A 57671-nucleotide genomic window follows, 5' to 3' on the forward strand; every position below is an offset into this window, starting at 1 on the left:
GTCGAGCAGGATCACCGAGTAGGGCCGGCGCCGGACCGCCTCGGTCAGCTGACCGCCCTCGTCGTAGCCGACGTAGCCGGGCGGGGCGCCGACGAGCCGGGCCACCGAGTGCTTCTCGGAGTACTCGCTCATGTCGATGCGGACCATGGCCCGGGGGTCGTCGAACAGGAAGTCGGCCAGCGCCTTGGCCAGCTCGGTCTTGCCGACGCCGGTCGGCCCGACGAACAGGAACGAGCCGGTCGGCCGGTCGGGGTCGGCGATGCCGGCCCGGGACCGCCGGACGGCATCCGAGACCACTCGCACGGCCTCGGCCTGGCCGACCACGCGCCGGCCCAGACCCTCCTCCATGCGCAGCAGCTTCTCGGTCTCCCCCTCGAGCAGCCGGCCGGCCGGGATCCCGGTCCAGGCGGCGATCACGGTGGCGATGTCGTCGGGTCCGACCTCCTCGCTGACCATCGGCTTCTCGGTCACCTCGGCCGCTTCGTCGGCCGAGATCGCCTGGGACAGCTCTCGTTCCAGCGCCGGGATGCGGGCGTAGAGCAGCTCGGAGGCCTTGGCCAGGTCACCCTCGCGCTGGAACCGGTCGGCCTGCATGCGCAGCTCGTCGAGCTCCTTCTTCAGCTCGCCGACCCGGTTCAGGCCCGACTTCTCCCGCTCCCACCGCTCGTTCATCGCGGTGAGCTGTTCGCTGCGGTCGGCCAGGTCGCGGCGCAGCCGGGTCAACCGGTCCTGCGACGCGGCGTCCAACTCCTTCTCCAGGGCCAGCTCTTCCATCTTCAATCGATCGACAGCTCGCTGCAATTCATCGATCTCGACGGGCCGGGAGTCGATCTCCATGCGCAACCGGGAGGCCGCCTCGTCGATCAGGTCGATAGCCTTGTCCGGCAGGAACCGGCTGGTGATGTAGCGGTCGGACAGGGTGGCCGCGGAGACCAGCGCGGAGTCGGCGATGCGCACGCCGTGATGCGCCTCGTACCGCTCCTTGATGCCGCGCAGGATGCCGATGGTGTCCTCCACGCTCGGCTCGCCGACGAACACCTGCTGGAACCGGCGCTCCAGCGCCGGGTCCTTCTCGATGTGCTCGCGGTACTCGTCCAGCGTGGTCGCGCCGACCATGCGGAGTTCGCCGCGGGCCAGCATCGGCTTGAGCATGTTGGAGGCGTCCATCGCGCCTTCGCCGGTCGCCCCGGCTCCGACGACGGTATGCAGCTCGTCGATGAAGGTCACAACTTGGCCGTCGGAGTTCTTGATCTCCTCCAACACGGCCTTGAGCCGCTCCTCGAACTCACCGCGGTACTTGGCCCCGGCGATCATCGAGCCCATGTCCAGGGCGATCAGCTTCTTGTTGCGCAGCGACTCGGGCACGTCGCCGGCGACGATCCGCTGGGCCAGTCCTTCGACCACGGCGGTCTTGCCGACGCCGGGCTCGCCGATCAGCACCGGGTTGTTCTTGGTGCGCCGGGACAAGACTTGGACTACTCGCCGGATTTCCGAGTCCCGTCCGATGACGGGATCGATCTTGCCCTCGCGGGCCCGCTCGGTCAGGTCGACGCCGTACTTCTGCAGCGCCTGGAACGTGCTCTCCGGGTCCTGGCTGGTGATCTTGCGATCGCCGCCGCGGACCACCGGGAACGCCTCGACCAGGTTGTCGGTGGTGGCGCCCAGGCCGGTCAGCAGATCGCCGGCGTCGGTCCCCGGCCGGGCCAGGGCGGCCAGCAGGTGCTCGGTGGACAGGTACTCATCGCCCGCGGCCCGCATGATCTGCTCGGCCCCGGTCAGCACGTTGGCCACGGCCCGGGCCAGGCTGGGCTGGGCGACGGTGCTGCCGCTGACCCGCGGCAGGCGGCCGAGCAGCGCGTCGTTGCGGGTCTTGACGACCGCGGGATCGACGCCGACCGCGCGCAGCAGGCCGGGGGCGGTCGATCCGGGGGTGACCAGCAGGGCACCCAGCAGGTGGGCCGGCTCCACGGTGGAGTGACCGGCGCTGGTCGCGGCGGTGATGGCCGCGGTGACAACCTCGCGGCTCTTGGTGGTGAGGTTCTCGAGGTTCACGGCTGGTGTGGTGCCTTTCTCGGTCGGGTCGTGGTTCGGTGCGGGCGCCGGAGTCGACTCTTCAGCCTGACGCAGACGTCCACATGATGCAACGCACAAAAGTTGAGTCTATTCCGCTCAAGTCTAGTCCGGGCATCACCCCAGGTCGGCGACCCAAGGAGGCCGGGAACCAGCCGGTCAGACGTCCCCGCGGGGCAGCAGAGCCCGCAGGTTGGCCGGCACGGTGGCCGCGAATTCGATCGGCCGGATGGACCGCAGAATGGTGGCGGCCAGGATCGGATCGTGATTGATCAGCTGCCGGGCCTTGGCCGGCTGGCTGAGCATCTCCATGCTCATCGACATCAGTTCGGTGTCGCCGTCCGCGTAGATCTTGGCCGCATACTTCGGCCCGACGTCCCGGCCACCGGTGCCGGCGTAGATCTCTTTGAACGCGGGCATGGCCGCGTCGAAGGCGATCTCCTTGCCGTTGCCGTAGATGTCGATGAGCCGGCGGCCCGACCGATCCTGCAGGACCTGGATGAGGTCGAGCCAGACCATGACCGGCAGCGCGAACTCCACCTGGTGGCCCATCTCGTGCACCAGGGTCGGCACATCGTCGCGGACCGACGCCCGCACCCGGTCGTTCAGCCGGCTGGCGTCGGCCCGGAAGTTGGTGATCTCCGGCGAGCGCATGAACCGGCTCTTGACCTCGTCCGGATTGATCTCCACGGTCGCCACCCGACCGGGCGGTGGCCGGCGTCCGGGCTCCACCATTCCGTGCACCGTGTTCAGGGCCCTGACCACCCGGTCGGCGAACCCTTGCGCGTACTGCATGAAATGGGCCTGATCCGCCGCGCCCGGGGCGTAGTCCATGTTGACCGCCATCGAGTCGAGCACACCGTCGCCGACCGTGCCGGCGTAGATCTTGACCACCGTCGGCATCGTCTCCAGGGCGCTGATCAGGAGCTGCTTCGTCGGACCGTCCGGCTCGACCAGCTTGGGCCGGGCCTGGCTGGCCAGGGTGCGGGCGGCGGCGATGTCCAACGAGTCGCGGTGGTCGGGATTGTGGCCGACCGTGCCGGCCACCGCGGCGCGGATCTCGGCATTGCGCACGGTCAACGCCGACCCGTACAGGGCCAGCTCGGCCTGCACCACCGAGGGCAGGAACAGCTCGTCCACCCGGACCTTGATGTCGAGCAGGTCCACCTTGCGGTCCTCGGAGATGCACTGGGTCATCGCGAAACCCAGGACGGCGTTGAGGTAGTCGGGCAGCTTCATGGACGCGTCGGCGAAGTGGTGGACCGCGTTGACGATCATGTCGTCGAGCGTGTCCTTGGCCAGCGGGTTGTCCAGATGGACCACCCGCGGATGCGCGGCTCGGAAGAGAGTGGCGGCCCGGTCCGTGAGCGTCTTGGGCTCGAGCAGACCCTCGTCGGTCATGATCGCCTGCCAGCGACCGAGCAGCAGGGCCTGCGTCGTCGGCGGCGCGACTCCGGCCTCGATCCGCACCGTCGACTTGTCGCCCCGCATGAAGCTGCGCCGCAGGACGGGCGCGGCCGGGGCGGGCAGGGCCGGCTGACCCACCGCCAGGCCGGCCACCGGCAGCGGCGCGAAGGGGGCGGCCGGCGTCACCGCCGCTTCCAGCACCGGCGAACCGGCCGAGGCCGGGCGCGGACCGGACCTCGTCGGACGGATTCGTGACCACTCGGCAACCATCGCTCCCCCAGCCATGCGCTGCCGCGACCGTAACAGCGGCCGGTCGATCACGCAGCGAAAAGGCCTCGATTGGGCAGCGGCGTGACGTGACCCGTTCGCCGCAGCGCTGCGTGACCGCCGCTAATCCGATTCAGCGACGCCATCCACTGGCTGCCACGTTCGGACCCGGAGCGGCGCCACGATCGGTGCACGATGCGGTCGCCAGCCCGGACCGGGACCGTCGCGCGCGCCCGAACGGTCCCTCTGACCTGCGGAACGACGTCCGGGACGAATCGGACGTCGGCGCGCGGGGCGGTCGGAGCGGGTCTACGTTTCGCTCGACTCGACCGCCGACGCTCGGGGTGCGCGACCCACGCGACCGGGTGTCCCGCCGTTCTCGGAGAGGACCGCATGACCCGACCTGCACTGCGCCGACTGGGTACCGTCGCGCTGGCTGCCACCCTGGCGGTGACCATCAACCAGGTCGTCGCGCCCGCCGCCGCGGCCGAGACCACCTCGGTCACCGTCGCCGGCTCGTTCGATCAGGAGATCGGCTGTGCCGACGACTGGCAACCGGCCTGCGCCGCCGCGCACCTGGACAAGCAACCCAACGGCCAGTTCGCCAAGACGCTGACCATCCCCGACTCCGGGTCGGGCGCCACGAGCTACGGGTACAAGTTCGCCACCAACGACAGCTGGAACAACCCGAACTTCGGCCTGCGGGGCGGGTCGGGCGACATCGCCCTGCCGATCCCGGCCGGCGGCCAGAACGTCACGTTCGTCTTCGACCCGGTGTCCAACCTCGGCTCGGACTCGATCAACAGCGCCGCCATCTCCGGCACCTTCCAGAGGCAGCTCGGCTGCGCGGCCGACAACACCCTGTCCTGCCCGCAGAGCTGGCTCTACGACGACGACCACGACGGTGTCTTCACGTTGGTCACCGGGGCCATCGCCCCGGGCAGCTACACGGTGTCGGCGGCCACCCTGGGCAGCAGCTCGGGGTCGGCGCCGGTGACCTTCACCGTGCCGGCGGCCGGCGGCGGGGCGACGACGACGATCAGCTTCGACCCGAAGGCCGGCGCGCCCACCGTGTCGGTGGTCCCGCTGGTCCAGCCGGCCCCGGCGACCTTCAGCCATCCGACGGCCAAGCGCGGCGACGTGGTGGCCAACCTGTTCGAGTGGAACTGGAAGTCGGTGTCCACCGAGTGCCAGACCGTTCTCGGCCCGGCCGGTTACGGCGCGGTCCAGGTCGCGCCGCCGCAGAACTCCATCAACAACCCGGACGGGGGCGGCCACCCGTGGTGGGAGGTCTACCAGCCGGTCAGCTATTCGCTGAACAGCCGGATGGGCAGCGAGGACGACTTCAAGGCCATGGTGAAGACCTGCCGCGCGGCCGGCGTGCAGGTCATCGTGGACACCGTCATCAACCACATGACGGGCCAGGGCTCGACCTCCTACGACCCGGCCACCACCGGATGGACCCACACCAACTACCCGGGGCTGTATTCGGCCGCGGACTTCCACACCTCGCCGGCCGACTGCCCGGAGGCCAGCAACACCATTGACGACTTCAACGACTACCGGCAGGTCACCCAGTGCCAGCTGGTCGGTCTGGCCGATCTGCGGACCGAGTCCGACGCCGTGCGCACGCAGATCGCCGGGTACTTGAACAAGCTGCTGTCCTACGGGGTCACCGGGTTCCGGGTGGATGCGGCCAAGCACATCGGCCAGGCCGATCTCGCCGCGATCGTCAAGAAGCTCAACCGCACCGTCGACGGCAAGCGCCCGTACATCGCCCTGGAGGTGCCGCCGGGCGGGCCGGGCAAGCTGACCCCGTTCGCCTTCCAGGACCAGGGCAACCTGCTCGGGTTCGATTTCGCCACCCAGGTCAAGGCCGCCTTCACCAGCAACCTCACCGACCTGACGGTGTTCGGGGAGGATGCCGGACTGCTGCCCAGTGACCACTCGCTGGTCTTCGTGCAGAACCACGACACCGAGCGGGACGGCACGACGCTGAGCTACAAGAACGGGCCGACCAACACCCTGGCCACCGAGTTCATGCTGGCCTACGGGTACGGCCGGGCCGAGGTCTACTCCGGCTTCGTCTTCGCCAACAAGGACGACTCACCCCCGGCCGACGCCAACGGGTTCGTCACCGACGCCAACTGCGACAACGGCTGGGCTTGCACCCACCGCAGCCGGGGGGTGGCCAACCTGGTCGACTTCCACAACTTCGTCGGCGACGCGCCGGTGCGCAACGTCGACGACGACGGGGTCAACCTGCTCGCCTTCAGCCGGGGCAACAAGGGCTGGATCGCGCTGAACAACCACGACACCCCGCAGACCCGGACGTTCTCGACCGGGCTGCTGCCCGGCGTCTACTGCGACGTCATCCACGGCACCTACAGCCAGGCCTCGCGGGGCAAGAGCTGCGACGGACCGACGGTGACCGTGGGCTCGTCGGGCAAGGCGACCGTGACCGTTCCGGCCAAGGACGCGGTCGCGTTCAGCGCCGGGAACCGGGTCGGCCGCTGACCCTTCCGCTGCCCCAGCCCGCGCTGATCCAAGGCTCACTTCGGCGCCGGATTAGTCCGGTTTCGTGAACCTTGGATCAGCGCGGCGAGCGGGCGCGACCGATCACAGCCGCACCCAGGCGCCCGTTTCGACCGAGGCCAGCATGGCGTCCAGGGCCTGCGCGCTGTGCACCGCGTCGGCCAGGGTGGCCCCGTGGGGCTGCCCCTCGGCGATGGACCGGACGAAGCGGGCGGCCTCGATCACCTTGAGATCGTCGTAGCCCATGGCGTTGGCCGCCCCGGGCTGGAAGGCCGCGTACTCGCCGGCACCGGGGGCGACGTAGACGGTCGACACCGGCTGGTCCTGGTAGGCGGTTCCGGTGGACAGGCCGAGCTCGCCGAGCCGGCGGAAGTCCCAGTGCACCGCGCCCTTGGTGCCGTGGATCTCAAAGCCGTAGGCATTCTGATCGCCGACGGCGACCCGGCTGGCCTCCAGCACGCCGCGCGCGCCGGAGGCGAACCGAACCAGCGCACTGGCGTAGTCGTCGTTCTCCACCGGACCCAGCTCGCCGCCGGTGGCCCGGGCGTGCGCGGTGGTGGCGCCGGCCGGCCGGGCCCGCTCGGGCACGAAGATGGCGGTGTCGGCGACCAGCGAGTCGATCTCGCCGAGCAGGTACCGGGCCAGGTCCACCCCGTGCGAGGCCAGGTCGCCCAGCACCCCGGAGCCTCCGCGGGCCTGCTCGTACCGCCAGGTCAGGCCGCCATCGGGATGGGCCGCGTAGTCGCTGAAGAACCGGACCCGGACGTGCGTGACGGCGCCGATCTCGCCGGCCGCAATGAGGTCACGCGCGGCCTCGACGGCCGGGGCGTTGCGGTAGTTGAAGCCGACCGCGCCCTGCACCCCGGCGACGGCGACGGCGTCGGCCACCGCCTGCGCGTCGGCGGTGCTCAGGCCGACCGGCTTCTCGATCCAGATGTGCTTGCCGGCCTGCGCCATCGCCACGCCGATCTCCCGGTGCAGGAAGTTCGGTGCGGTGATGCTGACCGCCTGCACGGCCGGGTTGGCGGCCAGCTCCCGCCAGTCGCGGACCGCGTCGGCGAAGCCGAACTGGCCGGCCGCATCGTCGGCCCGGCCGGGCACCTCGTCGGCCACCGCGACCAGTTCGGGCACGAGCGGCAGGTTCGGGTAGTGGTGGCGCAGCCGGGCGTAGGCCTGGGTGTGCACGCGACCCATCCAGCCGAATCCGGCCACGGCCACGCCGAGGGTGGCCCGGTCGTTGTTCGTCACCACGGTGTCCTCCTGCGGCTGACGGTCCCCTTTTGCGGACCTGTTCAAATGTCCTGACATCATGGCAAAGGCCGAGCTGACGCGTCAATCGCCCGGCCAGCTGCATCGGCGCCACGTCCGCCGCTCAGGAACTCGGCCGGCGAGTGCCCCAGGACGTGTCCATGGTCGGGTACGACAACACCTCGCTGGCCCAGATCCGGCACCTGTGGTTGACCAGCGTGGACACCGCCACCATCGAGGTGGGCCGGCGGGCCGCGCGCGCCCTGGTCCGCCGGATGGCCGACCCGGCGCGGCCGGCGACCGAACAGCCGCTGCGCCCCACCCTGCGAGTGCGCGGCTCGACCGCACCGGTCCGACCCGACCGATTGGCTTGATCCGGGGGATGCGGGTACCAAAGGGGCATGGCTGCGCGTCAGAAGAAGTTCACCCCGGGTTCGGGGGCCGGGCCCGCGACCCCGGCTCCCGCCGGACCCACCCGGCAGCTGGAGATCGAGACCAAGCTGGAGCTGGACCCGGACGCGCCGCTGCCCGCCCTGACCAAGCGCAAGCGGCTGGCCGCCGTCGGCATCGCCGGTGCGGCCGAGCCGATCAGCCATCACCTGGACGCCCTGTATTACGACACCGACCAGCTGGACCTGCTGCGGTCCAAGGTCACCCTGCGCCGCCGCACCGGCGGCGCCGACGCCGGCTGGCACCTCAAGCTGCCCGCCGTCCAGGGGGCCCGCACCGAGATCGGCCTGCCGCTGAGCGCCGGCGCGGAGGGCGTCGTGCCCGAGCAGATCGCCGCGCTGGTCCTGGGGGCCGCCCGCGGACGGCCGCTGGGTCCGGTCGGCCGGATCGTCAACGACCGCGTCGTGCGGCATCTGCTGGCCGCCGACGGCACCGTGCTGATCGAGGTCGCCGACGACCACGTCACCGGCACCGGCCTGGCCGACGGGTACCAGGGCACCCAGCGCTGGCGGGAGGTCGAGGTGGAGATCGTCGACGGCACCCGCGACCAGCTGGCCGCCACCGTCGACGTACTGACGTCCGGCGGCGCCCGCCCGGCCGACTCACCGTCCAAGCTGGCCCGGGCCCTGGGCTACCGGCCGGCCGAGCCGCGCCGGGGCAAGACCGCCGGCGACATGGTGGTCACCGCGCTGGGCCGCCAGCGCGACCGGTTGATCACCGCGGACCGGGCCATCCGGGACGGGGACACCGGCGCCGTCCTGGATGCGCGCACCCTGTGCCGGCGGATCGGTTCGGCGCTGGCGGTGTTCGCGCCGCTGTTCGACGGCCCCGCGGTCGCGCCGCTGCGCGAGGCGTTGACCACCGCCGCCGGGTTGCTGGACGGCGCCCGCGACGTGCAGTCCGCCCGGGGCCGCCTGGTCGAGCAGCTGACCGAGGAACCCGCCCCCTACCGGGACCGGGCCCGCACCCGGCTGGAGCAGGCCTGCGATCGGCGGCTGGCCGCCGCGACCGACCGCGCCCGCGCCTACCTCGACGGGGCGGACTACCTGATGATGCTGCGCACGCTGGACGAGTTCCTGGCCGCGCCGCTGCTGACCAAACGGGCCGGCCGGGCCGCCCCGCGCGAGCTGGCCGCCCTGCTCGGCGCCGGGTGGCAGCGCCTGCAGGAACTGGCCGACGCGGCCCTGGCCGACCCGTCCCGCACCGCGCCGCTGCGCGACGTGCGGGACTGGGCGGCGAGCATGCGGTACGCGACCGAGCTGACCGTCGGCCCGCTCGGGCCGGACGCGGCGGCGCTGGCCTCCGCGCTGGAGGAGGTCCAGGAGTCGGTCGAGGAACACCTGGACGCCCGCGGCGCCGCCGACCTGCTGGCCACCCTGGCCATCGAGGACGGCACCGACGGCGTCGCCGGATTCATCTTCGGCCGCCTGCACGCGGTCGAGCAGAACCTCGCGCACGCCGCCGTCGACGACTTCACCGACGCCTGGGACCGGATCGAGGACGGCGAACTGGTCGCCGGGTTGGGTCACTAGGACCCGACCCGGCTGATCGCCGCCGGTCGGCTCACCCGGCCGAGTGCGGCGCTCCCGGGCCCGGATCGATCTGCGCCGGCCCGGACGCGCTGGGTCGCACGTCGAAGTCGAAGATCGAGGTCGGGATGTACACGGTGGCACAGGCATTCGGGATGTCCACGACCCCGGAGAGCCGGCCCTCGATCGGCGCGGCGCCCAGGATCAGGTACGCCTGCTCGGGCGAGTAACCGAACTTGGTCAGGTAGTCGATGGCGTGCAGGCAGGCCCGCTGGTAGGACAGGTGCGAGTCCAGGTAACGCTGTTCGCCGTCCAGGGTGACCGAGGTCCCCGAGAAGGCGATCCATTCGCTGAATCTCGGGTCGACGGTGCCGGGCAGGAAGATCGCGTTCTCCGACACCCCGTAGGTGCTCATGCCGTCCTTGATCAGGTCGACATGCAGGTCGATGAAGCCGCCCATCTCGATGGCGCCGCAGAAGGTGATCTCGCCGTCGCCCTGGGAGAAGTGCAGGTCGCCGAGCGAGAGGTTGGCCCCGTCCACGAACACCGGGTAGAAGACCCGGGTGCCCTTGGACAGGTTCTTGATGTCCTGGTTGCCGCCGTTCTCCCGCGGCGGGGCGGTCCGCGCGGCCTCCCCGGCCACCCGGGCGTATTCCGACTCCGGCAGCGAGCCCAGCACGGCGAACTCCGGCTCCGGCGGAAGGGCCAGCGGCGGAACCCGATTCGGGTCGGTGTCGATCAGCGCCTGCTCGCGGCGATTCCAGGTGGCCAGCAGCTCGGCCGAGGGCGCGGTGCCCATCAACCCGGGATGGATCAGTCCGGCGAACGAGACCCCGGGCACGTGGCGGGATGTCGCGATCTGGCCGCGGAAGTCCCAGATGGCCTTGTAGGCGCCGGGGAACTGGTCGGTCAGGAAGCCGCCGCCGTTGCGCTTGGCGAAGATGCCGGTGTAACCCCAACCCTGACCGGCCAGCGGTCCCGAGTCCTCTCCGGGAATCGGCCCGACGTCGAGGATGTCGACGATGAGCAGGTCACCGGGCTTGGCTCCCTCCACCCGGAACGGGCCGGAGAGCTTGTGCACCGTCTTGAGCGGGGCATTGAGGATGTCGTCGGCCGAGTCGTCGTTGACGATGGCCCCGTCGAACCATTCCCGGCAGTGCACCCGGAAACTGTCGCCCGGCTTGACCGTAGCCACCGGCGGGATCTCCGGGTGCCACCGGTTGTGGCCCACCTTCTCCTGGTCCTCGAACTTCTTGCTCGAATCGAGCGGGAAGATCACCTCGGGCATCGCAGCTCCTCGTTGAGCGGGGCGGGTGGGACGGGACCGGCCGCCGGGTGGCTAGGGCCGGGGCAGCTTGCGGTGCAGCGGGTTCGCCGAGACCGCGACCGGCCGGCGACCCGACGACGGGAGTGACGAAACCACCTGGGGCGCATCGGCGGTGGCCATGCTCTGCTCGACGGCCCGCCGGTACGGATTGCCGCCACCGGTGATTCCCGGCGCGGTAATCACCCGGACCGACGCGGTGCGGCAGGCCGGGCAGGCGCAGCGATCGGGCGCCGTGCCGATCGGATACCGGGCATCGAAAGGCCCGCACTCCGGGCACCGGAACGCATATGTCGTCATCGACAGGTGACCTCCATCGGTCCGAAGCCCCACCGTAGAGCAGGGGCCGCGGGCCCACCATCCGAGTGTCCGGAATGCCGGCTCAGTGCGTCAGAGTGACTTTCAACAGCACGATCAGCAGCGCCACCCCGGCCACGATCACCCCGCTGAGCAGGATGCGCAGTGGGCTCTTCTCGGCGTTCAAGCGGGCGGCGACCGCCCCGGTCAGCGCGATCCGCACGACGATCACCAGCTCGGCCAGCAGCACCGCGACCCAGGCCGAGGGCCAGCCCAGCCAGGAGATGGCCAGCAACAGCATCGGCACCGTGGCCGTGGTCAGGATGGGCAGCGACTCGCGGATCAGGACGGCCGGCTGCGCCTTGCCCCCGCCGCTGATGAACTCGGAGAACGCGTGGGCGACGAAGGTGGACAACGCGGTGCCGATCACCACCGCCATCGCCCGGCCGGTGTCCAGGTCCTCCTGGAACGGCACCAGGGCGGCCAGGATCAGGATGTTGCCGTAGATGTAGGCGGACAGCCGGCGGGCCGCCTCGTGCTCGCTCAGCGGCTCGCGCCGGTAGTACCAGGGCCGGCGTCCGGTGCGGCGGGCCGCGCCCGGGCGGGCGGGCGGCGGCGGGTTCTGCGGGCGCTCGGTCACCGCCCGATTGTCCCCGGTGACCGATCGGCCACCGACGACTGCCTACCATGTGGGCGTGCCGCCTCCCCCTTGCGCTCCCCCTTGTGATCGCGGCGCCGACCTCGGGTCCGGGGTGCGGCGCGGATGAGCCAGACGCTCGTCGCCTACCGGGCCCTGCTGTTCGTCATCGCGCTGGCCTTCACCATCGGCGGCATCGTGCTGCTGGTGCAGGGCCGTCAGCGCCGCTGGGGCGGGGTGGCGATGACGGTCTGCGCCCTGAACCTGGTCGGCGGCCTGCTGCTGCTGTTCATGGCCTTCACCCTGCCCTGAACCCGCTCAGCAGCCTGAACCCTGCCCCGTTCCGCTCGTGGGTCAGCGGCGACCGCGATCGGCGGCCAGCTCGTGCAGCACCGCGACCATCCGGTCGATCTCCCCGGTGGTGTTGTAGAAGGCGATCGAGGGCCGGACGGTGGCCTCCAGGCCGAAGCGGCGCAGGATCGGCTGCGCGCAATGGTGGCCGGAGCGGACCGCGATCCCCTTCTGGTTGAGGGCGGCGCCGACCTCCTCGGTGCGGTACCCGTCGAGCACGAACGAGAGCACGCTGGCCTTATCCCGGGCCGTGCCGATCAACCGCAGCCCGGGCACGGCGAGCATCCGTGGGGTCGCGTACTCCAGCAGCTGGTGCTCGTACCGGGCGATGGTGTCCAGGCCGATCCGGGTGACGTAGTCCAGGGCGGCGCCCAGCCCGACCGCGTCGGCGATGTTGCCGGTGCCGGCCTCGAACCGGTTGGGCGGGTGCTGGAACACCGTCTTCTCGAACGTCACGTCGGCGATCATGTTGCCGCCGCCCTCCCACGGCGGCATGGATTCGAGCACCTCGGTGCGGCCGTAGAGCACGCCGATTCCGGTCGGCCCGTAGATCTTGTGGCCGGAGAAGACGAAGAAGTCCGGACCCAGGGTCTGCATGTTCACCCGCACGTGCGGCACCGACTGGGCGCCGTCGATCAGCACGCAGGCGCCGGCCCGGTGGGCCAGCTCGACCACGGAATCGACCGGCGTGACCGTGCCCAACGCGTTGGAGACCTGGGTGACCGAGACCAGTTTGGTCTTCTCGTTGAGCAGCCGGGACAGCTCGCCGAGCAGCAGCTGGCCGGAGTCGTCGACCGGGATGACCCGGATCTTGGCGCCGGTCTCCGCGCACAGCTGCTGCCACGGAACGATGTTCGCGTGGTGCTCCAGATGCGAGACGATGATCTCGTCGCCCCGGCGGACATTGGCCTTGCCCCAGCTCTTGGCGACCAGGTTGATCGCTTCAGTGGCGCCCCGGACGAAGACGATGTTCTTCTCCGACTCGGCCCCCACGAACCGGGCGACCGTCTTGCGGGCCCCCTCGTAGGCGTCGGTCGACCGGGCGGCCAGCTCGTGCGCGGCCCGGTGGATGTTGGAGTTCTCGTGCCGGTAGAAGTGGGCCAGCCGGTCCAGGACCGCGTGCGGCTTCTGGGTGGTCGCGGCATTGTCGAACCAGACCAGCTGATGCCCGTTCACCCGCTCGGCCAGGATCGGGAAGTCCCGGCGCACCAACCGCACGTCGAACGGCGGGTGCGGGTCCGCGCCCAGGTCTGCGGCGGGCCGCGGCGTGCGGTCCCGGGCCGGCTCGGCTCGATCAGCGAAGTAGAACGACGGCGCCGACGCGGACGCTGGCACGGAGCCGGCGGTGGGCAGCGCGGGGCCGGCCAGCGGGATTGCCGGTGCCCCGGTTCCCAGGCCCGTGCCGGCCAGGTCCAGGTTCGGTCGGTCCAGACTCGATAGGTCCAGGTCGGGGACCCCCACCTGGGCCGGGTCCGTTTCGACCGGACTCAGCGCGGCGGCGACCAACGAGTCCAGGCCGGGGCCGGCGTCGGCGTCGGCGCGATAGGGCGAGGACTCGGCCAGGAAGTAGTACGGGCTGGACGGGGTCGGCACCGGCACCGGCGGGTCCGGCACCGGCAGCGGGGGCTGCGGCACCGACGGCAGCCCAGGCGCGGCCAGGCCGGGCGCCGGCTCAGTCGATCCCCCAGTCGATCCCCCCGTCGATCCCCCCGTCGATCCGCCAGTCGATCCCCCGGACGAACGATCGGCCGGCAGCGCGCCGGCGGTCGCCGTGGGAAGGACAGGCCCCGCCGGAACGGCGGGCGGGTGCAGCCCGGTCGCCGGGGTGAACGGCGCGGCCACCGGGACCTGGCTGATCGCCTCGGCCGCGTCCACCGGCTGGCCGGGCAGTCCCGGCACGGTCGGCGGCTGATCGGGGACACCGGCCGGTCCCAGCGGCAGCGGTCCCAGCTGGGCACCGGTGAGCAGTGCGGATGCCGCGGTCACGTCGGGCGGGCCGCTGGGGGCGCCGAGACCGGCCGCCACCTGGTCGCTGGGCGGGACACCCGGGACACCGGCGCTGGGCAGGGGCGCGGCCGACCCGGCCAGCGGCGGCACCTGCTCGCCGCCCGGCAACGGCACGGACAGCGCCGACACCGCGAACGGCACCCCGGCCGGATCCGGCGCGGCCGCAGGCGGGCCGAACCCGCCGCGGACCGGGGCGGCCGCGGTGACGTCGGCGGAGCCGGCCGGTCCGGTCAGACCGCTGAGGGCGGACTCGACCCCGGGTCCGCCGGCGTCGGGCCGGGGTTCGGCCAGGCCGGCACCGACCGGCGTCAGCTCACCCGGCGCCCCCAGCTGCAGGCCGGTCAGCCCGGGCACGATCGGCCCTTCCGGCACGGTCAGGCCCAACCCGGCCGCGCCCAGCACCGCGGTGGCCGCCTCTCCGAGGTCGGGAACCGACCGGCCGGGGCCGAATCCGGTCGCGGCCGGCGCCTCGCCGATCGCCACCCCGGGCAGGCTGGGCGGCACCGACGGCGGGGTCGGCTGGGTGATCGGCTGGGCGGCACCCGGCCCGCCGTCCCCCGGCACCTGGGAGATCTCGTTCGACCGTGCCGACACGTCGACCCGGGGCGCGTGCTCCACCCCGCCCGGCGTGTGGCCCGTGCCGGCCCGGGGCGCCGACCCGGACGCCGGATCCGGTGCGTCCAGGCTGGACCCGGCCGCCGGCGCCGTCCCGGGCAGGGCGGCGAAGAACTCGCCGGCCAACCGGTTCAGCGTCGCCTCGTCCGGCAACCAGTCCGGCAGCGCCGCGCCCGTCGGGGCGATCCCGCCGGCCGGGTCGGTCACCGGGAGGTCAGCGGCCTCAGCGGTAGGTCGGGCTGTAGTCATGGAACCGGTCGACGGCCACGTCGTCGAGCACCGCCAGGGCATCGTCGGTCAGCACGGCCAGCGAGCAGTACAGCGAGACCAGGTAGGACGCGATGGCGCTGCGGTCGATGCCCATGAAGCGGACCGACAGGCCCGGCCCCTGCTCTCCGGCCAGGCCGGGCTGGTACAGGCCGACCACCCCTTGCCGGGCGGCCCCCGTGCGGATCAGCAGGAACTTGGTCTTGCCGTTCTCCAACGGGACCTTGTTGCTGGGCACGATCGGCAGGCCTCGCCAGGTCAGGAACTGGGAGCCGAACAGGCTCACGGTGGGCGGCGGCACGCCCCGCCGGGTGCATTCACGACCGAACGCGGCCACCCCTTCGGGGTGGGTCAGGAAGAACGCCGGCTCCTTCCACACCCGGGCGATCAGGCTGTCCAGATCGTCCGGAGTGGGCGGCCCGCTGATGGTCGGGATGCGCTGGCTGGCGGCGCACTGGGCGATCAACCCGTAGTTCGGGCTGTTGATCAGCTCGCCCTCCTGGTGCTCCTTGATCGCCTCGATGGTCAGCCGCAGCTGTTCCTTGATCTGGTCGTGCGGGCTCGAGTACAGGTCGGAGACCCGGGTGTGCACGTCCAGGATCGTGGAGACCGAGTTGAGCAGGTACTCGCGCGGGTTCTCCTCGTAGTCCACGAAGGTCGTCGGCAGGGGCGACTCGTCGTAATTGGAGCAGACGACGTCGACCTCCTCCGGGTGCTTGACCTTGTTGACCCGGTAGATGCCGGCCTCGACGGGCACCCAGGCCAGCAGATGGACCAACCATCTCGGCGTGATGGTTGCCATCTGCGGCACGGTCTTGGTGACGTCCGCAAGATTTCTGGCCGCGGCATCGCCGAGGGCCTGGGAATGGGTCGCTGTCGTCATGCGCGCTGCTCCTCGTCACGATGTGCTCACGCCCGCCCGAGCCGACCAGGGTCGCCCCGGACTTCTTGGACCTTAACGGGCCTCGCCGATTCCGGATACGGGAGGTCGGACCGGACGATCGGGTCGCGGTGCTCGAGGTGGGCCGATCAGGACGAGTCGCGATGGAGCAGGACCAGCGTCCCCTGTTGATCGAGCTGGCGGTAGCCCTGCGCCAGCAGCAGGGCGCGACGCTCGGTCAACCAGGACGTGTCGGCGCCGGCCGGTCCGGAGTCCATCCGCAGCACCACCCAGTCGGCCTGCAGCGGCAGGTGGGTGGAGTCGGTCCATTCCGGGCCGGCGACCAGCACCGGATGCCGGTCGGTCAAGTTCCCCAGCAACCCGGCGTCGGCGATCACCCGGGCCCCGTCCGGGATCTGCGCCGAGATCCGCTCGGCCGCCGTGCAGAACTGGCACTCCTCCCGGGAGGCCGCCACGGTGATCGGCAGCTCGGTGGTGTGCACCTGGTAGTCGATGACGACGGCGAGCAGCAGCCCGGCGGCCAGGCCCTGCGGCGAGGTCCAGAAGGCGCGCACCCGCTGCGGGGTGATGCCCCGGCGCTGCCGCCGCTGGGCGATCGCCACCGCCAGGGCCAGGAAGCACACGACCATCAGCGGGCCGTCGTAGTAGTACTTCATCTCCAGGTAGACCTCGCGCTGCGAGGCGAACCGGGCCACCAGGGTCGGCAGCATGACCAGCATCAGCGGCGAGCGCAGGCCCAGCGCCGCGGTCACGGCCAGGGCCGCCAGCAACGTCAGGCCGTTGAGGCTGAACAGGTTGGCCAACACGGTCTGGCCCAGCGCGAACGGCCCGGACGGTGCCGCGGCCGAGCCCAGCGCGAAGTAGGTGTACGTGCCGGTGTAGCTGAACCAGGGGATCACCACCATGGTCAGCAGCCCGAACGCCAGGACCGAGCCGGCCAGCAGGCCGATGGCCAGGGCCCAGCGGCGCTGCAGCAGCACCACCAGCCCGATGCCGGCGATGAACAGCGGGGTGTCCTCCTTGACCAGCAGCAGCGCGCCGCACCACAGCACCAGCCGGCCCGGCCGATCGTCCAGCAGCGCCTCCAGGGCCAGGGCCAGGAACGCGACCGTGAAACAGGCCTCGTGGAAGTCGAAGTCGAGCACCTTGAGCACGCCCCAGGACAGGGCGAACGCGACACCGATGTAGTAGCCCAGCCCGCCGAGCCGGCGCACGGCCACCCGGGTGACCACGTGCACGGCGACGGCCAGCATCACCGCCTGGGCCAGCAGCAGCGTCATCACGCTCGGCCAGATCCGGTAGAACGGCGCCAGCACCATCATGATCGGCGTGAAGTGATCGCCCAGGCTGTTGAACGGTTCCTGGGACTTGATCAGCACTTTCGGGGTGCGGCCCTGGGCGTAGTTGGCGATGGCCTGCTGGAAGATCGTGATGTCGATGGTCGTCTTGTACTGCAGGTGCCGCAGGATCGAGTCGTAGGCGTAGACGACGAACGCGGCCACGCTGACGGTCCAGATCGCCAGCCGGCGGCCCCGGCTCAGCTCCGCCGTGGGGACCGGCCCGAACAGGCCGTCGGCGCCCGGCGGGGTCGTCAGCCAGGCCCACCGCCCGGCCGCCGCGCGATCCCGCGGGACCGAGCGGCGCACCGGCAACGGCGGGCTCGGGGCCGCGGACTCAGGCACGGGACTCCTCATGGTCTCGAACCTCGGCGGCTCGGGGGGCGAGCACCGACTCGGTCGATCTGGACACGAACTGGACAGGAACTGGACGAAGTGTGCCGGATCGGCGGGCGGCTGCACACTCCCTGTCGACGGCACAGACGTCCCGGACCCCGATCGGTGCCCGGCGCACCCCCAAGCGTGACCAACGCGACCCGAGGGTGCGGCGATCCGACCGGGCCGATCGATCTCGGCCGATCAATCCCGGGCACATCAACCCAGGGCAGATCCACCCAGGGCGGATTCGGGCTCGCCGGGCGGGGCCGGCCGGCATCGTCGAGGGATCAGCCACCCACGACCCCGGGAGGATCCATGCCCACCCTGACCACGCCCGACGCACCTGGCCTGTCCGGCGGATTCGACGACCAGTTGGCCGGCCGGCTGCTGCATCAACGCATCGTGGTGCTCGGCCAGCAGGTCGACGACCCGATCGCCAACCGCATCTGCGCCCAGCTGCTGCTGCTGTCCGCCGAGGATCCGCGGGCCGATATCAGCCTCTACATCAATTCGCCCGGCGGCTCGGTCTCGGCCGGCCTGGCCATCTTCGACACCATGCGGTTGATCCCCAACGACGTGAGCACGCTGGCCATGGGCCTGGCCGCGAGCATGGGCCAGTTCCTGCTCACCGCCGGCACGCCCGGCAAGCGGTTCGCGCTGCCGCACAGCCGGATCCTGATGCACCAGGGCTCCGCCGGCATCCGGGGCACGGCCGTCGACGTGCAGATCCAGGCCGAGAACCTGGAGTACGTCAAGGCGCTGATGCACCGGCTGACCGCCGAACATTCCGGTCAGGACGTGGCGACCATCGAGCGGGACTCGGACCGGGACCGCTGGTTCACCGCCGATCAGGCCGTCGAGTACGGCCTGGTCGACGCGGTGCTGGCGTCGACCTCGGACGTCCGGCCGGCGGCCGACCGCCGCCGCATCGGCCTCGGACTGGGGGCCTGATCATGGGGCACTACACCGTCCCCACCGTCATCGAGCGGACGCCGGCCGGCGAACGGGTCGTGGACGTCTTCAGCCGGCTGTTGTCCGACCGGATCATCTACCTGGGCACCGAGATCGACGACGACGTCGCCAACGTGATCGTCGCCCAGCTGCTGCACCTGGAGTCGGACAACCCCGACGCCGAGATCGGCCTGTACATCAACTCGCCGGGCGGATCGATGTCGGCGATGACGGCCGTCTACGACACCATGCAATTCGTGCGGGCGCCGGTGGCCACCACCTGCGTCGGCCAGGCCGCTTCGGCCGCGGCGATCCTGCTGGCCGCCGGCGCCCCCGGCCGGCGGGCGGTGCTACCGCACACCCGGGTGCTGCTGCATCAACCCTCCACCGGCGGCGAAGGTCAGATCTCCGACCTGACCTTGCAGGCCCGCGAGCTGCTGCGGGTGCGCGAGCAGATGGAGCAGGTGCTGGCCCGGCACACCGGACAGGACGTGGCCACCCTGCGCCGGGACACCGACCGGGACAAGGTGTTCACCGCCGAGCAGGCGGTGGCCTACGGGCTGGCCGACCTGATCGTCAGCGCCCGGCCGCCGGCCCTGGCCCGCCCGGCCTGACCGCCCCCGCCGCACCCGCACCCCCGGACCCGCACCGCACCCGCACCCGCACCCGCACCCGCACCCGCACCCGCACCCGCACCCGCTGTTGATCAGTCGAAAATAGGTGACGGGCGGCTCGGACGGGGGCGTGTTTGAGTTGCCGGCCTGCTGGTGTGGGCTGGTTGGTGACGGGCGTGGGGGTTGGCGGGGCGGGGTTAGTTCATGCGGCGTCGTTGTGGGTGACGGTGTAGCCGTTGGTTTCGAGGATGGTGCGGGCGCGGCGGATCCGGTTCTTGTCCAGGTCGCGGCGGCGGTATTCGTTCAGGTAGGTGGGTCCGAGGTCGTGGTAGTCGGTGTCTTTGCGGATCAGGTGGTGACAGGTCTCCAGGATGATCCTGGAGATCGCGACCAGGGCTTTGGTTGGTTTCATCCGGGTACACAGATCGGCGTACTTCGCGGCCAGGTACGTGCTGTGGGTGCGGGCGGCGGCCTTGGCGCACTGGAACAGCACTGCGCGTAGTGACCGGTTGCCCTTGCGGGTCCGGGTCGAGAGGTGTCGTCCGGCTGATTCGTTGTTCCCGGGGCTGAGCCCGGCCCACGAGGCCAGCCGGTCGGTCCCGGTGAACCGGCTCATGTCGATCCCGATCTCGGAGACGATGATCATCGCGGCGCGGCGGCTGACTCCCGGGATCGTCTCGAGGTGGTCAACCGCTCGGGCGAAAGGGGCGATCTCCTGGTCGATCTGTTGGTCCAGGTCCGTGAGGAGCGTGTCGAGGTCGTTGATCTGTCGCATCATCGTGGCGGCCAGTCGCGCGTGGTGGTCGGTGAAGTGTCCGGTCAGGGCCTCGGTCAGTTCCGGGAGCTTGCTGCGCATCCGGACCAGCGCCAGGTCCGCGACCTGGCGGGGATCACTCATCGCCCCGGCCGGGTCGTTGATCATCGCGTGCAGCATCGCGGTGGCCGATTTGCCGGTGATGTCGCTGACCGTGCTGGACAGCTTGATCCCGGCGGATTCGAGCAGATCCTGCAGCCGTTGCACGGCGCGGGTCCGGTCGCGGACCACGTTGCTGCGGTACCGGGTCAACTCCCGCAGCTCCCGCACCGGGATGTCCGGCACGAACGAGGGTGTGACGAGCCCGAGCTGAGCCATCCGAGCGATCCATTCGGCGTCCTTGACGTCGGTCTTGTTGCCCGGTACCCGTTTGACGTCCCGCGGGTTGAGTAGCCAGCATCTGAACTGGTCTTCCAGCACCAGGAACAATGGTTTCCAGTACACCCCGGTCGATTCCATCGCGACCAGCTCGATGTCCAGTTCGGTCAGCCAGTCCCGTAGCCGCAGCAGCGATGGTGTCGTCGTGGCGAAGGTGCGGACCTTGAGTCGTTTGACCCGGCCGTTCTCGATCAGCCGGACCGCGACCTTGACATCGCGCTTGGAGATGTCCATCCCCGCGACCCGGCCGTAGGCGATCTCGTCGTCGTCGATCACCGGCATCAGCCTTACCTCCGTTTCCGGTATCCCTTGTGACGGGTGGTGCCGCCGTCGGGTGGGAGGTCTCCCGGCAAAGACGATCAGTCACGTGCTCGAAGCAACACCACGGGATCCCTGACCGACCTCCAGCGTCCAGTTCATGGCCAGGCTCGCCGGCACCAATCAACATCGACGTCAGACAACCCGAGGGCAGCACCAAGAACATTTTCGCCGCCACGGGACGGCCCGCAAGGGCCCCCAGTCGTTCATGGGAGGAGGGTCGTTATCGCTCCGCGATAACGACACTCCTCCCATGATCAACTCCAACCCGGGGGGCGTGCTCCAACCCGGGGCGTGCTCCAACCCGGGGGGGTCAGGCAGCCAGCAGCACCGGGCCGGCCGGACTCCCCGCCGGGGCCAGCGCGCCGGCGCAGCGGCGGGTGAACTCGGCCAGGCTCAGACCGAGGGAGCCGGCGGCCGCGGCCAGCATCTCCGAGGAAGCCTCCTTGCGACCCCGCTCCACCTCGGAAAGGTGCTGCACGGACATGCCGGCCCGGCCGGCGACGTCGGCCAGGGTGCGGCCCTGGCGCCGGCGCTCCTCCCGCAGGACGGCCCCGGACACCTCGCGCCACAGCGGCTCGCGCCGAGCCGGCGCTGGACCCGGTGTCCGCGTCCCTGCCCCGGCCGTCATCCCAGCGCTCGTCATCCCAACGCCCGTCATCCCACCGGGCGCCCCGGCCGTCAGCGGTCGAGCCGTGGGCTTGTTGCCCGCGATCCGGCGGCGCTCCCGCTCCCCGGCCAGCGACACGACCTCACCCATCGGATCCCGCCTTTCGTGGTGGACCTGCTCGACTCCCTGCCGCGACGGTAGGCCGGCTCGGCCCGACCCGGTCGGCCGTGAGTGCGTCGTTCGCGACGGGCGCAACCCCCCGTGATCATCCGGGCCGGATGACGCGCGGCCGTCGGGCATGGTCCAAGATGCGGCGGTGCCTGATTTGTCATGCCCGGATAGGTTCGTCACGAACAATCGCGACCGCGGCCCGCTGGCCGTGCCAGTCGGGAGGAACGGTCGATGAGCACTCTTGCCTGGATCATCCTGCTGATCCTGATCCTGCCCGCGATCGGCCTGCTGGTCTGGGTGATCCTGGCCGCGTCGCTGGTCCGGGTGCCCTCGGGCAGCCTCGGGCTGGTCATGTCCCGCGGCAAAGCCACCGACCGCTCGCTGCTGCCGGGCGGGCACTTCGTGTTCGCGTTCCGGCGGGTGATCATTGAGGAGTACCCCTCGGTCGAACTGGCCTACCGGGCGGACGGCCAGAGCGCCGACGAGGGGGTCGGCTTCAACCGCCACCTCGGCGACCGCCGGGTCAGCCGGGGCGCCTTCGACCGGCTGGAGATGTCCGGCCCGCCGCTGCGCGCAACCCTGGGCGACCGGACCGAGGCGGTCGTCGTCTTCACGGTGCGCTTCCAGTTGCTCGCCGAGAACCTGCGCACCGTCCACGAGCGGTTCGGGCCCAACGGGATCTTCGGCATCGTCCGCGATTCCAGCGCCCGGGCCGTCCTGGGCTCGCTGGCCGAGCATCACGACGGCATCGAGCAGTTCTTCGGCGCCGAGCGGCAGGCCTGCGAGCAGCGGCTGGCCACCGCCGTCCGCGACGCCCTGGAGGCCGACGGCATCTCGATGACCGGGTTCGTCCTGGGTACGGCCGACCTGGGCAAGACCGGGGAGGTCGTGCAGGCGACCGTGCGCGCCCAGTACGAGCTCGAGCGGGAACGGGCCGAGGCGCAGACCCGCACCCTGCGCGCCCTCAACGACGCCGACCTGCAAAAGCAGATGAGCTCGCCCAACGACGGGGCCTGGCGCTACCGGGAGACCGACCTGTGGCGCGAGCTGGTCGACCGCACCGAGGCGCTCAACGTGGCCCTGCGGGCCGGGCCCGCGGTCCCGGTCGCCACCGCGGTGAATGAGGACATCCTGGTCGACCAGAACGATCCGGGGGCCCCGGCGTGAACCAGGACAAGTCCTTCTTCGACCGTCTGCTGGAGATCATCGCGGTGCTGCTCCTGGCGGTCACCACCCTGGGCACCGCCTGGTGCGGTTATCAGGCTTCCCAGTGGTCCGGCGTGCAGACCGACGACAACCGGATCGAGGCCGAGCACCGGCTGGACGGCAACCGGGAATTCGGCCGGGCCATCCAGACGATCAGCTACGACACGAACATGGTTGCCCTCTACGCCCAGGCCGTGCAGGCCGGCAACACCGGACTGGTCCAGTTCTACCGGCAGTCGCTGTTCCGGCCGGAGTTCCTGCCGACGCTGGACAAGTGGGAGGCGCAGGTCGCCGCCGGCCAGGCGCCGACCCCCCTGGTGCAGGACCCGGAGTACCTGGACAGTCTGCGTTCGACCTACCTGCAGGCGCAGGAGCAGGCCGACCAGGCAGCGAAGGACGCGCAACAGGCGGGTGACTATTCCCAGCAGTACGTGCTGAACACGATCGTGCTGGCCGTCGCCCTGTTCTTCGCCGGGGTGACCTCCTCGTTCCGGTACCAACCGGCCCGGGCCCTGTTGATCGTGCTGGCCCTGGCCACGCTCGCCTTCGCCGCGTCCCGAGTGGCCGACCTGCCCATCGCCTAGTCGGCCGAGGGGGTGCCGGGTCCCCCGGAGGACCGCAAGGGCGCGCTTTCTGGGTGGCCGCCGGTGCGAAACATGGGGAGCCATTCCCGATGTCGAGCACCCCGGGCTGGCCGGACAGTAGTGGCACACCGGCGGCATCGGGTCGCCGGAGGATCCCGAGGAGCTCCCATGCCCCGCTACCTGATCGAGCGCGACCTGCCGGGTGCCGCGAACCTGACCACCGAGGATCTGGCGAAGATCGCCCGGACCTCCAATGACGCCGTGGCCTCGCTGGGTGTGCCCTACACCTGGGTGACCAGCTACGTCGCCGGCGACAAGATCTACTGCGTGCACGAGGCGCAGGATGCCGAGACGATCCGCGAACACGCCCGCCGCGGCGGCTTCCCGTGCACCCTGGTGGCCGAGGTGACCAACGAGTTCGGCCCGCAGACGGCCGATCTGATGCCGGCTCGGTGATCGGTCCCGCCCTCCGGTTGGCCGGGCGCGGCAATGCCCGGCCGCCGGGGGTCCCTCCGCTCACTCGCCCAGCGGATTTCCCGGTGGCGGTCGCGAATTACTCTCGACGGGTGAAACTGGTCGAAAGGGACCATCCGTTCGATGTCCTGCGGATGGCCATGGTGACCGCGGCGGCCGGGGAGGGCGCCGGTGTCGCGGTGGCCGGCGAACCCGGCATCGGCAAATCGGCCCTGATCGCGGCGGCCTGCCGGGAAGGCTCCGGCATCCGCGTCCTGCGGGCCAGCTGTGATCCGCTGAGCACACCCCGCCCGCTGGGACCGTTCCGTGATCTGGCCGGCGAGGCTGGGTTCTCGGCCGACCTCGCGCGCGAGCCGATGCTGTCCGAGATCTGCGAGCTGGTCTTCCGCGCCTTGCGGGCGGAGCCGACCATTCTGGTGATCGAGGATCTGCACTGGATCGACGCCGCCTCGGTCGACGTGCTGCGCTTTCTGGCCCGGCGGGTGCCCTCCATGCCGGTCGCGCTGCTGGTCAGTTACCGGGACCACGAGATCGGCCCCGGGCACTCGGCGCGAGTGCTGCTGGACGACTTCGCCCGGCTGGAACAGCTCACGACCGTGCGCCTGGCGGCCCTGACGGTGGCGGGCGTCGGCGAGCTGCTTCGCTCGACCGCCCTGGACCCGGTCCGGGTGCACACGCTGACCGGGGGCAACCCGTTCTTCGTCACCGAAGTGGTCAAAGAGCCCGACCTGCCCTTGCCGACTTCGGTCCGGGACGCGGTACTCGCCCGGACCGTGCCGGTCAGCCCGACGGACGTCGAGGTGCTGCAGCTGGTCGCCTGCGCGCCGGATCGGCTCGACGATCGCGCCCTGCCCGCCCTGGGCGTGGACCTGCCCACCCTGCGCCGGCTGGACCGCACCGGCCTGCTGATCCGCAGCCGGGACGGGCTGGTCTTCCGTCACGAACTGGCCCGCCAGGCCGTGGAGAGCACCATTCCCCCGGGCGGAGCGCCGCAGCTGCACGCGCGGCTGCTCGCGGCCCTGGAGCAGATCGACCCACCCGACCCGGCAGTGCTCACGCACCACGCGGTCGGCGCCCGAGACTCCGCCCGGGCCACCCGGTACGCCCGCGCGGCGGCCCAACAAGCCACGAGCGCCGGCTCCCACACCGAGGCGGTGGCTTTCTATCGCACCGCCCTGACCCACCTGGTCGGGGCATCGGCCGGCGAGCGCGCCGATCTGCTGCTGCATCTGGGCTTCGAGGAGTACATGACCAATCGCCTGAACGCGGCGATCCGGACGGTCAGTGCGACCTTCCCCCTGTGGCAGGAGGCCGCCGACCCACGTGGGCTGGCCACCGCCCACGAGGAGGTCGCCGTGTTCGAGTACTACAACGCCCGCCGCCGGCAGGCCGAGGAACATGCGGAACGGGCCTGCGCCATCGCCGGCGAAGCCGGTCCCGAGCTGACGTTCGGGCAGGCCCGGGCGACTCGCGGCTACCTGGCCTACATGCGCAACGACTTCGACCTCGCGCTGGCCTGTCACGACGACGCCGGCCGCATTGCCGAGACCGGCCAGGACCAACCACTGGCCATCCGCACCCGCCTGGTCCGAGCCGCGGCCGCTCTGTCCGGCGGTGACGAGTCGGCGCGCGCCTCGCTCGCGCAGCTGATCGAGGCGGCCCGGAACCACAACCTGGACGAGCTCGCCTCGACCGGCTACTCCAACCTGGCCAACCTCGATGTCGAACAGCGCCGGCTGCGGGATGCGCAACACGTCCTGGAACAGTCCCTGCCGTTCACCGACGAACGCGACATCCCGATCTGCCGGCAGTGGCAGACCGGCGTCCGGTCCCGGTTGCACTTCGCCCGCGGGCGCTTCAGCGCCGCACTCGAAGACGCCGACTTCGTCCTGCACGGTGACGGCATGCCGTTGGCGACCGTCTGGCCGCTGCTGGTGACGGCGCTGGCCCCGCTCCGGCAGGGCACCGTCCGGCCCACTCCCGATCCGTTGGACGCGGCCTGGGACCTGGTCGGCCGCATCGACGAGCCACTGCGCCGATCGGCCGTGTTCTCGGCGCTGGCCGAACGGATGTGGATGACCGGAGTGCCCGATGACCGGGTCATTCAGGACGCCCCCGGCGAGCTCGCCCGGCTCCTCGATGTGCCCGGAACCTCCTGGGCCGCAGGTGATCTCGCCGTGTGGCTGGCGCGGTTGGGCTTGCTCGCCGATCCGACGGTCACCGTGGCCGAGCCGTTCGCGCTGACCTTGGTCGGCCAATGGGACCGCGCGGCGCGGTGGTGGCACCGCGCCGGCGAGTCCTTCGCCGAGGCGATGGCCTGGGCCGACTCCCCCATCACCGCCGACCGGGTCCGGGCCGTCGAACTGCTCGACGCCCTGGGCGCCGTCGGCTCCGCCGACCGGCTCCGGTCCGGCCTGCGCCGCGACGGGGTGGTTGCCGTCCCGCCCCGGCCCCGGGCCGCCACCCGGGCCAATCCCGCCGGGTTGACCAACCGCCAGCTCGATGTCGCCAAGCTGGTCGCCCGCGGGTTCACCAACGCCGAGATCGCCGACCGGCTCTTCATCTCGACGAAGACGGCTGACCATCACGTGTCCGCGGTGTTGGCCAAGCTGGGCGTGGGCAACCGGCGCGCGGTCGTCGTCCAGGCCGACGAACTCGGGCTCGGCTGAGCAGCCGCCACCCGACCCGCGGGACCGGATTCACTCGATCGAGAAGCTCACACAGCCCCCGGCGGACCCTCGCGACCGGCGCTGCCTGCACCGACGGCCGGTGGTCCCGTCGCCGCCCCCGCCACCCTCCGCGTACGCCGCCGGTGAGGCCGGGTGGCGATCACCATCGCGTCCGGCGTTCATTACCTACCGTGATAGTTGCACACCCCGAGTAGCCAGCTGATCGACGTTCCGGGGACACCGGGCGGCCATCGGGCGATTGATCAGGCCCGATCATGGGGACAGAAGGGCAGCTTCACACGGTCGGGGGGTACGGGATGAGGCCAGTCTTTCGGCCGGACCAGCGACGGTGTTCGGCGCCGTCCTCCGGTCCGGTCCGGGTGCTGGTCGCCCTGGGGCTGATCGGGTGGGTGTTGGTGAGCGCGGTGTCCGACCCGCGCCTGGGCCGGGTCGCGGTCGGACTGGCGGCGACGGTGGCCATCGTCGGCGGGGTCATCGCCGGGCTGCGCGGCGGGCCGGCCCGGGGTTGGTGGTGGGCCTCCGGGGCGATCGCGCTCTGGACCGTCGGGGACATGATCTGGTGGGCCGATTCGGCGGCCGACCAGGCACCGGGCATTGTCGCCACCGTCGGCCTCTTCGGGTACGCCGGCCCGGTCCTGGTCGCGGCCTGGGTGCTCGACGGCGCGGCCGAGCGGCCGATGACCTTCATCCGGCAGGTGCTGGACGGCCTCATCGTCGGCGGCTCGGTCCTGTTCGCCGCGTGGGTGCTGCTGATGCATCTCGCGGGCGGCCGAACCGGCTCCGAGCAGGGGCGATGGGCGGCCCTACTGACCCAGACGGCACTGGCCGCGGCCCTGGCCACCACCCTGGTGATGATCGGGTTGACCTACGCCGAGGGGGCCCGGAGGCCCTGGCTGCTGGCGGCCGGCGGCCTGGGCCTGCTCGCGCTGACCAGCGCGGTGGCGTTGACCAACCCGGCGACCTGGCCGCTGGCCGCCGGGTCGGTGGCCGCGCTGCTGCTGCTCGCCGCGGCCACCTGGCGTGATCCCGGGCCGCAGGGGCGACGACCCCGGGCCGTCCTGACCCCGGCCCAGGAGCTCATTCCCAACGCGGCCGTCGTGGTGATCCTGGTGGCCGCCGTCGTCGGCGACATCGTCCGCCGCCCGCCACTGATCGTCGCCACCCTGGTCCTGTTGTCCATGGTGGCCGGCCGGCGGCTGCTGATCAGCCAGGAAAAGCACGCACACGCGACGACCCTGGATCGAGACCTGACCCGGAGCATGGCCGAACTCGACGACGTCCAGTCGCTGCTGCAGCGAGCCTTCGAGGACTCGTTGACCGGCGGATTGTGGACCTCTATCGACGGTCGAATCCACCGGGCGAACCCTGCCTACTGCCGAATGCTCGGCCGCCCGGAGTCGGACCTGGTCGGCACTCGCTTGCCCACGTGGGTCGACCCGGCGAGTGCCGCACGGGCTGAGGAGATGTTCACCCGAGTGGGCACCATCGACGGCGCCGGTCTGCCGGTCGAGCTTCGATACCGCAAGCCCGACGGCAAGCCGCTGTGGGCCCAACACACGGCGGCGGTGTTCCGCACCGTCGAAGGCGCCCCGATCCAGATGGGGGTGCAGGTCATCGACGTGACCGAGGCCCGGATGGCGGCCCGCCGGCAGGCCCATCAGGCCCGCTTCCTGGACGCGATCCTGGAAAACATCGGTTCCGCGGTCGTGGCCTGCGACGCCCAGGGGCAGGTGAACCTGATCAACTTGTGCACCCGGGAGATGTTCAATCTGCCGCCCGCTCCCTGGATGCCGCCGCCCGGCATCGAGCAGCCGCCGGTGTACCACGCCGATGGGATCACCCCGATTCCACCCGACGAGCGGCCGCTGAGCCGGTCGCTGCGCGGCGAGCTGGTCCGCGACGTGGAGACCGTGTTCGGCGAACCGGGCGCGGATCGCCGCATCGTGCTGTCCAGCGCCCACCGCCTCCAGGACGAGGACGGCGCCGTGCTGGGCGCCGTGCTGGTGATGCACGACGTGACCGAGCGCCGGCGGGTCGAGTCCGCGCTGATCCGGCAGGCCCTGCACGACCCGCTCACCGACCTGGCCAATCGCGCCCTGCTGGGCGACCGGCTGGATCAGGCGATCGCCCGCCAGCAGCGCCAGCCCGAGCCGTTCGCCCTGCTGCTGCTGGACCTGGACGGATTCAAACTGGTCAACGACAGCCTGGGTCATCAGGCCGGGGACCAGGTGCTGATCACGGTGGCGACCCGGCTGCGCACGTCCCTGTGGGCCGAGGACACGGTCGCCCGGTTGGGCGGCGACGAGTTCGCGGTCCTGCTGGAGCGCACCTGCGACAGCCAGGCGCTGGCCATCGCCGAACAGCTCCTGGGAGTGCTGCGGCGACCGGTCCAGGTGCACGCCCACACCATCACCCCGGACGCGTCGGTGGGGGTGGCCCTGTCCACCGGCGACGACACCGCCGAGTCGATGCTGCGCAACGCCGACCTGGCCATGTACGCGGCCAAGGACGCCGGCAAGGGGGTGGTGCAGGTCTACCGCGCCTCGATGCACGAGAGCGTGCTGCAGCGGCTGATCATGGACGCCGAGCTCCGGCTGGCCATCGACGAGCAGCAGTTCAGCGTGCACTACCAGCCGATCATCTCGCTGATCTCCGGGCAGCTGCGCGGGTTCGAGGCGCTGCTGCGCTGGCAGCACCCGGTCCGCGGCGATATCCCGCCCAGCAGCTTCATCCCGCTGGCCGAGTCCTCCGGACTGATCGTGCCGCTGGGCGGGTGGGTGCTGCGGGAGGCCTGCAGCCAGGCGGCGCGGTGGCGGCGGCTGTTCCCCCCGACACGATCCCTGACCATGTCGGTCAACCTGTCGGTGCGCCAGATCCAGGAGCCCACTCTGGTGGCGACCGTGCTCGAGGCCCTCACCGATGCCGGGCTCGAGCCCGGGGATCTACAGCTGGAGATCACCGAGAGCACGCTGGATCAGCGCAACCTGATCCTGGGCGTGCTGCACGAGTTGCACGACAAGGGGATCAAGCTGGCCATCGACGACTTCGGCACCGGGTACTCGTCACTGAGCCGGCTGCACACGCTGCCGGTGGACCGGGTCAAGATCGACCGGTCGTTCATCGAGTTGCTGGCCGGTTCGAATCCGGCACCGCTGGTCGCCGCGACCGTGGCCATGGCGCACAGCCTGGGCATGCAGACGACCGCCGAGGGCATCGAGTCGGCCGACCAACTGCCCATGCTCCGGATGTACGGGTGCGACGACGGGCAGGGCTACTACTTGGGCCGGCCGATGTCCGCCGAGGCCGCGACCGCGCTGATCCACACCCAGCTCCGGCGGGAGAGCGCGGACTCGTGGCCGCCGGCCGCCCGTTGACGGCCGGTTCGACCACCGCCACGCGGCAGTGCGCGATCAGCGCCGGGGGCGGCGCCAGGCCACCAGGGCCGTGCTCGGCTGCTGCCAGGGCACCACGTCCCGGCGCAGGCCGGCGATCGCGTTGGCGGCGGCGTTGGTGGCGTCGAGCCGCGCGTTGAGCAAGGCGTCCTGCAGATCGGCGATCTGGTCGCTCATCTCGGCGATCCGCAAGCGCAACGCGTCGACCTGCGCCTCCAGCTCGATGATCCGCCGGATGCCGGCGCGGTTGACGCCCTCGTCCTGACTGAGCCGCTGCACCTCACGCAGCAGCTCGATGTCGCGGTGCGAGTAACGCCGACCGCCGCCGGCGGTCCGGCCGGGCGACACCAGACCCTCGCGGTCGTAGGACCGCAGGGTCTGGGCGTGCATCCCGGCCAGTTGCGCCGCCACCGAGATGACGAACAGCGGCGCATCCATCTCGAATCCCGGGCCCGACCGGTCGGCCCCGCCCGCCCGCGACCCGGTCATGACGAGCTACCGGCCGCGGCGCCGTCCCGGGACCGCAGGGCCCGGGTGATGGCCTCACGCGGATCGGCCGTCTGCGCCTTGGCGAACTCCTCCAGCGCGGCCTTCGCCTCGCTCGAGAGCTTCTGCGGCACCGCCACCTCCACCGTGACGATCAGGTCGCCGGTGACGCCCTTGCGGGTCACCCCGGCTCCCTTGACCCGGAACTTGCGGCCGTTGCCGGTGCCCGCCGGAACCCGCAGACTGACCGACCCGGACAGGGTCGGCACGGTCAGCGTGGTGCCCAGGGCCAGTTCGGGGAAGGTGACCGGCACGGTCAGGGTCAGGTTGTCGCCGTTGCGGCCGAACAGCTCGTGCCCGGAGACGTGCACGACCACGTACAGGTCGCCGTTCGGGCCACCGCCGGCACCGGGCTCACCCTTGCCGGCCAGCTTGATCCGCTGACCGTCCGACACCCCGGCCGGGATGCGGGTGGTCAGCCGGCGGGTCTGCAGCACGGTCCGCTCGCCGTGACAGGTCGGGCACGGGTCGTCGATGATCGACCCCGTCCCGTGGCAGTTGGCGCACGGTTCGGAGAAGGCGAACGAGCCCTGGTTGCGGGTGGTCAGACCGGATCCGTGGCACACCGGGCACTCCCGCGGGGCGGTTCCCGGCTTGGCGCCGATGCCGTGGCAGGTGGGACAGGTCGCCCGCTCGGTCAGCCCGAGCGGCACCGTCACCCCGTTGACCGCGTCGGCGAACCCGATCCGCACCTCGGTCTCCAGGTCCGCGCCCTTCTGGGCCCGTACCCGACCGGTGCCGGGACCGGTGCCGCCACCCCGGTTGAACAGGCCGCCGAACAAATCGCCGAACCCGCCCAGCCCGCCGTCCGCCCCGCCCTGCGAGGCGTTGCGGAACAGGTCGCTCATGTCGAAGCCGCCGGTCCCACCACCGGCCCCCGGACCCGCTCCGCCGCCGAAGCCGCGGAACGCGCCGGAAGCCATCAGGTTGCGGGCCTCGTCGTACTCCTTGCGCTTGGCCGGATCCGAGAGCACGTCGTAGGCCTCGGAGACCGCCTTGAAGCGCTCCTCGGCCTGCTTGTTGCCCGGATTCTTGTCCGGGTGCAGGTCCCGGGCGAGCTTGCGGTAGGCCTTCTTGATCTCATCCCCGGACGCGGTCTTGACCACGCCCAGTTCCTTGTAGAAGTCCTTCTCGTAGTAATCCTTGGCGCTCACCCGGAACCTCCCTTCCTGCGCTTGGCTCTGATCAATCGGTCACCGGAACTCAAGCGGACGCGCCCGCCTCCGGGGATTCCGCCTTCGGGGTCTCCGCGTCCGCGGCGTGCTCGGGCCCGGTGACGACCACGACCGCCGGCCGCAGCAACTTGCCGCCGAACTCGTAACCGCTGCGGAACACCGTGGTCACCGTGGGCTCGCTGACCTCGGCCGAGGTACCGAACTGCACGGCCTCGTGCACGGCCGGGTCGAAGTGGTCGCCCACCTTCCCGGTCGTGCTCAGGCCGAGCTTGGTGACGACCGCGATCAGCTTGTCGGCGACCGCGCCGAAGGAACCGGTCAGATCACCGTGGGCGCGGGCCCGGTCCAGGTCGTCCAGCACGGGCAACAGGTCGAGCATGACGCCCGACTTGGCCGCCGCCGCCTGGACCTCGCGGTCCCGATCGACCCGGCGCCGGTAGTTGGCGTACTCGGCGGTCACCCGCTGCAGGTCGGCGGTCCGCTCGGCCGCCTCCTGCCGGGCCAGGTCCAGCTCGGCCGCGGACAGGTCCACGGACAGCGGCTGGGCCGCCTGGTTCGGATCGGCCGGGTCGGCCGCCGAGTGGCGTCCGGCCCCTGGGAAGGGGCTGGACGCCTGGCCGGCCGGGCCGGCGGCGGGCTCGCGCACCGCCCCGGTGGCCGGGTCGACCCGGCGGTTGTCCCGGATCACCGGCTCCTCGTGCTCGGGGTGCTTGTCGGGTCCGCTCACTTCTTGTCGCCCTCGTCCACGATCTCGGCGTCGACGATCTCCTCCTCCGGCTGCGAGGACGAGCCGGCACCCGGGTCGGCGGAGCCGCTGGCCGCATCGGCCTGGGTCTGCGCGTACAGCGCCGAACCCAGCTGCTGCGACTCGTTGGCCAGCTCCTCGACGGCGGACTTGATCGCGGCGACGTCGGTGCCCTTGAGCGCCTCGTTCACCTTGGTGATGCAGCCCTTGACCCGCTCCTTGGGGTCCTCGGGCAGCTTCTCGTCGTTGTCCTTGAGGAACTTCTCGGTCTGGTAGACCAGCGCCTCGGCCTGGTTGCGGACCTCGGCCTCCTCGCGGCGGGCCTTGTCGTCCTCGGCGTGCGCCTCGGCCTCGCGCATCATCCGGTCGATGTCGTCCTTGGGCAGCGCGGAGCCGCCGGTGATCGTCATCGACTGGGTCTTGCCGGTGCCCATGTCCTTGGCCGACACGTGCACGATGCCGTTGGCGTCGATGTCGAAGGTGACCTCGATCTGCGGCACGTTGCGCGGGGCCGGCGGCAGGCCGGTCAGCTCGAACATGCCCAGACGCTTGTTGTAGGCCGCGATCTCGCGCTCACCCTGATAGACCTGGATCTGCACCGACGGCTGGTTGTCCTCGGCCGTGGTGAAGATCTCGGACCGCTTGGTCGGGATCGTGGTGTTGCGCTCGATCAGCTTGGTCATGATGCCGCCCTTGGTCTCGATGCCCAGGGACAGTGGGGTGACGTCCAGCAGCAGCACGTCCTTGACCTCGCCGCGCAGCACGCCGGCCTGCAGGGCCGCGCCGACGGCGACGACCTCGTCCGGGTTCACACCCTTGTTCGGCTCCTTGCCACCGGTCAGCTCCTTGACCAGCTCGGTGACGGCCGGCATCCGGGTGGACCCGCCGACCATGACCACGTGGTCGATGTCGCCGACCTTGACGCCGGCGTCCTTGATCACCTGGTGGAACGGGTTGCGGGTGCGGTCCAGCAGATCGGAGGTGATCTTCTGGAACTCGGCGCGGGAGAGCGTCTCGTCCAGGAACAGCGGGTTCTTCTCCGCATCCACCGTGATGTACGGCAGGTTGATGGAGGTCTGCTGCGAGCTGGACAGCTCGATCTTGGCCTTCTCGGAGGCCTCGCGGATGCGCTGCATGGCCATCTTGTCGCGGGTCAGGTCGATGCCGTGGGCGGCCTTGAACTTGTCGACCAGCCACTTGACGACGCGCTCGTCCCAGTCGTCGCCGCCGAGCTTGTTGTCGCCCGCAGTCGCCTTCACCTCGACGACGCCGTCACCGATCTCCAGCAGCGAGACGTCGAAGGTGCCACCACCGAGGTCGAAGACCAGGATGGTCTGCTCCTTCTCGCCCTTGTCCAGGCCGTAGGCCAGGGCCGCGGCGGTCGGCTCGTTGACGATGCGCAGGACGTTCAGGCCGGCGATCTCGCCGGCCTCCTTGGTCGCCTGGCGCTGCGAGTCGTTGAAGTACGCGGGCACGGTGATCACCGCGTCGACGACGTTCTCACCCAGGTAGGACTCGGCGTCGCGCTTGAGCTTGCCCAGCACCCGGGCGCTGATCTCCTGCGCGGTGTAGGTCTTGCCGTCGACGTCCGGCGACTTCCAGGTGGTGCCCATGTGGCGCTTGACCGACCGGATGGTGCGGTCGACGTTGGTCACGGCCTGGCGCTTGGCGACCTCACCGACCAGCACCTCGCCGTTCTTGGCGAAGGCCACGATCGACGGCGTCGTCCGGGCGCCCTCGGCATTAGCGATGACGGTCGGCTCGCCGCCCTCCAGGACAGCAACGACCGAGTTGGTGGTACCGAGATCGATACCGACGGCACGGGACATGCAATTTCCTCCTGCACACTGCCCGGTGGAACCCTCCGCCGGGTCTTTCGGTGACGCGGCCCGGTCGGGCCTCGTCGGAACGGCTATCTCTCACTGCGATCTATCTGGATCCCTCGGCGAAGATGCCCGCGAAATCGAGACCTGTCAAGTTCGTGTCAAAGGACTTGCGTCTGTTCGACTCAACTTTACTGCACGGTCCAACCGAAGGGTCGTTGGATCTATTCCGTTGGCGACCCTCACATCGGACTCCCATGGCCGGGTCCCGCTCGCCGGGGCAGCGCGCCCCTTCCATCCGGCAACACCCTCGCCCGACCGACAGCGCTCGGCCGGCCGGACGCCGCCTCGACGACCGTTGACATCGCCCGATCTCCCGCGCTACTGTAGTCAACCGATCAGTTGATAAAGAGATCGGTTGACAAAGTGATCGTGGATCCCTCCTCGGACGACCGGCTGGACCGGGCCTTCATGGCCCTGGCCGACCCCGTCCGGCGGCGGATGATCGCCCGGCTCTCCCGCGGGCCGGCCACGGTCAATGAACTGGCCGAGCCGTTCGCCATCACCAAACAGGCTGTGTCCAAACACATTCAGGTGTTGGAGCAGGCCGGACTGGTGACCCGCACGCGGGAGGCGCAACGCCGGCCGGTGCACCTGAACGCCGCCCAACTGGAGGCGCTCACCGCCTGGATCGACCGCTACCGGCTGATCCACGAACAGCAGTTCCGCAGCCTGGACGCGCTCCTGGCGCGATCCGAGCCCGAGAGGAAGGACGAACCATGACCGCCCCCAGGACAACCTCAGCCACCCACCCGGTGACCATCGACGCCCCCGAAGGGGTGCCGTTCATCGACATCGTGCGCGAGTTCGACGCGCCGGTCGCCGCCCTGTTCCGCGCCCATGCCGAGCCGGACCTGGTCAAGCAGTGGCTCGGCCCGAACGGTTACGAGATGGATGTCGAGCGGTGGGACTTCCGCAGCGGCGGCGGTTACCGGTACACCCACACCGACGGCAAGGGCGGCGAGTACCGCTTCCGCGGGGTGTTCCACGTGGTCCGGGAGAACGACTTCGCCATCCAGACCTTCGAGTACGAGGGGTTCCCGGACGTCGTCGCCATCGAGTCAATGACCTTCACCGACCTGGGGGGCGGCCGCGCCCGGCTGTCCATCCACAGCGTGTACCCGACCCTGGAGGCCCGGGACGGAATGGTGGCCAGCGGGATGGAGACCGGACTGGTCGAGGGCTACGCCCGCCTGGACACCGTCGCCGCCGGCCTGTAGTCCTCCCACTCCCGCACGACCCCTGCCACACCCGAGCAGCCGTACCCGAGCAGCCGTCCCCAGCAGCCGCACCCCAGAAGCAAGGAGCACCACCATGGATTGGACCCTCGAGGTCGTCGTCCTGCCGGTCGCCGACATCGGTCGGGCGATCGCGTTCTACCGGGACAAGATCGGTTTCCACCTGGACCACGACACCACCAACGAGTGGATGCACGTGGCCCAGCTAACCCCGCCCGGATCGGGCTGCTCGATCGTGGTCGGCGATCTGCCGGCCCAGAACCAGATGGCGCCCGGCTCGATGCGCGGCCTGCATCTGGTGGTCGCCGACGCCGCCGCGGCCCGGGCCGAGCTGGTCGGCCGCGGGGTGGAGTGCGACGAGATCACCTCGTTCGACGAGCGGGACGGCGGGACGTTCTTCGGCTTCGCCGATCCCGACGGCAACACCTGGGCGGTGCAGCAGATCAAGGCCCGCGCCGCCAAACCCCTGATTCCGCACGACGCCCGCTCTCGCTTTGGCGAAGGAATGGAGATCTGACATGCCCGCGACCATCCCCTGCCTGTGGTTCGACGGCCAGGCCGAGCCGGCCGCCCGGCTCTACACCGAGGTCTTCCCGAACTCGACCATCGACGGCATCACCCACTACGGCCCGGACACCCCGGGCACCGAGGGCGCCGTGCTGACCGTCGAGTTCACCCTGGACGGCACCCGGTACATCGGCTTGAACGGCGGGCCGCAGTTCACGTTCTCCGAGGCCATCTCGTTCCAGATCATGTGCGCCGATCAGGCTGAGGTCGACCACTACTGGTACCGGCTGTCCGAGGGCGGCTACCAGGACCAGTGCGGTTGGCTCAAGGACCGGTTCGGCCTGTCCTGGCAGGTGGTGCCGACCCGGTTGACCGAGCTGCTGCAGGATCCGGACCCGGCCCGGGCCAACCGGGCCATGCAGGCCATGTTGACCATGCGCCGGATCGACATCGCCGCACTGGAGGCCGCCGCGGACGCCGAACCGGCCTGAGCCCGCGTCGTACCATCCCGGGCATGACGAGCGTGCTGCTGACGGCCCTGGATCGGGTCCTGCCGGCCGACCGGATCACCAGCGATCCCGACGTGCTGCGCGCGCTGTCCAGCGACGAGGCTGAGTGGGCTCCGGTCGGCGCGGCGACGGCCGCGGTCCGGGCCCGCGCCGAGTCCGAGGTCCAGGCCGCGGTCCGGGTGGCCGCCGAGCTGGGCACGCCGATCGTCGCCCGCGGGGCCGGCACCGGACTATCCGGTGGGGCCAACGCGGTCGACGGCTGCCTGTTGCTGGACCTGTCCCGGATGAACGCCGTCGTTCAGATCAACCCCGACGATCTGACCTGCGTGGTGCAGCCGGGCGTGGTCAACAACGATCTGAAGGCGGCCGTGGCCGAGCACGGGCTCTGGTACCCGCCGGACCCGGCCAGCGCCCCCTGGTCCACCATCGGCGGCAACACCGCCACCAACGCCGGCGGCTTGTGCTGCCTGAAGTACGGGGTGACCCGCGATTACGTACTCGGCCTGCGCGCGGTGGTTGGCGGCCCGGCCGGGTACGGCACCGCGGTGTGGCTGGGACGGCGCACCGCCAAGGGCGTGGCCGGCTACGACATCGCCGGCCTGATGGTCGGTTCCGAAGGCACGCTGGGCGTCATCACCGAGATCACCCTGCGGCTACGGCCCGCGCCCGTCGGGGTGCCCCGGACCATCGTGGGTGCCTTCACCACCCTGGTCGACGCCGGCCGGGCCGTCGCGCTGGTCACCCGGCTCGGGCTGACCCCGTCGGCCCTGGAGCTGCTGGACCGCACCTGCCTGAACGCGGCGCGGGACTGGAAGAATCTGGACGTCGAGGCCGACGCGGCGGTGCTGTTGCTGGCCCGGGTCGACACCCCCGGCGACAGCGGCGAGGCCGAGGCCGCGGCCGTGGCCGACGCGTTCGAGCGCAGCGGGGCCCTGTGGGCGGCGCTGTCCACCGACGACGTGGAGGCCGAGGCGCTGTTCGAGGCCCGTCGCCTGGCCTACCCGGCCCTGGAGCGGCTCGGGCCGGTGCTCACCGAGGACATCTGCGTGCCGCGGTCCAAGGTGCCGGACATGCTGGCCGCGATCGAACGGATCGCCGCGGAGCATCGTGTGCAGATCGCCACCATCGCCCACGCCGGCGACGGCAACCTGCATCCGCTGATGCTGTCCGAACCCGGCGACGACGCCGCCCGGATCCGCGCCCAGCAGGCGTTCGAGCAGATGCTCGACGCGGCCATCGGTTTCGGCGGCACCGTGACCGCCGAGCATGGCGTCGGGCTGCTCAAGCGGGGCGGGCTGCGCCGCGAACTGGACCCCGGATCGTTGCTGCTGCAACAGGCGATCAAGGACGCGCTCGATCCGCGGCACCTGTTCAACCCGGGCAAGGTCCTCTGAGTCCGAGCCCGACCCGTCAGCCGGACACGCCGACTTTCATGCGGACGTAGAAGCCCTCGATGTGGCGCTCCAGCGCATCCGCGGCGCCCGGACCATCGGCGGTGGCCAGCGCCTGATAGATCGCATGATGGTCGGCCCGCAGGCCGTCCCGGATCTCCGGCCAGTCGCCGGCCTGCTCGAGCGTGCCCAGGATGTCGCTGCGAATCGACTCCCGCACGGCCACGGTCAGGTCGGCGATGAACTGGTTGCCGCCGGCCTCGGCGATCGCGACGTGGAACTCGGTGTCCAGTTCGTTGAACCGGGCCCGCTCGATGTCGGGCTCGTCCATCGCCAGCAAGGGCTTCTCGATCCGGGCCAGGACCTCGGGCGTCATCGCCTTGGCCGCGCCCAGCGCACTGAACCGTTCGAACATCACCCGCGACTCGACGACGTCGGACAGCGGGAACGAGGCAACGGCCAGGTGCACCCGCAGCAGCCGGGTCAGCGCGCCCGAGGGCGCCTGGGTCACGATGGTCCCGGAGTCCGCCCCGGTACCGACCGCCGACCGGACGACGCCCTGAGCCTGCAGGACCCGCAGCGCTTCGCGCACGGCCGGGCGGGACGCGCCCAGCATCGTGGCCAGCTCACGCTCGGGTGGGAGTCGATCCCCGGGCCGCAGCGTGCGGTTGATCAGTTGTTCCTCGATGCGCCGGAGCACGAGCTCATAGGTCGGCACGCGCTGAACGGGTTCCCAACCGGCCGGTGCCGCCATCGGCTCTCCTCATGCTCGGCCACCGCCGCTCCGAGCGGCAGGCATCGCTGGCGACATTTTTTGCCGCAACCCTGGACAGCCTATCAGGTATGCCTTATGGTCCTTTCATTCTTTGGTCAGACCAAATCGGCCCGACCGGATCACGCGCTTCCCGTGGAGGATCAATGGCGACCCCGTATCAGCCCGACATCACTGCTGTCGGCGACAGTGTTTTTCTCACGGCGATGGTGTCGATCATCCCGTTGGCTGTGGTGTTCATCTTCCTGGGTGTGTTGAAGACGAAGGCGCACTTCGCGGCCCTGGCCGGGTTGGCGGCGTCGATCCTGGTGGCGATCCTGGCGTTCGGGATGCCGGTCGATCTGACGTTGTTGGGTGCCTCGCAGGGCATCTTGTACGGGTTGTTCCCGATCATGTGGATCGTGTTGGCGGCGATCTGGCTGTATGAGCTGACGGTGATCAGTGGCCGGTTCGAGGATCTGCGGACCGCGTTCAACCGGATCTCGGACGATCCCCGGATCCAGGGGATCATCATCGCGTTCTGTTTCGGTGGGTTGCTCGAGGCGTTGGCCGGGTTCGGCGCCCCGGTCGCGATCACCGGTGTCATGCTGGTCTCGCTTGGGTTCTCCCCGATGCGGGCCGCGGCCACGGTACTGCTGGCCAACACCGCCCCGGTCGCGTTCGGCGCGATCGGCATCCCGATCATCACTGCCGGCAACCTGACCGGCATCGACTATCACGAGATCGGTGCGGTCGTCGGCCGGCAGACCCCGATCCTGGCGATGTTCGTACCGCTGCTGCTGGTGATGATCGTGGACGGCAAGCGGGGCATCAAGCAGACCTGGCCGATCGCCCTGGTCTCGGGCATCTGCTTTTCCATCGCCCAGTTCATCAGCGCCAATTTCATCTCGGTCGAGCTGACCGACATCATCGCCTCGCTGGCCGCGCTGGTCTCGGTCGTGGTGATGCTCAAGTTCTGGAAGCCCAAGGGCACCGTGGAGGCCCGGGAGCGGCTGGCCCTGGCGGCCAAGGAGGAGCACGTCGAGCCGACCGGCGGCCCGTCCGGCGGTAGCGCTCCGGTGGCCACCGCGGTCTCGACGGAGAAGTTGACCGCCGGGCGGACCGTGATGGCGTTCCTGCCCTACATCGTGGTCATCGTGGTGTTCTCGCTGGCCAAGCTGTTCACCCCGCTCAAGACGTGGCTGGCCAGCACCGATATCAAGTTCGGCTGGCCGGGCTCGGACGGCAACATCTTGAATCTGGCCGGTAAGCCGTCCACGGCCACCCAGTACACCCTGGGGTACCTGTCCAACGCGGGCACCCTGCTGATCATCTCCGGGGTGATCGTGATGATCGCCTACCGGATCAAGCCGGGCCTGGCGGTCAAGGAGTTCGGCAAGACCGTCTACAAGTTGCGGTTCGCGTTGCTGACCGTGGGCAGTGTGCTGGGCCTGGCCTACGTGATGAACATGTCCGGCCAGACCATCACCATCGGCCAGTGGCTGGCCGCCGGCACCGGCGCGTTCTTCGCGTTCCTGTCCCCGATCCTGGGTTGGGTCGGCACCGCCGTGACCGGCTCGGACACCAGCGCCAACGCCCTGTTCGCCACCCTGCAGCAGTCGGCCGCGGAGAAGGCCGGCCTGGACCCGACGCTGCTGGTCGCGGCGAACACCTCCGGCGGCGTGGTCGGCAAGATGATCAGCCCGCAGAACCTGACCATCGCCGCGACCGCGGTCGGCCTGCTCGGCAAGGAATCGGACATCCTGCGCCGCGTCCTGAAGTGGAGCGTCGGGCTGCTGCTGGCCATGTGCGTGCTGGTCTACCTGCAGAGCAACGTGCTGTCCTGGATGATCCCCTGACCTGACACCGGTTCTCGGACGGCGCCCCGCCCGGCGCCGTCCGAGAATGGCTTCGAACGCCGTACCTGCAACTCTTTCCGCCGCTGCATGAGTTGACCGGAGTCCCGTCATGCGTATCGCGTTGATCGCCACCTGTCTGGGTGACGCGCTGTTCCCCGAGGTGGCCAAGGCCACCACCGTGCTGCTGGAACGGCTGGGGCATCAGGTGGTGTTCCCAGCGGATCAGGTGTGTTGCGGGCAGATGCACGTCAACACCGGGTATCTCACCGAAGCGGTGCCGGTGGTGCGGCAGCACGTCGAGGTGTTCGAGGCCGCCGACTTCGATGTCGCGGTGGCCCCGTCCGGATCGTGCGTCGGGTCGGTCCGGCATCAGCAGGCGATGGTCGCCCGCCGCGTCGGGGACACCGCGCTGGCCGACCGGGCCACCGCGTTGGCCGGCCGCACCTACGAGCTGTCCGAGCTGCTGGTCGACGTGCTGAAGGTGACCGATGTGGGGGCGTACTACCCGCACCGGGTCACCTACCACCCGACCTGCCACTCGCTGCGGATGCTGCGGGTCGGCGACAAGCCGCTGCAGCTGCTGCGCGCGGTCCAGGGCATCGACCTGGTCGAGTTGCCCGGCGCCGACCAGTGCTGCGGCTTCGGCGGCACCTTCTCGATCAAGAACGCCGACACCAGCTCGGCGATGCTGGCCGACAAGGTCGGCAACATCGTCGGCACCGGCGCCGACCGGTGCACCGCCGGCGACGCGTCCTGCCTGATGAACATCGGCGGCGGCCTGTCCCGCCAGGACACCGGCATCCGCACCATCCACCTGGCCCAGATCCTGGCCTCGACCCGAGAGCAGGTCGCCGCATGAGTGAGGCTTGCCGAACGAATCATCGACACAGTTGCCGGCGCCGCGTCCAGGTCGCCGAGCCCGCGAGGCGAGTTGGAAAGGCGACGGCATGAGCACGTTCCTGGGAATCCCGAGAAAACACGCGGCGCAGGAGGAGTCGCCGTTGCGGGGGGCGTTGCCGTTCCCGAAGGCGGCCCGGCGGGAGTTGGCCAACGATCAGTTGCGGCGGAACCTGGCCCACGCCACATCGGTGATCCGGAGCAAGCGAGCCCTGGTCGTGGACGAGATGCCCGACTGGGAAGCGTTGCGTGATGCCGGCGCGGCGACCAAGACGCAGGTGATGTCGAACCTGCCCGCGCTGCTGGAACAGTTCGAGGCCAACGTGACCGCCCACGGCGGCGTCGTGCACTGGGCCACCGACGCCCAGGAGGCCAACCGGATCGTGACCGAACTGGTCCGCGCGCAGGGCGTCGACGAGGTCATCAAGGTCAAATCGATGGCCACCCAGGAAATCGGCCTCAACGAATACCTCGAGGACAACGGGATCGCCGCGGTCGAGACCGATCTGGCCGAACTGATCGTGCAACTGGGCCACGACACGCCCTCGCACATCCTGGTCCCGGCCATCCACCGCAACCGCACCGAGGTCCGCGACATCTTTCTGGCCGAAATGGAAGACGCCCCGGCCGATCTGACCGATGAACCACGCCGGTTGGCGATGGCCGCCCGGGAACACCTGCGGCGCAAGTTCCTGGCCAGCAAGGTCGCGATCTCGGGCACCAACTTCGGCATCGCCGAGACCGGCACCATCGGCGTGGTCGAGTCCGAGGGCAACGGCCGGATGTGCGTGACCCTGCCCGAGACCCTGATCACCGTGATGGGCATCGAGAAGATCCTGCCCACGTTCACCGACCTGGAAGTGTTCCTGCAGCTGCTGCCCCGCTCCTCGACCGGGGAACGGATGAACCCCTACACCTCGCTGTGGACCGGGGTCACCCCGGGCGACGGCCCGCAGAACTTCCACCTCATCCTGCTCGACAACGGCCGCACCAACGCCCTGGCCGACCAGGTCGGCCGGGCCGCGCTGCACTGCATCCGCTGCTCGGCCTGCCTGAACGTGTGCCCGGTCTACGAACGCACCGGCGGCCACGCCTACGGCTCGGTCTACCCCGGCCCGATCGGCGCCGTGCTGACCCCGCAACTGACCGGCATGCACGGCCACCACGACGTGAACTCGACCCTGCCCTACGCCTCCTCGCTGTGCGGCGCCTGCTACGACGTCTGCCCGGTCAAGATCCCCATCCCGGACCTGCTCGTCGAACTGCGCGGCCGCGCCGTCGATGCCGACCGCGGCCGCACCATCCCCGGCGGCTGGGACGCCGCGATGAAAGCCGCCGCCTGGATCATGAGCGACCCCACCCGGTTCGCCGCCGCCGAGAAAGGCCTGGCCGCCGGCCGACTCGTCGCCGGCCGCGACAAGAAGATCAAACACCTGCCGTTCCCCGGATCGGCCTGGACCCACACCAAGGACATGCCCGCCCCGCCCAAGCAGACGTTCCGGCAATGGTGGAAGGAAACGCATCATGAGTAGCCGCGAGACCGTCCTGGGCCGCATCCGCAGCGCCCTGGCCGCCGACACCACCCCACCACCACCCATCCCCCGCGACTACATCCGCGTCGGGGACCACCCGCCCGGCAGCCCCCCCGTGCTGGAACTGATGATCGACCGCCTCGTCGACTACAAAGCCCACGTCCGCGAGATCACCCCCGACCAACTCGCCGACGCCATCGACACCGCCCTGGCCGATCAACGGTCGGTGGTGCTGGCACCCGATCTGGACCCGGCGATCGCCGCGGCCGCCGCCCGCTCCGGCCGCACCCTGACCACCGACGGCACCCCCACCGTGCTCACCCCTGCCGAACTCGACCGGATCGACGCCGTCGTCACCACCGCCACCGTCGCCATCGCGTTATCCGGCACCATCACCCTCGACGGCGGCCCCGGCCAAGGCCGCCGCGCCATCACCCTGGTCCCCGACTTCCACCTCGTCGTCCTGCACGCCGAGCAGATCGTGCACACCGTCCCCGAAGCCATCGCCCGCCTCGACCCCGTCCGACCCCTGACCATGATCGCCGGACCCTCCGCCACCAGCGACATCGAACTCGAACGCGTCGAAGGCGTGCACGGCCCCCGCACCCTGTCCGTGCTCATCGTGCGCTGACCCGACCATCGAGGGGCCACTTCCGGTCGTTCCCGAGGCCCGGGAAGGTCCGGAACTGGCCCCTCGATCCGGTCAGCCCCGCCAGCCGGCCGCGATCAGGGCGTGCCTTACCCGGGCGACGGTGGCGGCCCGGTCGCCGAAGAAGGCGCGACCGGTGATCCGGACGACCGTCCACCCGTGCGCGGCGAACCGCTCCAGCCGGCGGACGTCCCGGTCGAACTGCCGAGTGTCGGTCCGATGCTGATCCCCGTCGTACTCCACGATCACCCGCCACCGGCGGTAGACCAGGTCGGCCCGACCCAGGAATTCACCCCGAGATCCGGTGATCGACACGTTCACCTCCGGTTCGGGCAGGCCCGCATCCACCACGGCCACCCGCACGAGCGACTCCGGCCGGGACTCGACCCCCGGCCGGATTCGGGCCACGGCCCGCGCGGCCACCGCCTTGCCCCGGCCCCGGAACACCGCCACCCGCTCGGCCAGCTCCGCCTGGGTCAGCCACGGACGATCGTCGAGCGGGTTCGGGTAGACCGGCGCATGGATCAACGCGTCGCCGACGGCGATCAGGTCCGCCAGCGGCAGCACGCTGGCGAGCTGGCAGAACATCGTGGCCGGGTCGACGATCCGGCAGCCGTGACGCCGCCCGACCAAGGCCCGTGGGTCCAGGAGCTTGTGGGCGTGCACCCCGCGGCGCCGGGGTGGGCGGGCCGGGGGCACAACCCCGATGTGCAGATCCTCCTCGACCAAGTCCGGCGGCAGCGGCACCGGCCACAGCCGCGCCGCGGTCAGGTGGGTGAAGATCGGATCGCCGCCCAGGGCGACGGCCAGGGCGACGCATCGGGCCAGTAGGGCAGGCGGGGCGGCGGGCGAGGCCGGGGTCGGGGCCGACGGCGTGACCTTGGGGACCCGGACCCCGCGGAACGGCCGGTCCAGGTCGGCTCCCCGCATGCGGCGATCGGTGAGTCCGGCCGCTCGGCCCTGGCCGACCGTGAACGCGCCGAGGGCCAGCTCGGGCGGCAGAGGTCGGCGGGGCGGCACCCGCGAATGATGGACGAGATCGCCGGAACCGCGGCCGAGTTGTCCACAGGCCTGATCGAGGGGCCACTTCCGGTCGTTCCCGAGGCCCGGGAAGGTCCGGAACTGGCCCCTCGACCGGGCCAGCCCGTACCCTGGCTCCCGCTGATGGTCCGTCGTGCTCCACGCTCGGCGGGACAACAGGGAACCCGGTGCGAATCCGGGGCTGCCCCGCAGCGGTGATCGGGAACGACCGCCATCACCCCGCCGGTTCGTCGGTGGGGTCCAGCACTGGGTGCGAACCCGGGAAGCGATGGCCAGTAGGCATTCCTTGCGTTGAGGCGCAGGACCAGCCCGAGAGTCCGAAGACCTGCCATCGGTCGGTGGGCCGTCGGTCCACTGCGTTCGGGACCGCGAGGGACGGTCGCGTGCGATCGGGCGAGGCCGCACCGGCCCCCACCCGTCCCGCTGGCTCCGAAGCCATCCGTTTCCGGTCCGGCGAGGAGCCTGCCTGTGATCACGTCCCGTTCCACCCGTCGAGCGGTCATCGGCGCCACCGCGCTGATCGCCCTGCTGACCGGGTGCTCATCCGCCCAGTCGGCCAGCCCGTCCCCGTCGGCATCAGCATCGGCATCGGCATCGGCATCGGCATCGGCCGGTGGTGTGGACGCCAAGGGGTGCATCACCGACTTCGACCCGAGCACCGACTACTTCCCGGTCAAGTCGCAGATCACCCACGCGACCAACTTCGCCATCAGCTATCACGACTCCTATCAGGTGCTGACCGTGCCGCAGCCCACGCAGGGCGGGGCCCCGGAGTCGTACGTGCTGGTCAAGTGCGGCGCGCCGACCCCCGAGCTGACCGGTGACCTGGCCGGGGCGCAGGTCATCACCACCCCGGTTAGCTCGCTGTACTCCGCCTCCACCACTCACCTGCCGTTCCTGGTCGAGTTGGATCAGCTCGACACTCTGACCGGGGTCGGCACCAAGGGCTTCATCTCCGAGAAGCAGGTGCAGGACCGGGTGGCCGAGCCTGGCGTGGTCGAGTTCTCCGCCGCCGGCACCGTGGATGCGGAGGCGGTCATCGCCGGCCAGCCCGACGTCCTGGTCACCGCGGGCACCGACGATCCCGGGTACGCCGTGGTCAAGGCGGCGGGCATCCCGGTGCTGGCCAACGCCGACTGGCTGGAGGACGACCCGCTGGGCCGGGCCGAGTACCTCAAGTACTTCGCCGCGCTGACCGGGACCGAGCAGCAGGCCGCCGCGGCCTTCGACACGGTCGAGCGCAGCTACCAGGAGCTCGCGGCCTCCGTCCAGGACGCCAATCCGGTCGCCGTCGTGCCCGGGCAGCCGTTCCAGGGCACCTGGTACATCCCGGGGGGCAAGTCCTACACGACCCGGTTGATCCAGGACGCCGGCGGCACCACCGCCTGGGCCGACGACGCCACCTCCGGGTCGATCCCCACCGATCTGGAGACGGTACTGGCCAAGGCCGGCACCGCCCCGGCCTGGCTGGCCAGTACGACCTGGACCACCACCGTGCAGGCCCTGGCCGAGGAGCCGCGGCTGGCCGAATTCGCCGCGATGAAGGCCGGCAACGTGTGGAACGCGGCCAAGGACGTCACCGCCGACGGCGGCAACAACTTCTACGAGCTCGGCGTGGCCCGGCCCGACCTGGTGCTCGGCGACCTGGTCGCGATCCTGCACCCGGATCAGGCCCCGAACCACGACTTCTCCTTCTACCTGCGACTGAGCTGACGTGCGTCATCGGCCGGCGCTGGTGCTCGGCGCCCTGGCGGCGCTGACGCTGGTGTCGGCCGTGCTCGCGGTCGGGGTGGGGTCGGTGCCGATCCCGCCGTCGACCACCCTGCGGTTCTTCACCGGCGGCCCGGTGGATCCGACCGCCGCGGTGCTGTTGCAGCAGGTCCGGCTGCCCCGCGCGGGGACCGCCATCCTGGCCGGGGTCGGGCTGGCGGTGGCCGGTCTGCTGATGCAGACGTTGTTCGCCAACCCGCTGGCCGATCCGTTCATCCTGGGGGTGTCCTCCGGGGCCAGCCTCGGGGTCGCGATCGCGGTGCTCGGCGGCGGCACGCTGGCCGGCGGCTTCGTGGCCGGGTTGGGGCTGACCGGCCGGGCCGGTCTGGTCACCGCCGCGGCGATCGGGGCGTTGGCGGTGCTGATGCTGGTGCTGCTTCTGGGCCGGTGGGTGCGCTCGGTGGTCGCGCTGCTGTTGATCGGGGTGATGATCGGCTCGGCCACCACCGCGCTGGTCTCGCTGCTGCTGGCGTTTTCCGCACCGGACCGGATCCAGAAGTACGTGTTGTGGGGGCTCGGTTCGGTCAGTGGCACCACCTGGCCGGATCTGGCCTTCCTGGCCCCGGCGGTGCTGGTCGGGGTCGGGCTGGCGGCGTGGATCGCCCCGTCGTTGAACGCGATGCTGCTGGGTGAGCGGTACGCGGCGTCGATGGGGGTGGCGGTCGGCCGGGTACGCACCGCCGGCATCGTCGCCACCGCGGTGATGGCCGGAGCGGTGACGGCGTTCTGCGGACCGATCGCCTTCGTCGGGATCGCGGTGCCGCACCTGGCCCGGTTGGCCCTGGGCCGGGCCGATCACCGGTGGCTGGTGCCGGCCTGTGCGCTGATGGGCGCGGTGGTGTTGCAACTGTGCTCGGTGATCGCCCAGCTCCCCGGGTCCGACGGGGTGTTGCCGCTGAACGTGGTGACGGCGGCGATCGGCGCCCCCGTCGTGATCGCGGCCCTGTTGCGCAGCCGGACGCTGGCCGCCGGAGCGGCGGCATGACACCCTCTGTGTCAACCTCAGGCCGCAAGTTGCCCGCTGTTGATCTTGTTCGCGTTGCCGTGCCTGGCCGGGTCGTAAGGCTCTCGGTCGAGCCAGCAGCGGTAGATCACGCGCACCCAGGCGCGGGCCAGGACCCGGACGGCGTGCGGGTGGTCGTGCCCGCGTTGGATAGCTCTGCGGTAGACCTCGGCGGCCCACGGGCTTTGGTGGCGACTGTTGTCGGCGAACGTGGTCATCGCTTTACGGAATCGTTTGTTGCAGGCCCACCGGAAATGCACGGCATGATATTTACCGGACGCTTTGGTGACCGGGGTCAGGCCGGCCAACGCCGCGACGGCGTCGGGCGAGTCGTAGGCTTGCCGGGAATCGCCCCACTCGGCGAGCACCTGGGCGGCGTTGATCTGACCCGACCTTGGCAGCGACGTGAAGATCGCGGCGTCCGGGTGCTCCCCGAGGTGGGCGGTCACCGACCGGTCCAGGTCCTTGCGGGTCTCGCCCAGGGTGCGCAGCACGGCCACCAGCGCCAGCACGGCGTCCCGGACGGCCTCGACCAGGTCCGGGTCGGTGGTGCCGGCCGGCGCAGCCCGCAATCGGGTCAGCAGCTCCGCGGCCGAGCGGCGACCGGAGTAGCCGTGCTTGACGCAGAACGCGGCCATGCGCTTCTCACCCAGGCCCGCGGCGTGTTTGGCGGTCGGGTACCGGGTCAGGAACTCCAACGCGATCGGCGACTCGATATCGGCGAAAACCTTGGTGGCGCCGGGCCAGTGGGCATCGAGCAGGGCGGTCAGCTGGTTCGCCGTGGCGGTCCGCATGGCCACGATGTCATCGCGGGTGCGTACGACCGTACGCAGCGCCCTGGTCGCCGGGGTGAACGGGGTGGCCGGCCGCAGCCGGTGCGACCGCAGCCGCAGATATTCGGCGATGACGGCGGCGTCGCCGGCGTCGGACTTGGCGCCGGACAGTACCTCCCCGTCGCGCCAGGTCTTGATCGCGTTCGGGCTGACCGGCACCACCGGGTAGCCCGCTTCGAGCAGGGCGTCGACCAGCCGACCGTCGGGCCGTTCCAGGGCGACGCTGACCTGCATCGGGTCGCTGGCCAACCGACCCAGGCGGGCCAACAGGGTCGCGAATCCGTCGGCGGTGTGCTCGATCGTGAACTGCGCGGTGATCTTCCCGGCCGCGTCCTGCACACACACGGCGTGCGTTTGGGCGGCCCAATCGATACCGACGTAGAAATCGCATTCGGGCAGGGACAACTCAACAACTCCTCACAACGGCAGCGACGACTCGGCGAGGAGGCCGATCACCGGGCGGTCACTGACTGGCGCTCTGCGGCGCGTCCCTCTGTTGCCGGTCTACAGCCCCGCGAGAACCGGGGGCGGCGGTGTCATGCAGGCCGTCGAACGGCGACCGGCACAGGCCGTCACCCCGGCTCCCGCCGAGTCCCTACAACGAGCACCCTCTCAGGGCCCGCAACAAGGAGTGTTCACCAGTGACCGGCCGGGCCGATCTGGTGGTCGAGCGGCTGACGGTGGGTTACCCGCAGCGGCGGCGGTTCGCCCGGTCCGACCGGGTGGTGCTCGGGCCGGTGTCGGTCCGCGCGGCGGCCGGCCGGATCACCCTGCTGCTCGGTCCCAACGGCGCCGGCAAGTCCACCCTGCTGCGCTCGATCGCCGGGTTGCAGCACCCGCTCGGCGGGCAGGTCACGCTCGGCGGGGCCGATCTGCACGCCCTCGATCCCCGCACCCGGGCGGCCCGGATGGCGGTGGTACTGACCGAGCGGTTCGACCCCGGGCTGTTGCGCGGCGAGGACGTGGTCGCCCTGGGCCGGTTCCCGCACCGGGCCCGGTCCGGCTCGTTCACCGCCGACGACCGGCGGGCGGTGGCCGAGGCGTTCGCCGCGGTGCACGCGCAGGAGCTGGCCGACGTCCTGCTGGCCAAGATGTCCGACGGGCAGCGGCAGCGGATCATGATCGCCCGCGCCCTGGCCCAGTCCCCGTCGCTGCTGCTGCTGGACGAGCCGTCGGCGTTCCTGGACGCACCGGCCCGGATCGAGCTGCTGGCCGTGCTGCGCCGGATCGCCGCCGAACGCACCATCCCGGTCCTCGCCTCCACCCACGACGTGGAGGCCGCGGTGCAGCTGGGCCAGGACGGCTGGCTGATCGGTCCGGGTCCGCAGGTGACCAGCGGCCCGGTGCGGGAGCTGGCCGCGGGTGGAGCGATCGGTGCGGCCTTCGACACCGATCAGGTCCTGTTCGATCCGAGTTCCGGACGTTTCGGCCTGCGTGGCATCAGTTGATTCAGGGTCGAAAGTCAGTGCGGCAGTTCTGTCAGCAACGCGCGTAGTTCCTCCGATTTGGCCGGGGACCAATTGGGGGGCTCCAGAACCGAGGCCCAGCCCTCGACGAACTCCAGCGTGTAGGTGTGGCCGTGCCCCGGCGGGGTGTCCACCGGTTCGAGCATGTCGAGGGTGACCTGCCAGAAAGTGACGAACGGTATCCAGATCATCTCGTCGGTGACATCAGGTCCGGCCGGCTCGACCAGCCAGTCCGGCCGGTGCAGAATCAGGTCCGGGCTCAGCCACACGATCGGGTCCGAAGCGTGCTGCAGGTACAGCACCCTGGCGCCGTCCCAGGACGCATCGTCCGGCGGGATGGAGGCCGCGGGATCGTTGCTGAACCGGACGGTCTCGCCGCCGCGGTAGACCGGCTGTACTTCCGGACTTAACGCGTCCCGCTGGTCGGTGAATTCCCGGTTCAACGGGTTGAACGCCGGCGAACCGGCCAGCAGGATGCCGTCGGTCCGGTTGGCCATGTCCGCGTCGCCGCCGAACGGGGACTCCATCATGAACGAGCCGAGGCTGAGCCCGAAGCCGTAGAGCTTGGGCCGGTGGTCGGGGGGAAGGCTGGACCAGACCCGATAGACCTCATCGAACAGCGCTCGGCCGGCCTGCCGGGCTTTGTCCTGGTCGACCAGGAAGGATGCCCAGGACGGCAGGTACGAGTACTGGATCGCCACGGCGGCGCTGTCACCTCCGGTCTCGTATTCGAAGGCGCCGATCGCCGCCGGATCCACCCAGCCCGTCCCGGTGGTGCCGGTGACGAGCAGGTGGCCGCGGTCGAAGCCGCCGGCCCGCTGCAGGTCGGCCACCGCCAGCCGGGCGCGGTCACGCACGTCCTGCGCGGACGCAAGGCCGGCGTAGGCGCGAATCGGTACGGGCGCCGGAGCACCGATGAACGCCTGGATCTGCCCGGGAGTGGGACCGGAACCGGTGAAGTTGCGGCCCTGGTAGCCCAACGTGTCCCAGCCGATCAGCGATCCCGGACCACCGGACCGCAGGCCGGTGGTCGGCTGCACCGCGGTGTCGCTGGTCGTCGTGTCGCGGACGGCGAACATTCGGTCGGTGATCGCCAGGACCCCGTCGACCAGCACCCCGGACACCAGGCCGACCGTCAGCCCGGCCGCCAGCAGCCAGCCGACGACGCGGGCCGCTCGATCGCCCATCCATCGACTCAGCCGCCGGGCCGCCCATCGGTACACCTTTGCGATCCCCCGGCCGGCGGCGACCAGCCCGACGAACACCAAAACGGCTACCACGGGCAGGATCAGGCGAGAACCCAGGTCCTGCGGTTCGGCGTTCACCAGCGCCCGGATCTGGTCCTGCCACCGCTGTCCGAGAAGGTAGGACGTGACCAGGGCGACGCCGGCCACGATCCCGAACGCCGACCACGACCAGCGGCGTGCCGCGCGGGCCGGCCGGTCCGCGAACTGCCGCCACACCCAGGCACCGGCCACGCCCAATCCGTACCCGATGGCGCCGGTCAAACCGCCGACCACTCCCTGGAACGCGCCCGGCCGGGGCACCAGGGACGGGGTGAACGCCAGGCAGACGAACACCAGCGCGGTCCAGGATCCGGGCAGGGTATAGCGGAACCGCGGTCGCCGACCACGGTCGGCAACCGCACCCGAGGACGCCGGTGCGGACTGCTCGGCCGGCTCGTTCGACCGCCCGTCTCCGACCGGTTCGCGATCCTGCGCGGCGGTTGCCTCGTTCGATGTCACGTCGACCATCCTCGTTCACCCTGTCCGGACGCCGGTGCGGAATCAGGCCATCTGCACGAAACCCACGCCCAGGCAGTTGATTCCTGCGTGTGCCAGCATCGGGGCCAGCAGGCTGCCGCTGCGCATCCGCAGCACGCACAGGACCACGCCGGCGGCTGCGGTGAAGGCGACGGTGCTGCCGACCCGCAGCACGAGCCCCATTGTCCCGCTGCCCGCCACCTGGTCGAACGCCTGGTTGGCCGACCCGCCCCCCAGGGCCGGGACGACGTGCCACGCACCGAACAGCGTCGATGAGACGAGGGTGGCCAGCCATCGTCCTCGTTCACGACGCACCACCGCCCACAACACGCCTCGGAAGGCGAACTCCTCGGGCACGACCGTGCCCAGGGGGATCACCAGCAGCGCCGCCAGCGCGGTCTGCGACCAGGCGCCCGACCCACCGGCTACCAGCGCGCGGACCGGCGGGACCACCAGCGCCACCGCGTAGCCGGCCGCGGCCATCGCGACAACGGCTCCGCCCCAGCGCAACCCCGTTCGCCAGGTCGCCCGGCTCAGCCCCAGATCCGCGATGCTCAATCCGGCCCATCGGGCCAGACCGGCCATCGCGGTCGTGACGCCGATCCCGATCAGCACACTCCAGGTCGGCCAGCGGTGGAAGGCCAGGCCGGCCCCCGTCATCAGGGCCAGCCAAACCGGCAGGGTCAGCCACCCGGACCTGCCCCGGCGGCCCGGCGCGTCGATCCGAGGAGCAGTCACGGCCGCCATCATGCCCGTCCGTCAGTTGGCGAATTCCTTGCCGTGCACGGCCAACGCCCAGATCACGGCCACGTCCAGGGCGATGATGACCAGGCTCCAGATGGGGTAGTAGGGCAGCCACATGAAGTTCAGTACGGCGCTGAGTCCGGCGACGCCGATCCCGACGAACCGGGCCCAGGCTGCGCCGGTGAACACGAAGAACCCCGCGACCGCCACGCCGATGCCGACGAGCAGGTGGATCCAACCCCACGTGGTCAGATCGAACTCGAAGATCCACTTCTGGCCCACCACGTAGAAGTCGTCATTGAACAGCGCGACCAGTCCTTGGAAGGCGTGGAACGCGCCGATCAGCACCATGGCGACGCCGGCAAACACGATGAAGCCGCTGGCGACGGCGGCGCCGCGGGAGGTGTCGGTGGTCTGAGACATCGGGTGTCTCCCTTCCGAATGCGAGTTGGCTATGAGCCGACAGGCCCATGAACACCCTCTAAGCCTCGGATACGTCCTTTCTCATACGAACTGGATGAACGGGCAGCAACGGCTCAGATCAGCCCGAGGTCGCGGCCCCGGTCCACCGCCGCCCGCCGCGAGGACACCCCGAACTTGCGGTAGATCGCCTGCTGGTGGGATTTGACGGTGTTGACCGACAGAAACAGCTCTTCGGCGATCTGGGTGGCCGTCAGATGGGTGGCCAGAAATGGCAGAACCGCTCGTTCACGCTCGGTCAATTCCTGGCCATTCGCCGCAACCGGGATGGGTTGCTCGCCGGGCGGCACTCCACCCAGCGCGGCGGTCGTGAACTCAGCATGTCGACCGACGACGGTGCGGTAGCGGGCCAGTAGCGGCCGCAAGGGTTGACCGGCGGCCAGAAACGGCCCCAGCATTGATGTTTCGGCCGCCAGCTCGACCGCGTCGGTCAGCAGGTCAAGAGCCTGGGCGTCCTTGCGGAGCCGGATCGCGGCCACGGCCGCCACGACCCGCGCGTGCACCGCGACGGTTCGGTAAGCCGACAGGCTCGGGATCAACGCCGTCAAGGACTGCAGTGCGCGCCTCGGATCGTCCTGCGCCAGATGACACCTGGCCAGGTTGAGGTCGCGCCGGGCCGCAGGGTACCCACCGTCGGAGATTTGGCCCAGCACCTGCCGTGCGTCCTCCACCCGACCGTGAGCGAGCAGGTGCTCGGCCTGCGCGACGGATACCCAACCGGCCAGCAACCGCGGCAAGGCGATGCGTTGGGCGGTCAGGGCAAGCAATCCCGCCCGTCGGTCCGCCGAGGATAAATCGTCGCGCGCGATCGCCGCCTGCAACGCCAGCACGGCAAACATGATCCGGCTGGCCAGGGCCAGATTGGTATCCCGAGTGCCTAACCCGAGCAACTGCTCGGCCTCCTGAACCTCGCCCGTGTCGAGAGCGACGATTACGAGAGCGGTCATGTGCGCGGCCGCCTGCGGTTCGGGTGCCCAGCCGTATTGGTCGGCAGTCGCCCGAGCAGCCCGAGCCCGCTCAAGCGCGATTCTTGGTTGCCCGTGTAGCGCCGCCAGCAACGCCAGGCCTCCCCGCGCGGTCAGCTCCGAAAGCCCAAGACCCCAACGGTTGCAGGACTTCTGGGCCTCAATCAGGGCCGATCGGGCCGCACTCAGGTCGCCGTCCAACAACAGGCCGGAGCCCAGGTTCGTGGTCGCGATCGCCCGATACCGTTCCAGAGCCGGGACGTCCGGTCGGGAGATCGGACGGGTTACTTCCAGGACGCGTCGGGCGGTGCGGGTGAGAGTCGCCGGATCCAAGGCTCTGGAATGGGCCATCCGCAGGCTGGACGCCAGCACCTCGACGGCGATGGGGTTGTGCTCACGACGGGCGGCCGCCTCGGCCGCCTCGACATCGCGGATCATTGCCGCGTACTCGGAGTGATGAAAGTTGCAGACCGCCGATGCCAGCAATGTTGTCGCATTCGGATCGACTTCGGCTCGGTTGGCCACCGGGGTCAGGGCCTCCACCAGCGCCGACGCGGCGGAGGTCACCACGTCGGGGGCGAGCCGTTCGGTGAGGAGACGGCCCACCCCGGGCCAGTCGGCCACCGCGGTCAGGTGCCGGATCGCAGCCAGGTAGTCGCCCTGCCCAACCAGCCAGCGGGCCGCGCGTTGATGCAGATCGTCCCGGGCACCCGGCTTCTCCACTGTCAGCCGGTGCAGCAGCAACTCACGGAACAACGGATGCCAGGTGAACCACGTGCGGCCGCCGGCCAAGCCAACGACAAAACCATTGGTGGCCTCCAGACTCTCCAACCGGGCCTGGGCGTCCACCACCCCGGTCAACGCCTGGGCCATCTCGGCGGACACCGGGTCCGCCACGCTGGACCGGAGCACGAAATCGCGATCAGCATCGGGCAGCTGGTCGAGTACCTCCTGCATGAGGTAGTCGGCAACCGGCCGGTCGCTCCCCCGCAACCTGGACACTGCAGCCTCGGGAGCGTTCCGATCCAGCGCGGATGCAGCCAGGCGCAAACCCGCCGCCCAGCCGCGGGTCCGCTCGACCAGTCGGCCCAGTGGTGCGGGACCCAGGCGCAGGCCCACCATGGTCAGCAGCTGGCCCGCCTCCGCGGCGTCGAAGGCCAGCTGATCGGCCCTGATCTCGACCAGCCGATCGGCGACCGCCAGCCGGCGCCACCGCAACGGCGGGTCGAAGCGAGCACTGACGATCACGTGGGCTGTTGGCGGGAGGCATTCGAACAGCGTCTCGACCGACCGGAGGACGTGCCGGTCGCGCACGTGGTGCAGGTCATCCAGCACGATCGTGAGAGGCGCCCGCATCTGAGCCAGCGTGTCCACCACCCGCCGCGCGTCCTGCTCGCCGAAGCTCGCCGCCGGCAATAAATCGCTCAGCCCGCTGCCCACCGACGCACCGGATGCCCGCAGTGCGGCGACCAGGGCCGCCCAGAACGCGGGCAGGGCATCATCCGACGCCCCGACGCTCAGCCAGGCCACTCGCCGGTTGGTCGACTGGGCCCAGTCGGCCAGGGCCAGGGTCTTTCCGCTGCCGGGACCTGCGCTAATCAGGGTCACCGGGGCGGCGACTGCCCGGTCCATCAGCGCAGAAACCCGCGGTCGCGGCACGAATCCCCGAGGAACCCCCGGCGGCGACGTTCGAAGTTCATGGCCTGTCCGCACCCGGTTGACCAGGCCGCTCACCGCCCATCATCAGAACTCCAAGCCCAGAACGCACAGTAGGCCGCCCGATCATCGAATATCTAGCCCATCGGTTCGGGGGTGAGGTGGTCTCGCGCCCACGGAAGCGGAACCCAGACACGGTCAGCGATCCACGCCGAACGTGTCCACCCACACGTCGAACGGCTCGACACCGTGTCGATAGAGTGCGCCCAAGATTGACGCCATATTCTCGTCCGGGCCCAGCGAGCCACGAATGATGGCGACCGACGGGCCACGGGCGACGGTAAAGCCGGGCATCCGGTCTCTGATCCAGGACGGGTCCACCTCCCCGCCTACCCGGATCTCCACCTCGAACATCATTGACGGCCCACGCTCGGGTCGATTCCGGGATCCGAGGCTGCGGGCGAGACCTCCCGCACCTCCCGCAGTTCCACTCCCAGCATCTGCAGCCAGTTGATGATCCCGATCAGCGCTGCCTGGTCCTCCACCGGTCCGTGCAGGACGGTCTCCACCCCCCGGTGGACGAACCTCGCATCCTGAAGATCGGCCAGCACCTGCGCCGGCACCTCGCCGGCCACGCGGATCTCGAACTCGATCGTGACCACCGCCCTCCGGTCCGGCATCGACCCCTTCGTCGTCGGCCGATAGTCGACGGGCAGGTCCATCCCAGTGAAGCAGCAACCCAGTTCGGGTCGCTCATCCGATTTGGGTGACTCGCGGCAGCCTCTCGCAGCCGACCATTGACTGGGGTCGGCGCGCCCTCGGCTTCCTTCCGGAGGCGACTCCCCGACCCAGGAATGGAGTGTCGTGATGACGACCCCACCGGGGCCAGATTCTACGGATAACGGCATCGGATCGAGTTGAACCCCACCCACCGGACTGGTCCGGCCACACCCCGGCTGGATCCGCTCACTCATTCCGACCTCGTCGTGCACGCCCGACGGCTGGCCCACCAGCTGCTCGTCACCGAACGACACGAACGCTGGCAGCACACTCAGGGCGTTGCCGGACAAGCGGTCCGGATCGCTGGAACCGTCGGAGACGCCGACCGACCGCTGCTCGTTGCGGCTGCCTGGCTACACGACATCGGTTACTCGCCCCCGCTCAAACAGACCGGCTTCCACCCGCTCGACGGTGCGCTCTACCTGGCCGGTCAGGGATGGAACCATCGCCTCGTGGCCCTGATCGCCCACCACTCCGGGGCCCGATACATCCCCGTCCGACGCGGTCTCACTCCATTGATGCGACGATTTCCCTTCGAGGACAGCGCGGTTGCGGACGCTCTGACCTATGCCGACCAGACTGTCGGACCGCATGGTCTGCACATGACCATGCCCGACCGCATCGCCGAGGCCATCGCCCGACATGGCCCGCACTCGCCCGATGCGCAACTGCTGATCGATCGCATCCCCCATCTGCGAGCCGTCGCCGCCAGGGTCGAGAAACGACTCGATGCTCTCCTTCCGATCCCCGACGACACTCTGGACGGCGCAGATCGCCCACGCCTGGCGTGCGGACGCTCCTCATCCGGACGATCGCGCTGACCGGGAGTCGGACAGCGTTTGGGTTCGTCAGCAGGTTCGACCTGCCGGACAGCCAGCGCAAGCTATCGCCAGCCCGCAGACTGGGCGCGTGCGACTTCTGGTGATCGGCGGCGGTCCCGCCGGAGTGTCCGCGGCCCTGCAAGGAGCCGAGCTCGGTGCGCAGGTGACGCTGGTCGAACGCAAACGGGTCGGCGGCACCAGCGTGAACGAGGGGCCGGCGCCGGTCCGCACGCTGGCCCGAGCCGCCCGGCTGGTTCGCGACGCGCGGTCGTGGGAGACGTTCGGGCTGCGCGGTAGCGCCCCGGAGGTCGACGTCAAGGCAGCGGTGGCCAACGCGGTGCGGGTCGCCGACTACTCGCACGACGTCAAACGAATGAGCGAGTACATCGCCAGTTGCGGGGTCGAGCTCGTCCAGGGCGTCGGACAGTGCTGGTTCGTCGACCCGCACACGATCGAAACACCGGACGGCCAAAGGTATTCCGGGGACGCCATCATCATCGCGGTCGGTGGGCACGCCGGCCGGTTGCCGATCCCCGGCGCCGAACTGGCCCTGACCTACGAGGACATCCGCAGCCTGGACGAGTTGCCGGTCTCCACGGTGGTGATCGGCGGGTCGGACACCGGCTGCCAGCTGGCCTCGATCCTGGTCGACTTCGGGTCCCAGGTCACCGTTCTAGAGTATGCCGAGCGGATCAAACCGCGGTCCGATCACGACGTGTCCGACGCGCTGGCCGCCGCCTTCACGGCCAAGGGCATGCGCATCGTCACCGGCACCCAGGCCACCGAAATCGAACGGTCGGGCGAGGTCTTCCTGGTCCATCACCTGGTCGACGGCGTCCGCCAGA

49 protein-coding genes and 1 riboswitch (2 of these 50 running past the window's edge) are annotated in these 57671 nt (G+C 70.5%); of the genes, 25 read left to right on the forward strand and 24 right to left on the reverse strand.

What is annotated here, in order from left to right; genetic code table 11:
- On the reverse strand, nucleotides 1-2052 hold the 5' portion of the coding sequence (clpB, locus tag NAMU_RS25735) for an ATP-dependent chaperone ClpB (RefSeq protein WP_015750267.1). It extends 573 nt beyond the left edge of the window; 2052 of the gene's 2625 nt are visible here — the first part of the coding sequence; its start codon is at nucleotides 2050-2052; its stop codon lies beyond the left edge, outside the window.
- 177 nt (nucleotides 2053-2229) lie between these two features.
- Nucleotides 2230-3678 (reverse strand): hypothetical protein, encoded by a 1449-nt coding sequence (locus NAMU_RS25740; protein WP_041369463.1) that lies wholly within the window; start codon nucleotides 3676-3678, stop codon nucleotides 2230-2232.
- 459 nt (nucleotides 3679-4137) lie between these two features.
- On the opposite strand from NAMU_RS25740, the gene NAMU_RS25745 reads away from it, so the two are divergent.
- Nucleotides 4138-6261, forward strand: a complete 2124-nt coding sequence (locus NAMU_RS25745; protein WP_015750269.1) for a pullulanase X25 domain-containing protein — start codon at nucleotides 4138-4140, stop codon at nucleotides 6259-6261.
- Nucleotides 6262-6363: 102 nt separating this feature from the next.
- Here NAMU_RS25745 and NAMU_RS25750 read toward each other — a convergent pair whose 3' ends face one another.
- Entirely contained in the window at nucleotides 6364-7530 is a 1167-nt protein-coding gene (locus tag NAMU_RS25750) for a Gfo/Idh/MocA family protein (RefSeq protein WP_015750270.1), read from the reverse strand.
- Between the two features lie 101 nt (nucleotides 7531-7631).
- On the opposite strand from NAMU_RS25750, the gene NAMU_RS25755 reads away from it, so the two are divergent.
- Together NAMU_RS25755 and NAMU_RS27925 are read left to right on the forward strand one after the other, a co-directional pair.
- Nucleotides 7632-7901, forward strand: a complete 270-nt coding sequence (locus tag NAMU_RS25755; RefSeq protein WP_083785970.1) for a substrate-binding domain-containing protein — start codon at nucleotides 7632-7634, stop codon at nucleotides 7899-7901.
- A 27-nt stretch (nucleotides 7902-7928) separates the two neighbouring features.
- Nucleotides 7929-9509, forward strand: coding sequence for a CYTH and CHAD domain-containing protein (locus NAMU_RS27925; RefSeq protein WP_015750271.1), 1581 nt, complete (start codon nucleotides 7929-7931; stop codon nucleotides 9507-9509).
- Between the two features lie 31 nt (nucleotides 9510-9540).
- On the opposite strand, the gene fmdA is transcribed toward NAMU_RS27925, so the two are convergent.
- The 3 genes from fmdA to NAMU_RS25775 form a co-directional block, all read right to left on the reverse strand.
- Nucleotides 9541-10794, reverse strand: coding sequence for a formamidase (gene fmdA / locus NAMU_RS25765; RefSeq protein WP_015750272.1), 1254 nt, complete (start codon nucleotides 10792-10794; stop codon nucleotides 9541-9543).
- Between the two features lie 51 nt (nucleotides 10795-10845).
- Nucleotides 10846-11130 carry an FmdB family zinc ribbon protein gene (locus tag NAMU_RS25770; protein ID WP_015750273.1) on the reverse strand — a complete coding sequence of 95 codons (285 nt, stop codon included), beginning with the start codon at nucleotides 11128-11130 and terminating at the stop codon, nucleotides 10846-10848.
- 82 nt (nucleotides 11131-11212) lie between these two features.
- Entirely contained in the window at nucleotides 11213-11767 is a 555-nt protein-coding gene (locus tag NAMU_RS25775) for a hypothetical protein (RefSeq protein ID WP_015750274.1), read from the reverse strand.
- A 123-nt stretch (nucleotides 11768-11890) separates the two neighbouring features.
- On the opposite strand from NAMU_RS25775, the gene NAMU_RS25780 reads away from it, so the two are divergent.
- Complete coding sequence (locus tag NAMU_RS25780) at nucleotides 11891-12076, forward strand: hypothetical protein (protein WP_015750275.1); 186 nt, start codon at nucleotides 11891-11893, stop codon at nucleotides 12074-12076.
- Between the two features lie 42 nt (nucleotides 12077-12118).
- Here the strand turns inward: NAMU_RS25780 and NAMU_RS25785 are convergent, their stop codons facing one another.
- From NAMU_RS25785 to NAMU_RS25795, 3 genes are all read right to left on the reverse strand, one after another.
- Nucleotides 12119-14356 carry a family 2A encapsulin nanocompartment cargo protein cysteine desulfurase gene (locus NAMU_RS25785; RefSeq protein ID WP_407669265.1) on the reverse strand — a complete coding sequence of 746 codons (2238 nt, stop codon included), beginning with the start codon at nucleotides 14354-14356 and terminating at the stop codon, nucleotides 12119-12121.
- Between the two features lie 604 nt (nucleotides 14357-14960).
- On the reverse strand, nucleotides 14961-15887 hold the full coding sequence (locus NAMU_RS25790) for a family 2A encapsulin nanocompartment shell protein (RefSeq protein ID WP_015750277.1): 927 nt from the start codon (nucleotides 15885-15887) through the stop codon (nucleotides 14961-14963).
- A 146-nt stretch (nucleotides 15888-16033) separates the two neighbouring features.
- Nucleotides 16034-17587, reverse strand: coding sequence for a DUF2079 domain-containing protein (locus tag NAMU_RS25795; RefSeq protein WP_169312555.1), 1554 nt, complete (start codon nucleotides 17585-17587; stop codon nucleotides 16034-16036).
- A gap of 348 nt (nucleotides 17588-17935) precedes the next feature.
- Here NAMU_RS25795 and NAMU_RS25800 point away from each other — a divergent pair, with 348 nt between their 5' ends.
- Nucleotides 17936-18571 carry a ClpP family protease gene (locus tag NAMU_RS25800; protein WP_015750279.1) on the forward strand — a complete coding sequence of 212 codons (636 nt, stop codon included), beginning with the start codon at nucleotides 17936-17938 and terminating at the stop codon, nucleotides 18569-18571.
- A 2-nt stretch (nucleotides 18572-18573) separates the two neighbouring features.
- Nucleotides 18574-19185 (forward strand): ClpP family protease, encoded by a 612-nt coding sequence (locus tag NAMU_RS25805; RefSeq protein WP_015750280.1) that lies wholly within the window; start codon nucleotides 18574-18576, stop codon nucleotides 19183-19185.
- Nucleotides 19186-19387: 202 nt separating this feature from the next.
- Here NAMU_RS25805 and NAMU_RS25810 read toward each other — a convergent pair whose 3' ends face one another.
- Nucleotides 19388-20659, reverse strand: coding sequence for an IS110 family RNA-guided transposase (locus NAMU_RS25810; protein WP_015746281.1), 1272 nt, complete (start codon nucleotides 20657-20659; stop codon nucleotides 19388-19390).
- Between the two features lie 349 nt (nucleotides 20660-21008).
- Nucleotides 21009-21455: a helix-turn-helix domain-containing protein gene (locus NAMU_RS25815; protein WP_015750281.1), complete on the reverse strand. Its 447-nt coding sequence runs from the start codon at nucleotides 21453-21455 to the stop codon at nucleotides 21009-21011.
- Between the two features lie 252 nt (nucleotides 21456-21707).
- On the opposite strand from NAMU_RS25815, the gene NAMU_RS25820 reads away from it, so the two are divergent.
- The 5 genes from NAMU_RS25820 (at nucleotide 21708) to NAMU_RS27930 (ending at nucleotide 29804) form a co-directional block, all read left to right on the forward strand.
- Nucleotides 21708-22643: an SPFH domain-containing protein gene (locus tag NAMU_RS25820; RefSeq protein ID WP_015750282.1), complete on the forward strand. Its 936-nt coding sequence runs from the start codon at nucleotides 21708-21710 to the stop codon at nucleotides 22641-22643.
- The gene (locus NAMU_RS25825; protein WP_015750283.1) at nucleotides 22640-23266 is read left to right on the forward strand and encodes a hypothetical protein; all 627 of its coding nucleotides are present in this window, start codon (nucleotides 22640-22642) and stop codon (nucleotides 23264-23266) included. The genes NAMU_RS25820 and NAMU_RS25825 overlap by 4 nt, the downstream gene beginning before the upstream one ends.
- A 168-nt stretch (nucleotides 23267-23434) precedes the next feature.
- Complete coding sequence (locus NAMU_RS25830; protein ID WP_015750284.1) at nucleotides 23435-23722, forward strand: DUF4242 domain-containing protein; 288 nt, start codon at nucleotides 23435-23437, stop codon at nucleotides 23720-23722.
- Nucleotides 23723-23832: 110 nt separating this feature from the next.
- Nucleotides 23833-26409 (forward strand): helix-turn-helix transcriptional regulator, encoded by a 2577-nt coding sequence (locus tag NAMU_RS25835; RefSeq protein ID WP_138180478.1) that lies wholly within the window; start codon nucleotides 23833-23835, stop codon nucleotides 26407-26409.
- Between the two features lie 317 nt (nucleotides 26410-26726).
- A complete protein-coding gene (locus NAMU_RS27930; RefSeq protein WP_138180480.1) occupies nucleotides 26727-29804 on the forward strand; it encodes a putative bifunctional diguanylate cyclase/phosphodiesterase in 3078 nt (1025 codons plus the stop codon).
- 36 nt (nucleotides 29805-29840) lie between these two features.
- Here NAMU_RS27930 and NAMU_RS25845 read toward each other — a convergent pair whose 3' ends face one another.
- The 4 genes from NAMU_RS25845 to dnaK are packed head-to-tail and all read right to left on the reverse strand — an operon-like array spanning nucleotide 29841 to nucleotide 34117.
- Complete coding sequence (locus NAMU_RS25845; RefSeq protein ID WP_015750287.1) at nucleotides 29841-30311, reverse strand: heat shock protein transcriptional repressor HspR; 471 nt, start codon at nucleotides 30309-30311, stop codon at nucleotides 29841-29843.
- On the reverse strand, nucleotides 30308-31522 hold the full coding sequence (dnaJ, locus tag NAMU_RS25850; protein ID WP_015750288.1) for a molecular chaperone DnaJ: 1215 nt from the start codon (nucleotides 31520-31522) through the stop codon (nucleotides 30308-30310). The genes NAMU_RS25845 and dnaJ overlap by 4 nt, the downstream gene beginning before the upstream one ends.
- A 49-nt stretch (nucleotides 31523-31571) precedes the next feature.
- Entirely contained in the window at nucleotides 31572-32270 is a 699-nt protein-coding gene (gene grpE, locus NAMU_RS25855) for a nucleotide exchange factor GrpE (protein WP_015750289.1), read from the reverse strand.
- Nucleotides 32267-34117 carry a molecular chaperone DnaK gene (dnaK, locus tag NAMU_RS25860; protein ID WP_015750290.1) on the reverse strand — a complete coding sequence of 617 codons (1851 nt, stop codon included), beginning with the start codon at nucleotides 34115-34117 and terminating at the stop codon, nucleotides 32267-32269. Before dnaK ends, grpE begins: the two co-directional genes overlap by 4 nt.
- 420 nt (nucleotides 34118-34537) lie before the next feature.
- Here dnaK and NAMU_RS25865 point away from each other — a divergent pair, with 420 nt between their 5' ends.
- From NAMU_RS25865 to NAMU_RS25885, 5 genes are all read left to right on the forward strand, one after another.
- Nucleotides 34538-34894, forward strand: coding sequence for an ArsR/SmtB family transcription factor (locus tag NAMU_RS25865; RefSeq protein WP_015750291.1), 357 nt, complete (start codon nucleotides 34538-34540; stop codon nucleotides 34892-34894).
- Nucleotides 34891-35391 (forward strand): SRPBCC family protein, encoded by a 501-nt coding sequence (locus NAMU_RS25870; RefSeq protein ID WP_015750292.1) that lies wholly within the window; start codon nucleotides 34891-34893, stop codon nucleotides 35389-35391. The genes NAMU_RS25865 and NAMU_RS25870 overlap by 4 nt, the downstream gene beginning before the upstream one ends.
- A gap of 94 nt (nucleotides 35392-35485) precedes the next feature.
- On the forward strand, nucleotides 35486-35926 hold the full coding sequence (locus NAMU_RS25875; protein ID WP_015750293.1) for a VOC family protein: 441 nt from the start codon (nucleotides 35486-35488) through the stop codon (nucleotides 35924-35926).
- A 1-nt stretch (nucleotide 35927) separates the two neighbouring features.
- Entirely contained in the window at nucleotides 35928-36407 is a 480-nt protein-coding gene (locus NAMU_RS25880; protein WP_015750294.1) for a VOC family protein, read from the forward strand.
- Nucleotides 36408-36430: 23 nt separating this feature from the next.
- Complete coding sequence (locus NAMU_RS25885) at nucleotides 36431-37819, forward strand: FAD-binding oxidoreductase (RefSeq protein ID WP_015750295.1); 1389 nt, start codon at nucleotides 36431-36433, stop codon at nucleotides 37817-37819.
- 16 nt (nucleotides 37820-37835) lie between these two features.
- Here NAMU_RS25885 and NAMU_RS25890 read toward each other — a convergent pair whose 3' ends face one another.
- On the reverse strand, nucleotides 37836-38570 hold the full coding sequence (locus tag NAMU_RS25890; protein WP_015750296.1) for a FadR/GntR family transcriptional regulator: 735 nt from the start codon (nucleotides 38568-38570) through the stop codon (nucleotides 37836-37838).
- Nucleotides 38571-38734: 164 nt separating this feature from the next.
- Here NAMU_RS25890 and NAMU_RS25895 point away from each other — a divergent pair, with 164 nt between their 5' ends.
- The 4 genes from NAMU_RS25895 (at nucleotide 38735) to NAMU_RS25910 (ending at nucleotide 43486) form a co-directional block, all read left to right on the forward strand.
- The gene (locus tag NAMU_RS25895; protein ID WP_015750297.1) at nucleotides 38735-40426 is read left to right on the forward strand and encodes an L-lactate permease; all 1692 of its coding nucleotides are present in this window, start codon (nucleotides 38735-38737) and stop codon (nucleotides 40424-40426) included.
- Nucleotides 40427-40535: 109 nt separating this feature from the next.
- Complete coding sequence (locus tag NAMU_RS25900) at nucleotides 40536-41285, forward strand: (Fe-S)-binding protein (protein ID WP_015750298.1); 750 nt, start codon at nucleotides 40536-40538, stop codon at nucleotides 41283-41285.
- An 88-nt stretch (nucleotides 41286-41373) separates the two neighbouring features.
- Nucleotides 41374-42855 carry a LutB/LldF family L-lactate oxidation iron-sulfur protein gene (locus tag NAMU_RS25905; protein WP_015750299.1) on the forward strand — a complete coding sequence of 494 codons (1482 nt, stop codon included), beginning with the start codon at nucleotides 41374-41376 and terminating at the stop codon, nucleotides 42853-42855.
- Nucleotides 42848-43486 (forward strand): LutC/YkgG family protein, encoded by a 639-nt coding sequence (locus NAMU_RS25910; RefSeq protein WP_015750300.1) that lies wholly within the window; start codon nucleotides 42848-42850, stop codon nucleotides 43484-43486. Before NAMU_RS25905 ends, NAMU_RS25910 begins: the two co-directional genes overlap by 8 nt.
- A 72-nt stretch (nucleotides 43487-43558) precedes the next feature.
- Here NAMU_RS25910 and NAMU_RS27935 read toward each other — a convergent pair whose 3' ends face one another.
- Entirely contained in the window at nucleotides 43559-44524 is a 966-nt protein-coding gene (locus NAMU_RS27935) for an endonuclease domain-containing protein (protein WP_052308089.1), read from the reverse strand.
- A gap of 128 nt (nucleotides 44525-44652) precedes the next feature.
- Nucleotides 44653-44892, forward strand: a riboswitch (cobalamin riboswitch).
- Between the two features lie 121 nt (nucleotides 44893-45013).
- On the opposite strand from NAMU_RS27935, the gene NAMU_RS25920 reads away from it, so the two are divergent.
- On the forward strand, nucleotides 45014-46258 hold the full coding sequence (locus tag NAMU_RS25920) for an ABC transporter substrate-binding protein (protein WP_015750302.1): 1245 nt from the start codon (nucleotides 45014-45016) through the stop codon (nucleotides 46256-46258).
- 1 nt (nucleotide 46259) lies between these two features.
- Nucleotides 46260-47300 carry a FecCD family ABC transporter permease gene (locus tag NAMU_RS25925; protein ID WP_015750303.1) on the forward strand — a complete coding sequence of 347 codons (1041 nt, stop codon included), beginning with the start codon at nucleotides 46260-46262 and terminating at the stop codon, nucleotides 47298-47300.
- A gap of 17 nt (nucleotides 47301-47317) precedes the next feature.
- On the opposite strand, the gene NAMU_RS25930 is transcribed toward NAMU_RS25925, so the two are convergent.
- Nucleotides 47318-48556, reverse strand: a complete 1239-nt coding sequence (locus tag NAMU_RS25930; protein WP_015748986.1) for an IS110 family RNA-guided transposase — start codon at nucleotides 48554-48556, stop codon at nucleotides 47318-47320.
- Between the two features lie 236 nt (nucleotides 48557-48792).
- Here NAMU_RS25930 and NAMU_RS25935 point away from each other — a divergent pair, with 236 nt between their 5' ends.
- Nucleotides 48793-49599, forward strand: a complete 807-nt coding sequence (locus NAMU_RS25935) for an ABC transporter ATP-binding protein (RefSeq protein WP_015750304.1) — start codon at nucleotides 48793-48795, stop codon at nucleotides 49597-49599.
- Nucleotides 49600-49613: 14 nt separating this feature from the next.
- Here the strand turns inward: NAMU_RS25935 and NAMU_RS25940 are convergent, their stop codons facing one another.
- The 6 genes from NAMU_RS25940 to NAMU_RS25965 form a co-directional block, all read right to left on the reverse strand.
- A complete protein-coding gene (locus tag NAMU_RS25940; RefSeq protein WP_015750305.1) occupies nucleotides 49614-51371 on the reverse strand; it encodes an alpha/beta hydrolase in 1758 nt (585 codons plus the stop codon).
- Nucleotides 51372-51404: 33 nt separating this feature from the next.
- A complete protein-coding gene (locus tag NAMU_RS25945) occupies nucleotides 51405-52127 on the reverse strand; it encodes a CPBP family intramembrane glutamic endopeptidase (RefSeq protein WP_407669266.1) in 723 nt (240 codons plus the stop codon).
- A 12-nt stretch (nucleotides 52128-52139) separates the two neighbouring features.
- Nucleotides 52140-52547 (reverse strand): DUF7144 family membrane protein, encoded by a 408-nt coding sequence (locus NAMU_RS25950; protein ID WP_015750307.1) that lies wholly within the window; start codon nucleotides 52545-52547, stop codon nucleotides 52140-52142.
- Between the two features lie 113 nt (nucleotides 52548-52660).
- Nucleotides 52661-55009, reverse strand: a complete 2349-nt coding sequence (locus NAMU_RS25955) for a helix-turn-helix transcriptional regulator (RefSeq protein WP_138180484.1) — start codon at nucleotides 55007-55009, stop codon at nucleotides 52661-52663.
- Between the two features lie 414 nt (nucleotides 55010-55423).
- Nucleotides 55424-55642, reverse strand: coding sequence for a hypothetical protein (locus NAMU_RS25960; RefSeq protein ID WP_015750309.1), 219 nt, complete (start codon nucleotides 55640-55642; stop codon nucleotides 55424-55426).
- On the reverse strand, nucleotides 55639-55947 hold the full coding sequence (locus NAMU_RS25965; protein WP_015750310.1) for a hypothetical protein: 309 nt from the start codon (nucleotides 55945-55947) through the stop codon (nucleotides 55639-55641). The genes NAMU_RS25960 and NAMU_RS25965 overlap by 4 nt, the downstream gene beginning before the upstream one ends.
- 195 nt (nucleotides 55948-56142) lie before the next feature.
- Here NAMU_RS25965 and NAMU_RS25970 point away from each other — a divergent pair, with 195 nt between their 5' ends.
- Entirely contained in the window at nucleotides 56143-56826 is a 684-nt protein-coding gene (locus NAMU_RS25970) for an HD domain-containing protein (RefSeq protein WP_217180655.1), read from the forward strand.
- An 88-nt stretch (nucleotides 56827-56914) separates the two neighbouring features.
- Nucleotides 56915-57671, forward strand: partial view of a dihydrolipoyl dehydrogenase family protein gene (locus tag NAMU_RS25975; RefSeq protein WP_015750311.1) — the 5' portion only. 698 nt of this gene lie beyond the right edge of the window; the window shows 757 of its 1455 coding nt (coding positions 1-757); it begins with the start codon at nucleotides 56915-56917; the stop codon falls past the right edge of the window.

It is taken from the genome of Nakamurella multipartita DSM 44233 (assembly GCF_000024365.1).
Taxonomy (GTDB): domain Bacteria; phylum Actinomycetota; class Actinomycetes; order Mycobacteriales; family Nakamurellaceae; genus Nakamurella; species Nakamurella multipartita.

Bases quoted from the DNA above. Each gene is read 5' to 3' on its own strand.
- NAMU_RS25745 (WP_015750269.1), top strand. From the start codon at position 4,138: ATGACCCGACCTGCACTGCGCCGACTGGGTACCGTCGCGCTGGCTGCC.
- NAMU_RS27925 (WP_015750271.1), top strand. From the start codon at position 7,929: ATGGCTGCGCGTCAGAAGAAGTTCACCCCGGGTTCGGGGGCCGGGCCC.
- fmdA (WP_015750272.1), bottom strand. From the start codon at position 10,794: ATGCCCGAGGTGATCTTCCCGCTCGATTCGAGCAAGAAGTTCGAGGAC.
- NAMU_RS25770 (WP_015750273.1), bottom strand. From the start codon at position 11,130: ATGACGACATATGCGTTCCGGTGCCCGGAGTGCGGGCCTTTCGATGCC.
- NAMU_RS25780 (WP_015750275.1), top strand. From the start codon at position 11,891: ATGAGCCAGACGCTCGTCGCCTACCGGGCCCTGCTGTTCGTCATCGCG.
- NAMU_RS25790 (WP_015750277.1), bottom strand. From the start codon at position 15,887: ATGACGACAGCGACCCATTCCCAGGCCCTCGGCGATGCCGCGGCCAGA.
- NAMU_RS25800 (WP_015750279.1), top strand. From the start codon at position 17,936: ATGCCCACCCTGACCACGCCCGACGCACCTGGCCTGTCCGGCGGATTC.
- NAMU_RS25805 (WP_015750280.1), top strand. From the start codon at position 18,574: ATGGGGCACTACACCGTCCCCACCGTCATCGAGCGGACGCCGGCCGGC.
- NAMU_RS25810 (WP_015746281.1), bottom strand. From the start codon at position 20,659: ATGCCGGTGATCGACGACGACGAGATCGCCTACGGCCGGGTCGCGGGG.
- NAMU_RS25815 (WP_015750281.1), bottom strand. From the start codon at position 21,455: ATGGGTGAGGTCGTGTCGCTGGCCGGGGAGCGGGAGCGCCGCCGGATC.
- NAMU_RS25820 (WP_015750282.1), top strand. From the start codon at position 21,708: ATGAGCACTCTTGCCTGGATCATCCTGCTGATCCTGATCCTGCCCGCG.
- NAMU_RS25830 (WP_015750284.1), top strand. From the start codon at position 23,435: ATGCCCCGCTACCTGATCGAGCGCGACCTGCCGGGTGCCGCGAACCTG.
- NAMU_RS27930 (WP_138180480.1), top strand. From the start codon at position 26,727: ATGAGGCCAGTCTTTCGGCCGGACCAGCGACGGTGTTCGGCGCCGTCC.
- NAMU_RS25845 (WP_015750287.1), bottom strand. From the start codon at position 30,311: ATGACCGGGTCGCGGGCGGGCGGGGCCGACCGGTCGGGCCCGGGATTC.
- dnaK (WP_015750290.1), bottom strand. From the start codon at position 34,117: ATGTCCCGTGCCGTCGGTATCGATCTCGGTACCACCAACTCGGTCGTT.
- NAMU_RS25870 (WP_015750292.1), top strand. From the start codon at position 34,891: ATGACCGCCCCCAGGACAACCTCAGCCACCCACCCGGTGACCATCGAC.
- NAMU_RS25875 (WP_015750293.1), top strand. From the start codon at position 35,486: ATGGATTGGACCCTCGAGGTCGTCGTCCTGCCGGTCGCCGACATCGGT.
- NAMU_RS25880 (WP_015750294.1), top strand. From the start codon at position 35,928: ATGCCCGCGACCATCCCCTGCCTGTGGTTCGACGGCCAGGCCGAGCCG.
- NAMU_RS25885 (WP_015750295.1), top strand. From the start codon at position 36,431: ATGACGAGCGTGCTGCTGACGGCCCTGGATCGGGTCCTGCCGGCCGAC.
- NAMU_RS25890 (WP_015750296.1), bottom strand. From the start codon at position 38,570: ATGGCGGCACCGGCCGGTTGGGAACCCGTTCAGCGCGTGCCGACCTAT.
- NAMU_RS25895 (WP_015750297.1), top strand. From the start codon at position 38,735: ATGGCGACCCCGTATCAGCCCGACATCACTGCTGTCGGCGACAGTGTT.
- NAMU_RS25900 (WP_015750298.1), top strand. From the start codon at position 40,536: ATGCGTATCGCGTTGATCGCCACCTGTCTGGGTGACGCGCTGTTCCCC.
- NAMU_RS25905 (WP_015750299.1), top strand. From the start codon at position 41,374: ATGAGCACGTTCCTGGGAATCCCGAGAAAACACGCGGCGCAGGAGGAG.
- NAMU_RS25910 (WP_015750300.1), top strand. From the start codon at position 42,848: ATGAGTAGCCGCGAGACCGTCCTGGGCCGCATCCGCAGCGCCCTGGCC.
- NAMU_RS25940 (WP_015750305.1), bottom strand. From the start codon at position 51,371: ATGGTCGACGTGACATCGAACGAGGCAACCGCCGCGCAGGATCGCGAA.
- NAMU_RS25945 (WP_407669266.1), bottom strand. From the start codon at position 52,127: ATGGCGGCCGTGACTGCTCCTCGGATCGACGCGCCGGGCCGCCGGGGC.
- NAMU_RS25950 (WP_015750307.1), bottom strand. From the start codon at position 52,547: ATGTCTCAGACCACCGACACCTCCCGCGGCGCCGCCGTCGCCAGCGGC.
- NAMU_RS25960 (WP_015750309.1), bottom strand. From the start codon at position 55,642: ATGATGTTCGAGGTGGAGATCCGGGTAGGCGGGGAGGTGGACCCGTCC.
- NAMU_RS25965 (WP_015750310.1), bottom strand. From the start codon at position 55,947: ATGGACCTGCCCGTCGACTATCGGCCGACGACGAAGGGGTCGATGCCG.